Annotated in this window: 33 protein-coding genes, 1 tRNA gene and 1 pseudogene (1 of these 35 cut by a window edge); 16 read left to right on the top strand and 19 right to left on the bottom strand. The window is 60.1% G+C overall.

Annotated features, from left to right (window positions below; translation table 11 throughout):
• Positions 1–106: 106 nt before the first annotated feature.
• Together RA26_RS05460 and RA26_RS23065 are read left to right on the top strand one after the other, a co-directional pair.
• Positions 107–703 (top strand): annotated as a pseudogene (locus tag RA26_RS05460) (IS3 family transposase); the annotation flags it as partial.
• A 298-nt stretch (positions 704–1,001) separates the two neighbouring features.
• Positions 1,002–2,156 carry a hypothetical protein gene (locus RA26_RS23065; protein WP_039180996.1) on the top strand — a complete coding sequence of 385 codons (1,155 nt, stop codon included), beginning with the start codon at positions 1,002–1,004 and terminating at the stop codon, positions 2,154–2,156.
• 303 nt (positions 2,157–2,459) lie between these two features.
• Here the strand turns inward: RA26_RS23065 and RA26_RS05450 are convergent.
• Positions 2,460–2,536, bottom strand: a tRNA-Arg gene (locus RA26_RS05450).
• Positions 2,537–2,890: 354 nt separating this feature from the next.
• Between RA26_RS05450 and RA26_RS05445 the strand changes: the two genes are divergently transcribed.
• Positions 2,891–3,478, top strand: a complete 588-nt coding sequence (locus RA26_RS05445) for a GNAT family N-acetyltransferase (protein WP_241482587.1) — start codon at positions 2,891–2,893, stop codon at positions 3,476–3,478.
• 84 nt (positions 3,479–3,562) lie between these two features.
• Complete coding sequence (locus RA26_RS05440; RefSeq protein WP_039180990.1) at positions 3,563–5,332, top strand: adenylate/guanylate cyclase domain-containing protein; 1,770 nt, start codon at positions 3,563–3,565, stop codon at positions 5,330–5,332.
• Between the two features lie 65 nt (positions 5,333–5,397).
• Here RA26_RS05440 and RA26_RS05435 read toward each other — a convergent pair whose 3' ends face one another.
• Positions 5,398–6,267, bottom strand: a complete 870-nt coding sequence (locus RA26_RS05435; RefSeq protein ID WP_039180986.1) for a pentapeptide repeat-containing protein — start codon at positions 6,265–6,267, stop codon at positions 5,398–5,400.
• A gap of 397 nt (positions 6,268–6,664) precedes the next feature.
• Here RA26_RS05435 and RA26_RS05430 point away from each other — a divergent pair, with 397 nt between their 5' ends.
• The 4 genes from RA26_RS05430 to RA26_RS05415 are packed head-to-tail and all read left to right on the top strand — an operon-like array spanning position 6,665 to position 12,934.
• The gene (locus tag RA26_RS05430) at positions 6,665–7,633 is read left to right on the top strand and encodes a carbon-nitrogen hydrolase family protein (protein WP_039180983.1); all 969 of its coding nucleotides are present in this window, start codon (positions 6,665–6,667) and stop codon (positions 7,631–7,633) included.
• Positions 7,634–7,683: 50 nt separating this feature from the next.
• Positions 7,684–10,428: an aminotransferase class I/II-fold pyridoxal phosphate-dependent enzyme gene (locus RA26_RS05425; RefSeq protein ID WP_082015764.1), complete on the top strand. Its 2,745-nt coding sequence runs from the start codon at positions 7,684–7,686 to the stop codon at positions 10,426–10,428.
• 56 nt (positions 10,429–10,484) lie between these two features.
• Positions 10,485–11,936: a biotin carboxylase gene (locus tag RA26_RS05420; protein WP_039180976.1), complete on the top strand. Its 1,452-nt coding sequence runs from the start codon at positions 10,485–10,487 to the stop codon at positions 11,934–11,936.
• Positions 11,937–11,941: 5 nt separating this feature from the next.
• On the top strand, positions 11,942–12,934 hold the full coding sequence (locus RA26_RS05415; RefSeq protein ID WP_193747586.1) for a C45 family autoproteolytic acyltransferase/hydolase: 993 nt from the start codon (positions 11,942–11,944) through the stop codon (positions 12,932–12,934).
• 69 nt (positions 12,935–13,003) lie between these two features.
• Here the strand turns inward: RA26_RS05415 and RA26_RS05410 are convergent, their stop codons facing one another.
• From RA26_RS05410 to RA26_RS05395, 4 genes are all read right to left on the bottom strand, one after another.
• A complete protein-coding gene (locus RA26_RS05410) occupies positions 13,004–14,071 on the bottom strand; it encodes a GlxA family transcriptional regulator (protein ID WP_082015763.1) in 1,068 nt (355 codons plus the stop codon).
• Positions 14,072–14,075: 4 nt separating this feature from the next.
• Positions 14,076–16,040, bottom strand: a complete 1,965-nt coding sequence (locus RA26_RS05405) for an ABC transporter permease (protein WP_039180973.1) — start codon at positions 16,038–16,040, stop codon at positions 14,076–14,078.
• Positions 16,037–17,068 carry a quaternary amine ABC transporter ATP-binding protein gene (locus RA26_RS05400; RefSeq protein ID WP_039180971.1) on the bottom strand — a complete coding sequence of 344 codons (1,032 nt, stop codon included), beginning with the start codon at positions 17,066–17,068 and terminating at the stop codon, positions 16,037–16,039. The genes RA26_RS05405 and RA26_RS05400 overlap by 4 nt, the downstream gene beginning before the upstream one ends.
• A gap of 70 nt (positions 17,069–17,138) precedes the next feature.
• Positions 17,139–18,086, bottom strand: coding sequence for an ABC transporter substrate-binding protein (locus RA26_RS05395; protein WP_039180969.1), 948 nt, complete (start codon positions 18,084–18,086; stop codon positions 17,139–17,141).
• Between the two features lie 184 nt (positions 18,087–18,270).
• On the opposite strand from RA26_RS05395, the gene RA26_RS05390 reads away from it, so the two are divergent.
• The gene (locus tag RA26_RS05390; RefSeq protein ID WP_039180965.1) at positions 18,271–18,963 is read left to right on the top strand and encodes a response regulator; all 693 of its coding nucleotides are present in this window, start codon (positions 18,271–18,273) and stop codon (positions 18,961–18,963) included.
• Here the strand turns inward: RA26_RS05390 and torS are convergent.
• Entirely contained in the window at positions 18,936–21,866 is a 2,931-nt protein-coding gene (gene torS, locus RA26_RS05385; RefSeq protein WP_039180963.1) for a TMAO reductase system sensor histidine kinase/response regulator TorS, read from the bottom strand. The two genes, RA26_RS05390 and torS, sit on opposite strands and share 28 nt — an antisense overlap.
• Here torS and torT point away from each other — a divergent pair.
• The 4 genes from torT (at position 21,814) to RA26_RS05365 (ending at position 27,046) form a co-directional block, all read left to right on the top strand.
• Entirely contained in the window at positions 21,814–23,010 is a 1,197-nt protein-coding gene (torT, locus tag RA26_RS05380; protein WP_241482586.1) for a TMAO reductase system periplasmic protein TorT, read from the top strand. The genes torS and torT overlap by 53 nt on opposite strands.
• A 149-nt stretch (positions 23,011–23,159) precedes the next feature.
• Positions 23,160–24,365: a YcaO-like family protein gene (locus RA26_RS05375; RefSeq protein WP_039180962.1), complete on the top strand. Its 1,206-nt coding sequence runs from the start codon at positions 23,160–23,162 to the stop codon at positions 24,363–24,365.
• Entirely contained in the window at positions 24,362–25,726 is a 1,365-nt protein-coding gene (locus RA26_RS05370) for a TfuA-like protein (RefSeq protein ID WP_039180960.1), read from the top strand. Before RA26_RS05375 ends, RA26_RS05370 begins: the two co-directional genes overlap by 4 nt.
• Before the next feature lie 24 nt (positions 25,727–25,750).
• Complete coding sequence (locus RA26_RS05365; RefSeq protein WP_052272317.1) at positions 25,751–27,046, top strand: hypothetical protein; 1,296 nt, start codon at positions 25,751–25,753, stop codon at positions 27,044–27,046.
• A gap of 280 nt (positions 27,047–27,326) precedes the next feature.
• On the opposite strand, the gene RA26_RS05360 is transcribed toward RA26_RS05365, so the two are convergent.
• The 11 genes from RA26_RS05360 to RA26_RS05310 all read right to left on the bottom strand — a co-directional run bounded on the left by RA26_RS05360 (position 27,327) and on the right by RA26_RS05310 (position 36,326).
• Positions 27,327–28,421 carry an alpha-hydroxy acid oxidase gene (locus RA26_RS05360; RefSeq protein WP_039180958.1) on the bottom strand — a complete coding sequence of 365 codons (1,095 nt, stop codon included), beginning with the start codon at positions 28,419–28,421 and terminating at the stop codon, positions 27,327–27,329.
• The gene (gene comE, locus RA26_RS05355) at positions 28,421–28,975 is read right to left on the bottom strand and encodes a sulfopyruvate decarboxylase subunit beta (protein WP_039180956.1); all 555 of its coding nucleotides are present in this window, start codon (positions 28,973–28,975) and stop codon (positions 28,421–28,423) included. The genes RA26_RS05360 and comE overlap by 1 nt, the downstream gene beginning before the upstream one ends.
• The gene (comD, locus tag RA26_RS05350; RefSeq protein WP_027256510.1) at positions 28,972–29,478 is read right to left on the bottom strand and encodes a sulfopyruvate decarboxylase subunit alpha; all 507 of its coding nucleotides are present in this window, start codon (positions 29,476–29,478) and stop codon (positions 28,972–28,974) included. The genes comE and comD overlap by 4 nt, the downstream gene beginning before the upstream one ends.
• Before the next feature lie 37 nt (positions 29,479–29,515).
• A complete protein-coding gene (locus tag RA26_RS05345) occupies positions 29,516–29,926 on the bottom strand; it encodes a universal stress protein (RefSeq protein ID WP_039180951.1) in 411 nt (136 codons plus the stop codon).
• A gap of 30 nt (positions 29,927–29,956) precedes the next feature.
• Complete coding sequence (locus tag RA26_RS05340) at positions 29,957–30,937, bottom strand: alcohol dehydrogenase catalytic domain-containing protein (protein WP_039180949.1); 981 nt, start codon at positions 30,935–30,937, stop codon at positions 29,957–29,959.
• On the bottom strand, positions 30,934–31,695 hold the full coding sequence (locus tag RA26_RS05335) for an SDR family NAD(P)-dependent oxidoreductase (protein WP_039180947.1): 762 nt from the start codon (positions 31,693–31,695) through the stop codon (positions 30,934–30,936). The genes RA26_RS05340 and RA26_RS05335 overlap by 4 nt, the downstream gene beginning before the upstream one ends.
• Positions 31,688–32,995: a histidinol dehydrogenase gene (hisD, locus tag RA26_RS05330; RefSeq protein WP_039180945.1), complete on the bottom strand. Its 1,308-nt coding sequence runs from the start codon at positions 32,993–32,995 to the stop codon at positions 31,688–31,690. The genes RA26_RS05335 and hisD overlap by 8 nt, the downstream gene beginning before the upstream one ends.
• A gap of 12 nt (positions 32,996–33,007) precedes the next feature.
• On the bottom strand, positions 33,008–34,336 hold the full coding sequence (locus RA26_RS05325) for a TRAP transporter large permease (protein ID WP_039180941.1): 1,329 nt from the start codon (positions 34,334–34,336) through the stop codon (positions 33,008–33,010).
• Between the two features lie 13 nt (positions 34,337–34,349).
• Positions 34,350–34,862: a TRAP transporter small permease gene (locus RA26_RS05320; RefSeq protein WP_039181061.1), complete on the bottom strand. Its 513-nt coding sequence runs from the start codon at positions 34,860–34,862 to the stop codon at positions 34,350–34,352.
• Positions 34,863–34,971: 109 nt separating this feature from the next.
• Positions 34,972–36,117 carry a TRAP transporter substrate-binding protein gene (locus tag RA26_RS05315; RefSeq protein WP_039180938.1) on the bottom strand — a complete coding sequence of 382 codons (1,146 nt, stop codon included), beginning with the start codon at positions 36,115–36,117 and terminating at the stop codon, positions 34,972–34,974.
• A 23-nt stretch (positions 36,118–36,140) separates the two neighbouring features.
• Positions 36,141–36,326: a hypothetical protein gene (locus tag RA26_RS05310; protein ID WP_039180935.1), complete on the bottom strand. Its 186-nt coding sequence runs from the start codon at positions 36,324–36,326 to the stop codon at positions 36,141–36,143.
• A 132-nt stretch (positions 36,327–36,458) separates the two neighbouring features.
• On the opposite strand from RA26_RS05310, the gene RA26_RS05305 reads away from it, so the two are divergent.
• Complete coding sequence (locus RA26_RS05305) at positions 36,459–37,481, top strand: LacI family DNA-binding transcriptional regulator (protein WP_039180932.1); 1,023 nt, start codon at positions 36,459–36,461, stop codon at positions 37,479–37,481.
• A 138-nt stretch (positions 37,482–37,619) separates the two neighbouring features.
• Here the strand turns inward: RA26_RS05305 and RA26_RS05300 are convergent, their stop codons facing one another.
• Positions 37,620–38,642, bottom strand: a complete 1,023-nt coding sequence (locus RA26_RS05300; protein WP_052272316.1) for a substrate-binding domain-containing protein — start codon at positions 38,640–38,642, stop codon at positions 37,620–37,622.
• Between the two features lie 110 nt (positions 38,643–38,752).
• On the opposite strand from RA26_RS05300, the gene RA26_RS05295 reads away from it, so the two are divergent.
• Together RA26_RS05295 and RA26_RS05290 are read left to right on the top strand one after the other, a co-directional pair.
• Entirely contained in the window at positions 38,753–41,068 is a 2,316-nt protein-coding gene (locus tag RA26_RS05295; protein ID WP_039180930.1) for a DUF1989 domain-containing protein, read from the top strand.
• Between the two features lie 37 nt (positions 41,069–41,105).
• Positions 41,106–41,668, top strand: partial view of an ABC transporter substrate-binding protein gene (locus RA26_RS05290; protein ID WP_039180927.1) — the 5' portion only. 406 nt of this gene lie beyond the right edge of the window; the window shows 563 of its 969 coding nt (coding positions 1–563); it begins with the start codon at positions 41,106–41,108; its stop codon lies off the right edge, out of view.

Here is a 41,668-nt window from a genome sequence, read left to right as displayed (position 1 = left end):
GGGCGAAGGAACTGTGCCAGCTTCGCTTTTGGTGGCAGGGTCGTTCAGTGCGTTGGTAAGACCTGCAACCTGCTCCCGGTAGAGATCGGCCAAACGGGTCGAATGACTATGGCGGCGGGAGGGGCTGAAAGTGCCAATGAAACAACCTAGGAAGGGGCGTCTGTGGCTGAATGAAGGCTCCTGTGTCCGGCTGCGGCCAGAATACCGGCATCACGTCTGGAGCTATGACTTTGTCCATTGCCGGACGGAGGATGGCAAGGTCTTCCTCACGCTGAACATACTCGATGAGTTCAGTCGGGAATGCCTGGCGATCCGGGTGAAGCGAAAGCTGAACTCAGGTGACGTGATCGACGCCTTAAGCGACCTGCTCATCCTGCGCGGTATCCCGGCCTACATCCGGTCTGACAACGGGCCTGAGTTCGTCGCCCAGGCAGTCCGGGACTGGATTGCAGCCGTTGGTGCCAAAACCGCTTACATCGAACCGGGATCACCCTGGGAGAACGGTTACTGCGAAAGCTTCAACGCCCGGCTCCGCGATGAACTGCTCAACGGTGAGATATTCTACAGCCTCCGCGAGGCTCAAATCCTGATCGAAAAGTGGAGGAAACACTACAACACCAAGCGACCACACAGTGCTCTGGGGTATCGCCCACCCGCGCCGGAAACCATCGTTCTGATGAATCAAAGGCCGGTCATGCACTAACAATCAAACCGGACCACTCAGGTGGGGCTGATCAGCCATCGCTCGCGCAACAGCTGTGCTTTGGTTTGATATGGCCATCTACTCTCGAACGCTACGTCGCAACACGTTTAGTATTCTATCAACGACAGGTCTGGGCCACTTGACCCTTGCCGTTTGAGGATGGATACTGCAATTGGCCTGACGCGTAGGCCGGTGTGCCCGCCTTGCGAAGCAAAGCAACGCGAACTTTGTTTTTTGGATACCATGCCGTTGGCAGGGTCCGGTAAGCAGCGGGCACCTTTTCGGATCCAGTTCGGATATGGATCATGAAACCGACACATTCACTAAAAAACTGAAAGAACTGTCAAAGCGCTATGCACGAGCGCAACTGGTTCCTTTGCACCAAGCACGTGACTTTGTTGCCAGGCAGCTTGGGTTCCAACATTGGAACGACGTCACAAAGGAGCACAGAACAGGTTGGCTTCCAACGCAGGCGCAACTGTCGAGCATAGAAAACCTGCTCATAAACTCTCTTCCTGAGGATGAAGCTGGCCGACCCAAACATGGCTATTACATTCAAACCTCGATTTTCGAAAACGATGTTCAACACAGAAAAACCGACGGGCACGGATACCAAATCTCAGTTTCACTGGGCGATGTTCATTTGTACGGGAAAGGATGGCACCTTTACGTGCCGGAAGCACCGAACAAGACACCTCGCCTTGAGATCGCCAAGCAGATCGAACAAGAGGCGCCCGTTCACGAACCGCAGTTTCAGAAACAGGCACTTAGTATTGCACTCAAACGTGCGGAACAGGTTCGTGCCGGTATTGCATCTGACTGGCCGAGACGGTCTACAAAACCTGATAAAGAAGGTGTCGTCCGTCATCCGATCAGTGGCGCTGAGTCGAATAAATGGTATTGCCTGCATTGTGACTCATCGATGACCGGCAAACAGATTGCGAAGAGCCTTTGGCATTGCCCAAGTTGTGACGCGTCTCCCCTCGATATCCACGAGAATGCTTGGTGGCTAGAAGATGGAGATTCTGGAGCCAAGCCACTTGAGGACATAGACATTCAAGGGAGACCTGACCTGGTGGTTGATGTTGCAGATACACGGCTAAAATTGGAGCTCGATCCCGAAAGAATAACGCTATTGATCCGAAGCGCACTTGTTGAAGACGCTTCAAACGCAAGCGAGCGTTTGGGTGCCATATTTGCAGATATCAACATTCATGAAGACAATGATGTCTGGATCACCTTTGATGAAGATCTTTGGCCGGAGCACAAGGAACCAGTATCCGCTCTGGCAGTGGCGGCTCTTCTCGGAATAAGGGTCGAGCAGGAACTTTGCTTGCGGGAGTTGCCTTTTGCTTGGCCGGGGTTGGGGGAGCACACCTCCAGTACCGTTGAGTACACGGAAATGATGCTCAAAGCCTACGCCAGCCAGAGGGCAGATAAATCCACTGAATAGCCAAGATAACCAGGTAGAAGGCTGTTGAGAATGCTCTGCAGCCTTCACCTTATGAAAGCCTCTTGCAGAATTGTTTAACTTCGGTTCTTAGGAAGCTGCGGCTTACGCGTCCGCACCTTGAGTGAGCAGACCCGAAGTCATGAAAAATGCGGCCAGACCCAACCACCTCTGCCTAATCTGATTCCGGTATTAGCGATCACCGACTGCCACACAGCTAATCAACGAAAATGAAGGGTCTATCGCCAGTGGAACGACCATGGGTGCCAAATGGCAAAACTATGTGTCGTCCCACAATTCAGGAAGTGGCGGACCGAGGAGGATTCGAACCCCCGACCCCTTGATTCGTAGTCAAGTACTCTATCCAGCTGAGCTATCGGTCCACTGCGGCGGGGTGTAATCTTACCGCCGCCGTGCCGCAACCCCAAAACGGACGGCGCGTCCAACAAATTTGACGTTTCTCGCGCTTCTCTCACGCTGAATTCAGCACCAGGTAAGCCTGAAAGGTACAACACCCCGCAAGTCCGCGCGTTGTCCGTGGAAGAGTGTTCACTCCAAACAAGCCTGCAGTGAACGTCCCCAGCCGGGAAAGAATGTGGTATTGTCAGGCAGGGACTCGTCCTCCGGGTGCAAGGGCCCGTTTCGGACTCCGCAAGCAAAGAGGAGGAAAGGAAATGCCGCAGCGGCAGTCTGCTGCTTTTTGGCTCCGGCCGCTTGAGAAAGGCGATTTTGCCTCAATGGCCGTCTGGTTTCAGAACGTTGCCGATCTGGCCCGATTTGACCGCTCCGCCCGGGCCCCTTTCAATTCCGAACGCATGGATGCCTACTGGGGGCAAGCTGCAGAGGCTGCCAAGGACCCTGGCAGGCACTGGTTTGCGATCACAGCGGATACAGGCGAGCTTTGCGGAATAACCGGACTGGAAAGCATCTCCTCTGTGAACCGCGATGCTGTTATCGCACTGTTCATAGAGGAAAGCCGTCGCCGGCAAGGTATTGGTATCCGTTCCATGGCACTGGTTTTGGACTTTGCATTCCGGCAGATCGGGCTAAATCGCGTTACATCCTACTATCGGGCCGACAACCCGCGCAGCCGGCAGATGACATCACGGGCCGGGTTCGCAACTGAAGGCACCATGCGGGACGCCTGGTTCGCAGACGGCCGGTACCATGACATGATCTGCGTTGGGTTGTTGCGCAGCGAATGGAACGCTTGCCGTGCAGCCCTCGCACGGGAGCTTGACGACTCCTGCACAGCCCGGTTCCGCGGATCAGGAAGCTCCGGCTGGGCTTGGCCGCCAGGCCCGCAGGACCCGCCAGACAGCTAAACAGTTTAGGTCTGCCTGGCGTTACACAGCACCGGATCCGGCAAGCAGCCGGCTTCAGCCATTCTCACGAGGGGAGGACAGCTTGTGAGCGGCCAAGACAAGGAGAACCATGTCCGGCGTCAGCTTGGCGCAGTGCTGTTTGCCGATGTGGTTGGTTATGCCCGGCTGATGGGCAATGATGAGATTGACACCTACAGCGCGCTGAAATCCCTGCTGGAGCAGCTGGAAGCCGCTTGCCAACTGCATGACGGTCAAGTTGTTGCGGTCCGGGGAGATGGCGTTCTGGCCTTGTTCGAAACCGCTACTGATGCAGTCAAATTCGGGGTCGAATTGCACCAGATTGCGGACCAGAACAACCGCAGCCGGGCGGAGGATCAGCAACTGCGGTTCCGGGCAGGTGTCCACATGGGTGAAATCCTGGTCGACGACCGAGGTATTCACGGCGACAACGTCAATATTGCCGCCCGGTTGCAGGAAATTGCCGAACCTGGCCGTGTCTATGTCAGTGCCTCCGTCTATGAGCAGATCCGCAACCGTTTGCGCTTCGGTTTCGAATTCCTGGGTCCGCGGAGGCTCAAGAATATCGCGGAACCTGTACCGGCATATTGTGTCCGCAGCGAGATTGAGGGAGCGGCGATGGCAGCCACCCTGCGCCCGGCCAATCAGCCCGTCCCGCCGCAACAGCCGGAAATTCCCTCGGTTGCAGTGCTGCCTTTTACGAGCCTTGGCGGAGACCCCACTGACAGCTGGTTTGCTGACGGGCTGACAGAAGACATCATCCTGAACCTGTCAAAGTTCAAAAACCTCTTTGTCATAGCCCGCAACTCCGCTTTCTTCTTCAAGGCGGGATTGATGCCGCCCCAAGATGCAGCTCGCGAGCTTGGCGTGCGCTATGTTGCACGGGGCAGCGTCCGGCGTGCAGCCTCCCGGATCCGCATCGCGATTGAGCTGATCGACGCGGATTCAGGCCGCACCATCTGGGGAGAGCGCTACGACCGGGATATCGATGACATCTTTGCCATACAGGATGAAGTCACCGACGCCGTCGTTGCAGCCACCGCTGTGCTGATCGAAGCACAGGAACGCAAACGGATGTCACAAACAGCTCCAGCCGACCTTGCCGCCTATGGGTATGTTTTGCGCGGCCAGCAGTATATCTTCCGCTATACACGGCAGGACAATCACGAAGCGCAAACGCTGTACGAAAGAGCATTGGCCCGGGATCAGGACTATGCCCGGGCGTCGGCGGCGATTTCCCGCACGATGAATATCGATTGGCGGTACTCCTGGGCCAAGGATGCGGACCACGCGCTGGATACAGCTCTGAGTTTTGCGCAAAAGGCAGTGGAATTGGATCCGACTGATGCCCGCGGTTTTGGCGAATTGGGCTTTGTGCACCTGTACCGCAAAGAGCATGATGCTGCGATTGGCGCCTATCAGCGTGCTCTTGCGCTTAACCCGAATGACGCCGATCTGCTGTCCGACTATGCGGATGCGCTTGCCCATTCCGGCGACAACGAAGCTGCGATCAGCAATCTCCAGCAGGCGATGCGGCTCAACCCTTACTTCCCGGATCAATACCTGTGGCACCTGGGTGGCGCCTACTACAATCTCAAGGAATATGATGCGGTTATCGACACGCTGACAAAGATGAACAACCCGACGGAGGGCCAGCGCATGCTGGCCGCAAGCTATGCCCAGTTGGGCAAGATGGAACTGGCGCAGGACATGGCTGCGCGGCACCGAGAGGCCCATCCGAACTTTTCACTGGATCGCTGGGCCAAGGTACAGCCTGACCGCCTGGAAGAAGATACCCAGCATTTTGTCGAAGGGTTGAAGAAAGCGGGGTTCTGAAACAGAGATGCGGCGCAGACTGTTTCAGCCGTGCCGCAGGGCCTCTGCCTGTTCCAATAAGCCGGTCAATCGCCGGAGCCGCGCGCCTTTGCCCCGCTCACCTTGGCGCCGCTGACCTTTGCACCACTGACCTTGGCGCCGCTGACTTTGGCACCGCTCACCTTGGCGCCGCTGACCTTCGCGCCGCTAAGGTCAGGTCCACCGCCGAAGTAGACATCCAAAAGTATCTGCTCCAGCATACCCGTCATTACATCAAAGCGGATTGAGTAGTCGGCCTTGTCATAGTCCCAGACCATAATGTCGTTTGCGAACTGATACTCAGCTGAAGCAACCCCGGTAACGGAAGGGTTCAGAGGGGCGCGAGAGACCTGGACTTCTGTTTTGTCAGGCAGTTTGCCTGTCGCACTCTCGCCATCCCCGTGCACAAGGAAAATGGCTGGCTCTGGCAGTTCGAAATATGTGCCTTCGTAAGAGAAGCCATAAATGCGCGCGAGCTTGGCATCCGGGCCGAACTGGCCTTTCAAGAAGTTGTTCTTGCCTCGTCCGCGACGCGGTTTGAACTCCTTGAAAAGTTGCTTGTCAGGTTCCTTTCTCTGAACCCAAGTTGTTCCGCTGAGCTCTTCTCCTTCTGAAACCGAAACTCTTTTACCTTGTTCAAGTGTTTGACGGTTTCCCAGCTGAAAACCCTGTCCCTGGGCCGCGGTAGCTTGGTAAATTCCGTTTTCTTTTGAGCCGTTGAGGCGCACCAAAACCTTGTCGTTCAGCGCAAGATCGACCCCGTCCACTTCGCTGACGTTTTTAGTCAGGTCCAGGCTTGCATCAGTAGCCGCGCGCACGCTTTCTTCATCGTCCGCGTCTGCGGCCTTTATCTGAAGATCACTCAGGGGACGTCCAAACAACAGCACTTCGGAAAAACTCAGCAGAGACTCGGCCACAACACATACTCCCGTGGCTATGGAAACAACATCAGAAGACCTTGCGGCAACGGGCCGGCTGCAAACCTCGCCTTGCCAGCTCCCGCAACACTCTCCCTCAGGGTGAAAGTACCACAAAATGGATAGGAATTATAGGTGGTAGGCGATTAGGGCCTGGAACCTCTGATCCTGCACTGTCGACATGCGAGCTTTGGCAAAGAACCGGATTGGAACGCCTGGCATGGCGGCGTAAGTTTAAAACGGCCAAAACCACTGCTTGGCAGTGGTTCGTGCGCACGCTGGTATAGTGGACCTGTTTCCAACTATTCACAGCCTAGGGACAGGGGAAACGCTCTAGCCAAGGGCTCAGGCCGTAAATAGACTGGTTGGAACAAATACAGTTGGAGTTCCGCCCAATATGACACCTTTCGCTATTGCTGGTGTTCAGATGCATGTCTCTGCGCTTCACTCGAATGTCGAAGCCATGCGTCACCGAATTGAGATCTTGATGGCCCGGTTTCCCTGGACGCAGATGGTCCTGTTTTCCGAACTTGCCCCCTACGGGCCGCTGGATCAGTTCGCGCAACCCTTTCCCAACGATGCATTGCAGCAGTTTCAGGAAGATGCGCGCCGCTTTGGCATCTGGCTGATCCCGGGCTCCATGTTCGAAAAAACCGAAGACGGCCGGATCCTGAACACATCAGTCGTCATTAACCCGGAAGGCGAGATCGTCGCGAAATACTCCAAGATGTTCCCGTTCCGCCCGTATGAAGCAGGAATTTCTGCGGGCACTGAGTTCTGCGTGTTCGATGTCCCCGGGGTGGGCCGGTTCGGCCTCTCGATTTGCTATGACATCTGGTTCCCGGAAACCACTCGGCAGCTGACCAGCCAGGGAGTGGAAGTGCTGCTGCATCCGGTGCTGACCGGCACCACCGACCGGGAGGCGGAGATTGCCATCGCGCGGGCTACCGCAGCCCAGTTCCAGTGCTATGTTTTTGATGTCAACGGGCTGAGCGCCGGCGGTGTCGGGCGTTCGCTTGTGGTGGACCCTTCGGCCACCGTTCTGCACCAGTCGGCGGGGCAGGAGGATATGTTCCCGATCGAAATCGATTTGGATCAGGTCCGGCGCCAGCGTGAAACCGGGCTCAAGGGGTTGGGGCAGGTTTTAAAGAGCTTCCGCGACCGGGACGCGGAGTTCACAGTATACGACCGCACCAGCGGGGCCGACGCCTATCTGAAGACGCTGGGACCGCTTGAAACCCCTAGGCAAGGGTCACAGCGCGGGCTGCAAGCCTCCGATCCGCGCAGTACGCTGGAGAATTTTGAGCAGACGTTACATTCGCCGCATCAATTTTCCGTTTTTCCTGGAAAGACGGGTTCTGATTAACCGGACTGGAAGGCGGCGCAGGTCCTGACGCGACAGAAAGGAGGCAGGTTTTGAACTTGCAGCCGCAAAGGAAGGCTTTGCCGTCGATCCGGGATTATTACAGCGCAACCCAGCTGCGGGCAGACAGATGGAGCTCGCTGCGGGAATCTGCCGAGGGGCTGGCCCGTCAGCGTCAAGAGGGGCGTCAGAGCGAGAAACTGATGGCCGCGGCTGAGCATCTGTTCGATGTTCTGGCGCCGATTGAACGTTATTGGGCGTTTCCGGGCATTCATGCGTTCGAGCACCTGCGCAGGCTGCTGCAGCACGGCAATGTGGACGATCTGGCGGTTTCGGTGCGCCGCATTGCGCGGGCGCTGACTTCCGGCGCTTACCGGCGGCGGTCTATTCCGCTGTCCTCTGATGAGATCGACAACGAGGACTACGAGGACGAGGCCTCGCTTGCACCTGAAGCGCGGGCGTTGGGGCGGCCTTATTTCGAGGTGATGATCGTCGATGACGTGTCGGAATCACAGGAGCGGTTCCTGCGGCAGAATCTTCTGCGGATGCGGCGGATCGAGGACCCGTTCATTTACGAGCCGGTGATTGTGCCGTCGCTGGAGGATGCGCTGATCGGCATCCTGTTCAATCACAATGTGCAAGCTGTGGTGGTGCGCCCGGGGCTGTCGCTGAAGTCCAAGATCGAGCTGCCGATCCTGAACCAGTATTTGACCCGTGTCAGCGAGGAGGAGTCTGTCGACTCGATCGATCCGCACCAATACGGCCCCGAGGCCTGCCGCCTGATCGAGAAGATCCGGCCGGAGCTGGACGCCTATCTGGTCACCGACCGATCTGCTGAGGATATCGCCGGGCTGGATCTGGGCCGCTGCCGCCGGGTGTTCTACAATCAGGAGGATTTCCAGGAACTGCACCTGAACATCCTGCGCGGGGTCGACCGACGCTACAAATCGCCGTTCTTTACTGCGCTCAAGGAATATTCGAAGCAGCCTACCGGTGTGTTCCATGCGATGCCGATCAGCCGGGGCAAGTCGATCAGCCGCTCGCACTGGATTCAGGATATGGGGGCGTTTTACGGCTCCAATATCTTCCTGGCCGAAACATCGGCCACATCCGGGGGGCTCGACAGCCTGCTGGAGCCGCGCGGCCCTATCAAGGAAGCCCAAGACATGGCCGCGCGCGCCTTTGGCGCGAAGCACACGTTCTTTGCCACCAACGGCACCTCCACTTGCAACAAGATCGTGGTGCAATCGGTGGTCCGCCCCGGCGACATCGTGCTGGTGGACCGGGACTGCCACAAGTCGCATCACTATGGGATGGTGCTGGCGGGGGCCAGCGTGGCCTATATGGACAGTTACCCTTTGCATGAGCATTCGATGTACGGCGCGGTTCCGCTGCACGAAATCAAGCATACACTGCTGCGGCTCAAGGCGGCAGGCAAACTGGACCGGGTCCGGATGGTCCTGCTCACGAACTGTACCTTTGACGGCATTGTCTACAACGTGCGCCGGGTGATGGAGGAATGCCTGGCAATCAAGAAAGATCTGATTTTCCTGTGGGACGAGGCCTGGTTTGCCTTTGCCCGCTTTGACCCGACCTACCGCCAGCGCACTGCAATGGGGGTTGCCAACACCCTGCGGGAAACGTTGCGCACCCCGGAAACGGTGCAGGCCTGGGAGGCTCAGCAGGAGATGCTGAAGGACGCGGACGAGGAGACTTGGCTGAATACCCGGCTGGTGCCGCCGCCGGATGCGCGGGTGCGGGCCTATGCCACCCAGTCCACCCACAAGACGCTGACCTCGCTGCGGCAGGGGTCGATGATCCATGTGAATGACCAGGACTTTAAGGGCGAGGTGGAACAGGCCTTTCACGAAGCCTATATGACCCATACCTCGACTTCGCCGAATTATCAGATCATCGCTTCCTTGGATGTTGGCCGACGGCAGGTGGAACTGGAAGGGTTCGAGTTTGTCCAGAAGCAGATCGAAAGCGCGATGTCGATCCGCCGAGCGATCACAGAACACCCGCTGCTGAACAAGTATTTCAAGGTGCTGACTGCCGGAGACATGATCCCCGAACAATTCCGTGAAAGCGGAGTAGAGGCCTATTATGACCCGGCCCATGGCTGGATCGATAAATGGTCGATGTGGAGCCAGGATGAGTTCGTTTTGGACCCCACCAGGGTAACCCTGGCCGTGGGCGGTACTGGCTGGGATGGTGACACCTTCAAGACCAAGATCCTAATGGACAAATACGGGATCCAGATCAACAAGACCTCGCGCAACACTGTCTTGTTCATGACTAACATTGGCACCACGCGGTCTTCAGTTGCTTACCTGATTGAGGTGCTGGTTGAGATAGCCAACGATCTGGACGAGCTTTTGGACGATGCCTCCAAGATGGAGCGCCGCTCGTTTGACAACCGGGTGTCAGCGCTGGTGGAGCACGTGCCGCCGCTGCCGGATTTCAGCCGGTTCCACGATGCGTTCCGGGCGGGCAAGGACACGCCGGAAGGCGATATCCGCACGGCATTCTTTCTCGCCTACAACGAGGACAACTGCGACTATATCCCGACAGATGACAGCCTTATGCAGCGGCTGGAGGCAGGTGAAGAACTGGTTTCCTCCAGCTTCATCATTCCCTATCCGCCCGGTTTTCCGATCCTGGTGCCCGGTCAGGTCATCAGCCCAGAGATCCTGTCGTTCATGCGGGCGCTTGATGTGAGCGAAATCCACGGGTTCCGTGCTGACCTGGGCCTGCGCGTATTCACCAAGGAGGCCCTGAAGTCCGTCAAGAAATAGACGCCCGCCAAGAAACAGAAATCCAACGATAAATTGACTTCACTGGGAGACGATACATGCCGAAGAAAGTTCTGAACAACATTTCGGAGATCCGCCGCTATTTTCATACCAATACGGATCCGGTCTATTTTGTGTCAGCGACCAACTTCAATCTTCTCGGGCTCGACGAGTGGGTAAAGAACTTCAAATACATCTGTTACATGGACTGTTTCGACGGCCGCCACCCGAACGTGTTGGTGCCGTCTGAGCTGCCGCATGACGAATTCCAGTCCATCGAGGACATCAACAACTATCTGCTGCAGCACAAGGAAGTCATCGATTATGTAAAGGCGCGCGGCGGCAAGCCCAAGTTCGTGTTCCTGATGTTCGATGAGAAAACCGAAAAGCTGGCCAAGGAGCTTGGCGGTGAGGTGTGGTTCCCCAAAGCGAAGCTGCGCACCAAGATGGACAACAAGATCGAGACTGTGCGGGTGGGCAACAAAGCCGGCGTGCCATCGGTGCCGAATACGCTGTCAAAGGTCGACAGCTATGATCACCTGAAGAAGATCTGCAAGAAGGCGGATCTTGGCAGTGATCTGGTGCTGCAAAGCGCCTTCGGGGATTCTGGCCACACTACGTTCTTCATCAAGACGGAGGCAGATTTCCGCAAGCATGAGCATGAGATCGTCGGTCAAGGCGAAATCAAGATTATGAAGCGGATCGATTGCCGCGGCTCGGCGATTGAGGCCTGCTGCACCTCCGAAGGCACAATCGTTGGCCCACTGATGACAGAGCTTGTCGGCTTTAAGGAACTGACGCCCTACCGGGGCGGCTGGTGCGGCAACGAGATATTCTCCACTGCCTTCCCGCCCAAGACACGCGAAAAGGCACGAGAGCTGACCTTCAAGTTCGGTGAGCAGCTACGCAAGGAGGGCTATCGCGGTTATTTTGAGCTGGACTTCCTGATTGACAAGAAGACTGGAGACATTTGGCTGGGCGAGCTGAACCCGCGGATCACCGGAGCGTCCTCGATGACCAACCACGCAGCCTTTGCCCATGCGGATGCGCCGCTGTTCCTGTTCCACTTGCTGGAGTTCTCAAAGAAACCGTTCAAGCTGGATGTGGGGGAACTGAACGCCCGCTGGGCTGACCCGGACATGATAGATTCCTGGTCGCAGATGGTGATCAAGCACACCGAGGACACCGTGGATATCGTGACCCACGCGCCGGAGTCCGGGATATACAAGATGCTGCCGGACGGGTCAGTGGTGTTCGACCGTTTCGATTATCACCGCCGCGCTGTCGAAAGCGAGGATGAGGCATTCTTCCTGCGGATCTCCAACACGGGCGACTACCGCTATGAAGGCGCCGATCTGGGCATTCTTGTCACCCGGGGCCGGTCTATGACCAAGGGCTTCCAGCTGACCGAGAAATCGAAGCGCTGGATCGACGGCATCAAGAACGCCTATTCGGCGCGCCCGCTGCCGTCTGCACAGGCCTTTGAGGACCCTGCGTTTAAGATTATGTAGGCTGAATGAGACTGACATTCCGCGCCATGCAGGAAACGGAGCCGGGGCAAGTGCTGTCCGGGCTCTTTTCCGAATACCGCACAGCCTACCTGAATTGGTGGGCAAGCGAAGGCCTCTCCGGCCGTCCAACCTATGCAGAATGCCGTCGTGCGCTGCAAACACATATGCCTGAGATGGTGGGACTTTATGAACAGCTCTGCGCGTCCGTTGGCGGTGGTGATCTGGAATCCAGGTTTCTCAGTTTCTATTGCCCGCCGCGTTATCTGGCAGGCTGCAGCCAGGCCATCTGGCAGGGCAGAGAGCCGCTGCTGGTGCGCAATTATGACTACAACCCTTCGGCCTTTGATGCGGTGTATCTGAAGACCGGGTGGAATGGGCGGCAGGTCATGGGGACCTCGGACGGCTTGTTCGGCTTGCTGGATGGGGTGAACGATGCCGGGCTTTGCGTTTCACTAACCTTCGGCGGGCGCCGGGCCGTGGGCGACGGCTTTGGGGTGCCTCTCATCCTCAGGTATCTGTTGCAGACTTGTTCAACCATCGAGGAGGCAAAGGGTGTGCTGCGGCGCGTGCCTTGCCACATGAGTTATAATGTAACAGTGTTGGACCGCAACCGGAACTACTTCACCGCCTTTCTTGCACCCGACCGTCCGACCCTAATCACCCATGCGGCGGTTGCGACCAATCATCAGGAACGCGTTGAATGGACCAGTCATGCTCGTCTAACGGCCTCTGTTGAAAGGGAGCGGTTTTTGCTGCACCGGCTGACGCTGCATCCGGAAACCAAGGAGAAATTTGTCGGGACTTTCCTCAAGCCGCCACTGTACTCCCTGGCTTTCGACAAGGGTTTTGGCACGCTGTACACTGCGGCCTATCACCCTGGCGACCTGTCAGTGGATTTGCTGTGGCTTGGCCGGACCTGGTGCAAAACGCTGGATCTGTTTGAGCCCGGCCAATTGGCAATTGTCTACCCTGACCATCGCACGCAGCCGGTATTTTAGTGGCGTGCGCGCCTTCAATATGCAGCGCAGGCCATCCCTTGTGAGTCTACAGGCCGGGTTGAGCTGTCTTCATCCTGAAGCAAGCGCGATAGTCTGTGCCGGACACTGGTCTGCTGCGGGGTGGTTTCGGGGCGGACTTCCGGTCTCGGGAAGAAAAGTCTGTTTGCGGTCCTGAACGGGCGTGACGCCATAGAATTTGCGGTAATGCAGCGTCAGGGTAGAGGAACTGGCATAACCAACAGAATGAGCGATGTCTGAGATGCTGTCCCAGGAATAGCGCACCATCTGCCTGGCGGTCTTGAGGCGCTGGCGGCGGTAATACTCGCCAGGGCTGAGGCCTGTGGCGGTGCGGAAACTCCGCTCCAGCTGGCGCGGGGAAATTCCGGTCCTGCGGGCGACCTCGCGGATACCGACAGGAGTTTCGACATTCTCCGAAAAGATGGACATCGCCTGCTTGACCGCAGGCGGCATTTGATCGACCGTGCGGCCGCTTTGCAGAACAGGGATCTTTTGCCGGGCGCTGCCGCTGCGCAGGACAGGATGCTGATACATGCAGGCGACCTCATTCATGGCAGCCTCGCCAAGTGCGTTGCCGATCAGCTCCAATGCCAGGTCAAACATCGCGGCGGCTCCGGAAATTGTATGAACCGGCCCGTCACGCACGGCCAGCCTGTCCACAGCAGTGCAATCCTGAAAGGCGGCTTCAAAGGCGTTGCGGTAGCTCCAATGGACAGCGCAGCGCCGCCCGGACAAAACACCGCTGCGGGCAAGCGGGAAAATGCCGCCCGCGGCCGCGCCCAGGATGATACCGTGGCGTGCCAGGTATCGCAGCCGGCCGTGTCCGGGGACCGGGTCATCAAACACGGCTTCTGGCCCGGAAAGCAGGAACAGACAGTCCATGGCGTCTGCTTCAGCAAGGCTGCAGTCCGCCGCAAAAGGCACGCCAGCGGAGGCTGCTGCCTGTGCGCCGGTCTCGGTCACGAGCGACCAGCTGAAAACCTGGTGCCCGGCCAGCTCATTTGCGGTGTGCAATGTGTCGATAGCTGCGGTCAGGCAAGCCATTGGAAAGCCGGGAAACAGCAGGAAGCCGAAGCGGCGGAGCGGGGCGGGGCCGAAGTCGCTGGAGTGCAGTGTCATAGCATTACTCCAGCCCGAGTGCTTCTTTCTTGGACCGTGCCCAGGCGGTCACCAGGTGGTCCACCATCAGTCCCATGAAGGCGACCGCAAGGCCTAGCACCAGGCCCTTACCCACATCGGTGGAGGACAGTGCCCGCTGCATTTCCTGGCCGAGATCCTGGGTGCCGATGAAGGCTGCGATGATCACCATGAACAGTGAGAACATCACCGACTGGTTTACCCCGACCATAATGGTCGGCAATGCCATCGGCAGCCGCACCTTCCACAGGGTCTGCATCCTTGTGGCTCCGGACATATCGGCTGCCTCGATCAGCGTTTCCGGCACTTGCCGCAGCCCTTCGATAGTGTAGCGCACCAATGGAACCGCAGCGAACAGAACCACCGCGCCGACCACGGCCACGTCATTGACACCGAACAGCATGACGACAGGAATCAGGTAGATGAAGCTGGGGAAAGTCTGGAGCGTGTCGCAGATCAGCAGCGCGATGCTTGCGCGCTTCTCGTTAAAGGAACCCCAGATCCCCAGCGGAAAGCCCATTACTGCCGCGATCGAGACCGCGACTACAACGGTGTAGACGGTGATCATGGCGCGGTCCCACCAGCCGGACATAGCGATGAGGCCAAAGAAACCCAAGCACACAAGAGCGGAACGCAATCCGCCGATGGCCCAGCCGACCGCTGCCAGCAGCGCCAGAACGGCAGCATAGGGCATCCACAAAAAGGCATCACGGATCGGGATCAGCACCCAGGTAATCAGGAACCAGCGCAGCCATTGCGTGACCGGGTCGATCAGCACGATGAACCAGTCCGCAACCGCATCAATCGGTTTGGAGATGGTGAAGGCATCGCGGCGGCCGATCTGGTCCATCAGCGGAATGAACTGCGCCAGAACCAAGCATGCCAGCGATAGGCCGATGCCGGTCAAAAGAAACTTGTTGCGCACTGCAAAGGATGTGCCTTTTTCGAAATGCTCGGGCTGTTTGGTGGCCCAGGCCTTGGTGCAGCGGTCTAGCATGACCGCCAGCAGTACGATGGTGATACCAATCTCGACCGAGCGGCCGATTTTCAGTGCTTGCAACAGCTGCAGCAGTTTCTGGCCGAGGCCCGGCATGCCGATGAAGCTGGCCAGAACCACCATGGCAAGGCATTGCATGATTACCTGGTTCACACCAACCAGGATCTCTGTCCGGGCTGTTGGAATGCGTACGTGGCGCAGCAGCTGCCAGCGGGTAGAGCCGCACATGTGGCCGCTTTCGATCACCTCATGCGGAACCTTGCGCAGGCCCAAGAGCGACATGCGGATCATCGGCGGCACCGAGAAGATGATGGTGACGATGGCGCCTGCCTTGGGACCGACGCCGATAAAGACGACGACCGGGATCATATAGGCGAAATGCGGCAGGCTTTGCGCGATATTCAGGACGGGGTTCAGGATCCTTTCAAAAGTCTTGGAGCGCCAGGCGAGAATGCCCATGACAAGACCGAACAAGATCGAGAAAGGCGCGGCAACAACGATCACGGACAGGGTCTCCATCGCCCATTTCCACTGTCCCATTACGGCAATCCAGACAAAGGTGCCGCCGGTCAGCAGCGACAGCCGCCAGCCCTGCAGGGCATAGCCGATGACGAAGCCGATGCTGGCGATCACGGTCCATGGAATGGGGCCGATACGGGGCCACCGGTTCTTGCCGTACAGCAGGTTGGCGGTCACATCGAGCAGCCATTCGACGCCATCGGCAAAGGCGCGAGTCAGGTAGAGAAGGCCCAGATCGTCGCGGACAAACACGAAAAGTGCATTGATCCAGTCAGCGAAGGGGAGGATCAACCACTCTGGCGGACGCACCAGCCCGGCAGGCAAAACCGAATTGCCAATGGCCAGAAGGCAGGCTGTGATGAAAATCGCCCAGCCTGTCCGGGCCCGCGTCCAAGTCTGAGGCTTACCCGCAAGTGTCATCGTTTGGTCAGTCATGACCCTGCTCCCAGCAGCACGTCGAGTGCGTCCTGGCGGTTCATTGCGCCAACCAGAGTGCCGGATTTGTTGGCCACAGGCAGGAAGTCGCGGCTGTCGTTAACCAGCAGCCGGGCGAGTTCGGCAATGGTCTGCTTGTCACCGACAGGAGCGCCTGTCAGGCTGTGGCCGTTGACTTCGCGCGCCAGTACGCCTGCGTGAACCACGCGGGACTTTTCAATTTCCTCGGTGAACTTGGCGACATATTCGGTGGCTGGGTTCAGCACGATCTGGTCGGGGGTGTCGCATTGCTCCACGACGCCGTCCCTCATGATGGCAATGCGGTCGGCAAGGCGCAGGGCCTCGTCGAAGTCATGGGTGATAAAGACGATGGTCTTGCCCAGCATCTCTTGCAGGCGCAGGAATTCGTCCTGCATTTCGCGGCGTATCAGCGGGTCCAGCGCGGAAAACGGCTCATCCAGGAACCAGATGTCAGGCTCAATCGCCAGGCTGCGGGCGATGCCGACGCGCTGCTGCTGCCCGCCGGACAGTTCGCGCGGGAAATAGTCCTCGCGTCCGGACAGACCAACCAGCTCGATCACCTCCAGCGCTCGGGCACGGCGTTCGTGGCGGTCCTGTCCGCGCATTTCTAGCGGGAAGGCCACATTGTCCAGAACGGTGCGGTGCGGCAGCAGGCCAAAGCTTTGGAACACCATGCCCATCTTGTTGCGGCGCAGGTCTATCAGCTCTTTCTCGGACATTTCGCCGATGTTCTGGCCTTCAACCTGGACCTCGCCACCGGTGATATCGATCAGCCGCGAAAGACAGCGCACAAAGGTCGACTTGCCAGAGCCGGAAAGCCCCATGATCACAAGCATTTCCCCCTTGGCAATGTCCAGTGACACATCCCGAACAGCGGCGATGTAGCCAGCCTGGCGGATGTCATCAAAGCCCGGGTTGCCGGTCAGAGATTTCAGATACTGTTCCGGATTGGCGCCAAACAGTTTCCAGACGTTTTTGCAGGAAATGACGGGGGTGGCGGCGGTCATGGCTTAACTTTCTTTAGCAGGGATTCCGGGGCAGCGGGCCGCCCCGGCTGATTGACGTTCGTGCGGGAAATCAGGAGCCAGTCCAGGGCTTCCAGAGGTCCTCATTTGCCTCCAGCCATTCGGCGGCGGCGTCCTCCGGCTCCAACTCGTCAATGTCGACCAGCTTGGCCATTTCTGCGATTTGCGGATTGGTAAAGCTGATCTGGGTCAGCGTTTCATAGGCCGCGGGCCATTTGTCCTTCATGCCGTCCCATGCGGCCTTTTTAAGGTAGCCGTTTGCCGGGTTGCCGCAGTCATAGGTGGCATCCGGGTTCGGTCCGACCGCGGGATCCTTGTCGCAACCCTCTTCCCAGGCTGGAAATTCAACAAATTCGCCCGGCCAGACAGCCTCTGCAAAGTTCGGTGTCCAATTGAAGATCACCACTGGCTTCTTGGTTTTTTCCGCGGCAGCCACTTCAGCCCACAGTGCTGACGCGGAGCCGGCGTTCACCACGGTAAAGTTCATGTTCAGTGCTTCGACGCGCTCTGCATCATGCTTGAGCCAGTCGACCGGCCCGCCCAGGAAGCGGCCCTTGTCTCCGGTTTCCGGGGTGGCAAAGGCGGCAGCGCACTCGTTCAGCGCTTCCCAGCTCGGCAGGCCGGGGCAGGCTTCTTTGGTCCAGGCCGGATACCACCAGTCTTCGCGGGTGACGGCGTTGTGATCGCCGGCATCATGCAGGCCGCCCTTGGCCAGTGCCTCGTTGAAAGACTTGCCAAAGGCGCCTTCCCAAACTTCCAGTTCAAGCGTGACGTCGCCCAAACGGACCGATTCATAAACGGCCTGGCTGTCGGTCGAAACATACTCGACGCTGTTTCCCATAGATTCAAAAATCTGCCCGACAACGTGGCTCATCACGATCTGGCTGGACCAGTTATGGATGGGAATGATGATGGGGTCGGAGGAATCCTCTGCCATAGCCATCGGAGCTGCCATCGCCATTGCGGCGGCACTGGCCATTAGGTGTTTCCGGAATTTCATGTGTGTCTCCCTGTTGTCGCGGCCCCGGTCCTGACGGCCTGAGCCTTTTCGCTGTTTGAAAGCCATGCTTTCGGGGACGGAGGCTAGGCAGCAGATGTGAACAGGTCAGCCCGGGCAGATGAACAGGCTGGCCATGTATGTTAAAATTTGTTAACTGAAAGGAAAGTTGGGGTGCGGGACCTGCATGGCGCATATCTTGATCATTGAGGACGAGCCGGTCACCCGGAGCACTCTTGCCAGCTATCTGGATGCGCAAGGTTATACCGTCTCGCAGGCCGAGACCGCTGAAGAGGCGGAACGGGTCCTGCAAACACGGGATGTCGATCTGCTTTTGGTCGACATCAATCTGCCCGGTAAGGACGGGTTGCAGATTACCAGGGAGCAGAGAGCCAAATCGGACATTGGGATCATTCTGGTGACCGGCCGGGATGACGAAGTCGACAGAATTGTAGGCTTGGAGCTTGGCGCGGATGACTATGTCTGCAAGCCATTCAACCGGCGCGAACTTCTGGCCAGGCTAAAGAACCTCTTACGCCGCACGCAGGAGGCTCGGCGCCTTGCGCGGCGGGTTTTTACTTTTGGGAAATTCCGTTTCGACGTCGCTGCGCGGCACCTGCAAACAATTGAGGGTGACAGTATTCCGCTGACCCGTGCGGAGTTTGAGGTGCTGGATATGCTGGTTGGACGGGCGGGTGAGGTCGCGTCGCGCGACGCGCTGATGAGCCGTGTCACCCATCGTCAGTACGGGGCAAACCCAAGGACTGTGGATGTGCTGATCCGGCGCCTGCGTAGCAAGCTGGAAGAAGAACCTGCAAATCCCCGGATCATCACCACCGTGCACGGTGAAGGCTACGTGTTCACTGCTCCCTTGGGTTGATGGCCATAGTCGCGCAGCACTCTGGACAGAGCTTCCAAAACTTGCGGCGCTAGTGTGCTCAACTCGCGCATATGCTCAGCGGTGGCTGCCTGGCTGCCATTGGTGGCGGACTTCTCGAGTTTTGCCAGAAGACTGGCCAGGTCCTGCTGACCGAAACTGCTGGCGGCGCCCTTCGCGCGATGGGCTTCCTGCGCAAGCCGTGCGAGGTCGTGTGCTATTTGGCTGGCGTCCATTTTCTCAACGCTTTTGGGAAGTTCTTGCTGGAACAGCGCGGCAATTCCAATAGCCCGCTCCACGCCCAGATCCCGAATATTCTCCTGCATCTGCCGCAGCAGGCTGGATCTCCTGTCCTGTCCGGGAGAGACTTGGCGAGCTGACAAGTAAACTGCGCCTTCGTGGCCCTGTGTGACGCTTTGCAGAGCCTTGGCAAGGCGTTCCGGTGAGACCGGTTTGGCAACGAAACCATTCATCCCGGCCTGTAAATGGGATTCGATCTGCTCTTCTTGAACATGCGCGGAGATGCCGATGACCGGAAGATTTGACAGCCGCGGGTCTGCCATCGTGCGCAGGAGGCGGGTAGCCTCAGTGCCGCTGATACCAGGCAGGCTGACATCCATCAGCACTAAGTCGAACCGGGTCTCCGGCAGGATCGCCAGTGCCTCCTCTGCGCTTGCTACGCATTGGCAGCTGTGGCCCATACGTTCCAGATAACCCTGTGCAACCATTTGATTGATTTCATTGTCTTCCACCACAAGAACCGACAACGGGGTTCCTGACAGCTTGACCGGAGCCGGCGGGTCTTCCGGCTCCAAGTCTGCAGGATCGCCGGGCGCCAGTTCCACTGCCAGGGTAAAGACAGAGCCGACGCCTTTGGTGCTTTCAAGGGACAGTCGGGCACCGATTGCTTGGGCAAAATGCCTGCTGATCGCCAGGCCCAATCCTGTTCCACCGAACTTGCGGGCGGTTTCCGGATCTTCTTGCTCGAATGCTTCGAAAATGCGCGCCTTGGCCTCCTGGGAAATGCCCTTGCCGGTATCGCTGACCTCGAAGGCAATCCGGTGATGCCCGGCAGTGCCGCCATTTGTGCGAACCCGCAGGATGACTTCGCCCGTGTCTGTGAACTTCAGTGCGTTCGACAGCAGGTTGAACAGAATCTGCCTCAGCTTGGCGGCGTCTCCCTTAACAACACCGGGGAGGTCTGCAGGTGCATCCAGCCAAAGATCAACCTCTTTGCTGTCGGCACTGGGGCGCAGCAGGACAATGATCTCGTTCACAAGATCGCGCAGTGAAAACGTGACGTCTTCCCGTACCAGCGCACCGCTTTCGATTTTGGAGTAGTCCAGGATATCGTTCAGGATTTTCAGCAGGTTCTGGCCTGACACCAACGCTGCGCGCAGGCGTTCCATTTGCCCGGGCGGCAAGCCTTCGTCAGAGAGGCTGCGCAGCATACCCAGCACTCCGTTCATCGGGGTGCGGATTTCGTGGCTCATCATCGCCAAAAATTCAGATTTCGCCTGATCAGCAGCTTCGGCCTTCTGACGGGCGTCGTCGTGAGCCTCCACTTCGTCCCGCAGCCGTTCCGTTTGTTCGTCGACAAGGGATTGCAAGTTGTTGCGGTGTTCCCTGAGCTCCTGTTCGTTGCGGTCGCGGACCTTTTCCAGCTCCTGCTTGTCGAGTGCTTGCTGGCGGAACACTTCCACGGCCGCTTCCATACGGGCAATCTCATCTTGCCCGCGGGGCTGGACCGGATGATCCAGCTCGCCGCGCATTAGTGCGGCCATGGTGGCTGCCAGCTGGTTTAGGCGGCGAGTGATGCTGCCGCGCACATAAAACCAAAGGACAGCCAGCGAAAGCAGGAAGCCGGTGACGGCAGCAAACCCGTTGCGAAGCTGTGCCCGCTGAATGTCTGCTGCGGCAGCATGCCCCGAGCTGATCGCCCGCGCCTGCGCCTGATCGGCGACGGCAGAGGCCTCATCGCCGAGCCGAAGCGCTGTGTTTTGCAGTTCCAGCTTCAGCGTGTTGATGCGGTTTTCAGTGGTGAGGATGCGGGTTCGCAGGCCAAAAAGGCCTGCGTTGCCTTCCGTCACGGTTTGCAGCTGGGCGGCATAGCCCTCAGCCTGCTGGCGGCGGCCGGGATCGCGAATTGCCTTGATCCGGCGGGAAACGATGTCCAGGCGGCTGGTCAGTGCGCTCTCGATCTCCTGCAGTTCGGCCTCGTTGCCTGCCTCTTCGATCCGGTTGATCAGCAGTCCGATCTCAGCAGTTTGCGATCTCAGTTCGAACATCAGGCCAAGCTGGAACAGGTCCACCTCGATCAGCTTGTCCAGCATATCGGTGCGGGCCTGCTCTTCCACAGGAGACGTTCCGGGTCCGTACAGGCTCGAAATGACGGCTGTTGTTCCCATCTCGGCATTGGCAACCAGCGTGTCGGCCATGCTCAGCAGGTTGTTTGCGGCAGTCAAGTTGCGGGTGGTCAACTGTTTGAGTCCGCTGTGCAGCGCGATGCGGGTTTCAACCAGTTCATCAAGCAACGAAAGCACACTTGCAGCATCCGTAACAGTTTCCCGCAGGCGGCTGGACCCGGCTACGCCGCCACGCTCCAGCGCGTCCAGCCGCCGGGTGAGCGCCTCAATCTGAGCGGACAGAAACTGCGCCCGGTTTGCCCGTTCCGCTTGGGTAGCGACACCGGCCAGTTCCGGGGCAATGGCTATGATCCGCGTGCTTTCCTCTGCCATGCCGCGCACTTCGGCGATGGCGGGAATGGTCTGGCTGATCACTTCTGCCTGGCGGCGTGCAAGCACACGTAATTCGACCAGCCCCAGAATGCCGGCAAGGGTCGGCAACCCCGCAATGACAATGAACGCGAGACTCAGTTTTCCGCCAAGGCCGAGCTTTCCTAACATTCAGGAACTTTCGCCTGCATTTGCGGATTTCGCAAATTTGAATTTCCCTTTTCCGTCCCGCTGCCTATCCTCCACTCCCGGAGAAGGGGTCTTCATGCGCGCATTGTGGCTACTGCTTTTTATGTGTTTCAGCACAATGGCGGCTGCGGATAGCTGGCGGCTGCAGGTGCCACGGACCGCTTTCGACTACGGCAGCGGGCTGGAGGACGTGGAGTATGCACCTCTTGAACGGGCGGCGCAGGAATGGCGCCTATGCATCGCCTACCCGCACTTGAAAGATGCCTATTGGCTCAGCGTTAATTACGGGATGGTGGCGGAAGCCGCTCGGCTGGGGGTTTCTTTCAATCTGGTCGAAGCAGGTGGTTATCCCAACCTCAGGCGGCAAGTACAACAGGTAGAGGGTTGTGTCGCCGACGGTGCCGATGCGCTGATCCTTGGAACTGTATCTTTCGCCGGCCTTACCAGCACGGTGGAGCGGATTTCGGCTTCTGTTCCGGTGATTGCTGCTGTGAATGACATTGCCGATGCCGGGATTACGGCCAAGGTAGGGGTGTCCTGGACGGAGATGGGGGCCGAGGCAGGCAGACTCATCGCTGCGCGCCATCCGAAGGGGGCACCTGAAGTCAAGGTCGCCTGGTTTCCAGGGCCGGCGAAGGCGGGCTGGGTGGCTTTTGTCGAGGAGGGGTTCCGCGCCGCGCTAGCTGACAGTTCAGCCAGGATCGCGGTTACGAAATATGGCGATACCGGGCGTGAAATCCAGGTGCGGCTGGTCGAGGAGGCGCTGGATGCGGTTCCGGATCTGGACTACATAGCCGGTTCCGCGCCTGCTGCAGAAGCCGCCGTGTCGGTGCTGCGCGCCCGCGGCATGCAGGGACAGGTTCAAGTTGTGTCAGACTACATGACCCATGCGGTCTACCGCGGGGTTCTTCGCGATCGCATCATTGCTGCACCAACAGATTTTCCTGTGCTTCAAGGACGGCTTGCGGTCGAAATGGCAGTGCGTGCAATTGAAGGCAGTTTGCGTTTCAAACACGCCGGGCCTGTCATCAGGATTTTCGACCGAAGCACAGTGTCAGAGGACCTGCTGGACCAGACCCTGGCACCCGCAAGTTTTGTGCCTGTTTTCGATTTTCAGCCGCATTAGTAGGGGCAAGGGTGTCATGGCTATCGCCAACTGACTGCCCTGTTGTTGACCGCTAGCCTGCGGTCGGCCATCCTTTGGCTATGGCTGCCAGCCGCTGTTTTGGACAGCGTCAAACTTTCCGCGGCTGTCATGACAGTGAGGCCTGCCAGATGCCTGAGGCTCAAAAAAAGGGCTATCTGCACGACACCCACCGGCTGTGTGATCCAGCGCAGACGCTGGCAAGGGTGCGCCCGCATCTGACGGATATGGGGATTACCCGGATTGCTAATTTGACGGGGCTGGACAGGGTAGGCCTGCCAACCGTTATGGTCACGCGGCCAAACTCCCGGTCGGTTGCAGTGTCGCTGGGCAAGGGGCTGACACTGGAGGCCGCGCAGGCCTCCGGCGTGATGGAGTCTATTGAGGCCTGGCATGCAGAGCGGATTACCCTGCCGCTGCGATCCGTCAGCTTTCTGGACTTGCAGAAGGAGGCACTGGTTGCGGATGTGGCACGGCTGCCCCGGGTGACCGGTGCGGACTTTGACCCGAAAAAGCGGATGCTGTGGATTGAAGGCACCGATCTGGCAACTGGCAACCGGTATTGGCTGCCCTATGAAATGGTGGATACTGACTATACTGGTCCTCCCAGCGGCGGGCAGGGGGCGTTCCCGCGCACCACTAACGGGCTGGCGTCGGGCAACAGCCTTGCAGAAGCTTCCTGCCATGCGATCTGCGAGCTGATTGAACGCGATGCGATCACCCTGTGGCACCATGCGGCGCCGGGACCGCGTATTGATCCGGCCACGATGGATGACGCGCGCTGCCAAGACGCGCTGGACCGCTTTGCTGCGGCGGGGCTGGACGCAGGTATATGGAACATCACTTCTGACATTGGGGTTCCGGCGTTTCTTTGTATGATTTGCGAAGCAGGCAGCCGGGCCGGCCATATCGGCATTGGCAGCGGCTGTCATCCGGACCGGGCCATTGCCTTGCTGAGAGCGCTTACGGAGGCAACACAGACCCGCCTGACCTATATTTCCGGAGCGCGCGACGATCTGGATCCGGAGGAATTCACGTCTGCGGCGGCCGTTGAACGCGCTCAGTACGTTCGCCGTCTGCTTTTACAATGCGAGGCCGCGGCCAGGTTTCAGGATTGCCCGGCTTTTTCCTCCCCTTCTTTCGACGAGGATCAATGCTGGCTGCTGAACAGGCTGGAAGCAGCCGGAATGAGGCAGGTGCTGACTGTAGACCTGTCACGTCCCGGATTGGGAGTGTCCGTGGTGCGTGCCGTGATCCCCGGGCTGGAAGCGCCGCACGACGATCCTGATTTCATCGCTGGTGCTCGGACATTACGGACGGTGGAGGCAAGTCAATGACGGCTGTGGTGTTCGCCGGACCGACCATCGGCAAGGAGGAGGCACAAGCTCTTTTGCCCGGCGCCATTGTTCTCCCCCCTGCCGGTCAGGGGGATATCTACAAAGCAGCGCGCCAGGGGGCCGCAGCAATCGGGCTGATCGACGGCTTTTTTGAAGGTGTTCCCTCAGTCTGGCACAAGGAGATCCTGTGGGCGATGGAGCGGGGCATTGCCGTTTTCGGCGGCGCCAGCATGGGGGCCTTGCGGGCGGTAGAGCTGTCGGCTTTTGGTATGATTGGTGTTGGCAGGATTTATGAGGATTATGCCTCAGGCGCGATCATCGACGATGACGAAGTTGCGGTCCTGCACAGCCCGGCGGAGCTGGGCTATACGCCGCTGAGCGAACCAATGGTTTCGATCCGCGCGACGGTGGAGCATGCGGTGAGCGGTTCGGTTCTGGACGCGGTGCAGGCAGAAGCTGTCTTGCAGGTCGCCAAGACGCGTTTCTATAAGCAGCGGACTTGGAAACGGATACTGGCGGATCTTCCAAAGTCATATTGGCGAGACCGGTTTGCGGCCTGGGTGAAGACAGACGCGGTGGATGCCAAACGCAATGACGCGCAGGAAATGCTGGCTCGAATGTCAGAGTTTTCCGGCAAGGAAGAGGCGGTTGCGGTCCAGGTGTGCGAGCCGATGGAGCAGACTCTTGCATGGCAAGGGCTGGTGCGCCGGGCTGAACAGCAGGAGTGCAGCTTGCAGGACGCGGACCACAGGGTGCTGGATGAGTTGCGGTTGGAGCCGGAGCGTTATGCTGCGTTCCTGAACCGGGCGGCACTGCGTTTCCTGGCGCTGCAAGAGGCACAGAGGTCCGCTATTCAGCCCAGGCGGGAAGCCTTATTGGCGCAGTTGAACAGCCACCGGCAGGCACACGGCTTGTTCCGCAGCAAGGACTTGCAGACGTGGCTGCAGGCCAATGGGCTGACCGCTGCGCAATACGAGGCGGAACTGGGCGAGGCGGCTCGAGCCGCTGCGGCTGCCAGCGCGGTGCAGGGCGGCTTGGCACCCGGCCTGTTGTCGGAGCTCCGGTTGGCAGGAGCCTATGCCGGCCTGAAAGCTCGGGCCGATGCCAAAGAGAGGCAGGTCTCGGATTTCGTGCAGCCGTGCATTTCCATGCAGCAAACGGAACGGTTGCAGGCAGTGGCTTGGTATTTCGAAAGCCGTCTCCATCAAGACATTCCGGAGGACTTAAAGGCATACGCGGCGGGTATTGGAATTGAGATTGCAGAATTCTATGAGCTGATCCGGCGAGAATTCATGTATCATCATGAGGGTAAAATAGAGCCCGCATCAGGCAGCAGCGACGAGGCAGGCCAGGGCCAGTGAAACCTCCGCAGGATAGGAGGCACTATGGACGACACCTTTGAGGCGGCACAGGAGGCGCCGGGAACACGGTTCCTGCTGTTTCCGCAATCGCCGTTCAGAACGGACAACCCGGTGCTGGAGCTTGTTGAGATTTCCGCGCCCCCGGGTAGCATCGGTCCGGGGCCTTCAGGACCGCGAATGTATACGGTCAATGCGCTGGGTAAGACGATCCCCTATGGCGCAATTGTGCAGGGGCCTGAAGGGCCGGGCATGTACCTGCCCCCATGGCATGGGGATTTGCACGCGCCGCCGCAACCGGATGCAGACGGGCATTTCCTTCATATCCCGCCATCTGATCCTGGGTTTGAAGCGGCACACCTCTTCGCGGCGGCTCACTTCACCCTGGATGTATGGGAAGAGTACTTCGGCCATGAAATACCATGGCACTTTGCCCGCGACTACGACCGGCTGGAGCTGTCGCTGTTGCCGAGTCTGGATAATGCCCATATCGGCTGGGGGTTTCTTGAAACCGGCGGCACCAGTGAACACGGCGGTGAGTACCGCGCTTACAGCCTGAACTTTGATGTTGTTGCTCATGAGATCGGCCACGCCATTATTTACAGCATCGCTGGGATGCCGGTCTCGGAAGATGTTCCCGGTGAATACTACGGGTTTCATGAATCTGCGGCGGATATGGTTGCGCTGATCGCCTCTCTGCATTTCGGATCGGTGGTCGAAGACCTGTTAGAAAACACCAAAGGCAATCTTTATACATTCAACCAGCTGAACCGGTTTGCAGAGCTTGCAGGGAATGCGCAAATCCGGATGGCGGCGAACACCCGGCTGCTGGATGATTTCGTTTGCGGATGGAGTAGCGAGCACGCTCTGTCGGAGCCCCTGACTGGGGCAATGTTCGATATCCTAGTGGATGTTTTTCACGAACGGCTTCTCGTGCATGGCTTGATCACCCCTGAAATGGAGGACCTGTCTGACCAGATGGAGGACAGCCCCTATTACGGAGAGGTTATGCAGGCGCTGTTCGATGCCCGCTATGCCGATGATCCTGAGAGGTTCCGCGTTGCGCTGCTGGAGGCCCGGGATATTCTGGGCTCCTATCTGGCAGCGGCATGGAGCATGCTGGATGCGGAGACGCTGACCTATGCAGCAGTGGAGCAGGCGCTTTTGCTGGTTGATAGAAACTCAACCGGCGGAGCGTTCCATTCGATCATCGAAGGCAATTTCCGGATGCGGGGAATTGGTTTGGTTCATGCCGGGCCGCGTCTGGAGGAAGCGGGTGAAGACAGTCATGCACATTCCGTGCGGACGCGGGTACCGGATTAAGCAGGTCCCGAACCTCGGAAGCGGTTCCGGCATTGGTCAAAATCCATTGATCTCCGGCACGTGGCGTGTTTCAGGCTTCGAAAGTTGTGTGGTGAAATGCCAGCGCATTTCTGCCTGACGGGCGCGCAGTTGGCTCGTTCTGGACTGTAGTCTGAAGGCTCTCGGTTGGCCGCGTGTCTATGAGCAGTGTCTTCTTAGCGGAGTTGTCTACATCCGTCGCAATGGCTTGCTCCAGAGCGATGCGCCCACTCGTTGAAGTGTGTTTGAGCTGTCGGAGTTGTTAATCACCGTTCAGCACAGTTCGCCCGGTTTGCGCCATCGCTATGCTCAGCTCCTGACTCAGTGCATTCCATAACTGCTCCAACCCTGTCTCTCCCGAAGCAGCGATAGCAAACTGCAGAATTCGTCCGGTGAATACAAAGTCTGCCCCCAGTGAAAGAGCTTTGAGAACATCCTCGCCTGACCGGATTCCGCTGTCATAGAAAATAGGGAAGTCCGGCCCTAACGCGGAGCGGATTTTTGCAAGCATTTCAATTGGAGCAGGTGCCGCCTCAAGTTGCCGTGCGCCATGGCTTGAGACTTGAATGGCGTCAACGCCTGCCGATACAAGCGCGCGGGCGTCATCCACGTCCAGCACACCCTTCACCACCAGTTTGCCAGGCCAGAGATCACGCAGCCGGGCCAGCGTCTCCCAGGTGGCGCGAGCCCGGCTTTCGGTGCGGTCGAAGTCATAGCCCTCCATCTCGAAATTCGCCATCACAGGCTTGCCTTTCAGCAGGGTTGTCAATGACCAGCGCGGATGCAGGGCAAAATCCAGGAACTGCCGCGGGCCGATGCGGAACGGCATTTTGAAGCCGTGGCGCAGTTCTCGCGGGCGTCTGCCAACCTCGGGCACATCGACCGTCAGCACAAGCGTCTGATAGCCGGTTGCGCGGGCCCGCTCGGCCAGCTTGAAGGTGCCGCTGCCGTCACCGCTGAAATAGAGCTGGAACCAGGCGTAGCCCTCTGCCGCCTCCAGGATGGTTTCCAAGGGAGTCGAGGCGACGGTCGAAACCCCATGCGGCACCCGGTAGCGCGCCGCCAGCCGGGCCAGCATCAGGTCGGCGCCAGGGGCAGCGAGATTGCACATGCCCATGGGTGCAATTCCGAAGGGGCGGTCTGCCTCGGCGCCGAAGACACGGGTGGCGAGCGAGCGCTGGCTGACATCGCGCAGGATGCGGGGCCGCAGGGTGATGGCGTCCAGGGCGGCGCGGTTGCGCGCTGCCCCGGTTTCCTGCCCGGCGGCCCCATCGATATAGTCAAACACCATCCAAGGCAGCCGCCGCCTAGCCAGGCGGCGGGCATCCTCAGCCGAATGGATGGCGCCTGCGGCCATCAGCCGGCCACGGCCTTCATGAAGCGGTCGCGGATCACCACCGGGTCCATCGTGATAACTGGCATCTTGGCGTTGCCGCTGTCGCATTTGACCACCAGAACCGTTGCCTCGCCGCCGGCCAGCGCCTCCTCCAGCGCAGGGCCGGTGTCCTTGTCCTGCACCTCCACCACCCGGGCGCAGCCGGCGGCGCGGGCCATTGCGGCCAGATCGGTGCGCTGACTGGTATAGGTCGGCTGATCACCGGTGGAGCCGTAGGAGCCGTTGTCGATGATCATCAGGATGTAATTGCCGGGCGCGTTGTTGCCGATGGTGGGCAAGGTGCCGAGGTTGGTCAGGATTGAGCCGTCACCGTCAATCACGATCACCGGTTTGGGCTGCGCCAGCGCCAGTCCCAACCCGATGGAGGAGGCAAGCCCCATGGTGCCCAGCATATAAAAATTGCTGGGCTGGTCGTCGATGGCGTGCAGCTCTTGCGACGGAATGCCGATGTTGCAGACCACCAGTTCGTTGCGCAGGATGGGCGCGATCTCTTTCAGGATTTCGGAACGGATCATTGGTCGCCATAGCCTCCCCAGAAGTTGGCGTCGGTCAGGATGGCAACGGGCTTGTTGCACATGAAAGTGTATTTCAGGATGTTGTCCAGCTCCTCGACATCCTTCTGCCAGTGGAAGTGGTAGGTGGGGATGTTGAGCTGGGCCAGCAGCGCCTTGGTGTGCACTGCCATCTCCACCTGGCAGGCCACTGGCTCGCGCAGTTCGCCGCGGTAGGAGATCAGCATAGGCAGCGGCATCCGGTAATATTGGATCAGCGTCGCCAGCGTGTTGATGGTGACCCCTATGGCGGTGTTCTGCATGATGATGGCCGGGCGCTTGCCGCCCATCCAGGCGCCGGCGCAGAGCCCCATGCCCTCATCCTCCTTGTTGGAGGGGATGTGGAAGATGTCGTCGCGCTGGTCGATCTCCTCGATCACGCCGGCCAGCTGCTTGCAGGGCACGGTCGTGACGAAGGAGACGCCGTTGGCCGCCAGATCGTCAGCGATCCTCTTGTCGATATTCATGGTCGGTTGCCTTTGCTTCGGAAGTCTTGTTTCGGGGTCAGGAGGTGCGGCAGACATGCACCGCGCAAGGCGCGTGGCGGACCACGCGGGCGGCAGTCGAGCCGAGGAAAAAGTCGCTGAGCCCCGGTTTGTGGGAGCCGACGACGATGCAGTCCATGCCGTGCTGTTCGGCGTATTCGACAATGGCGCGGTAGGACCGGCCCTTGACGATCTCAGCCGTGACATTGCCGTGGCCTGCGGTTTTATTGGCCAGCTCCTGCCGGGCTTTTTCGAAACCTTCGCGCACGGTGTCTTCGTCCAGGTAGGCGGTGACCGAACTGTGCACTGCCTCGTAGACATGCAGGGCGGTGATCTGCCCGCCCGGGTTGCACAGGGTAGCGGCGGCCTTCAGCGTTGTTCCGGACACCCCGTGATCCAGGGCCATGGGAACCAGGATTTTGTCATACATGGTTGCTCTCCGTTAGTTTGGGGCAAGGGCTCAGGCCCAGGGGTCGAGGATGATCTTGGGGGCCGCCACCGCGCCGTTTCGCAGGTCGCGGAAGGCAGCCGCACCGTCTGACAGCGGCCGTGTTTCGGGCCAGTCCAGCGGGCCGAGTCGTCCGTCAAAGATGGCCTGTGCCGTATCGCGGAAGTCCTGCGCGGTATAGGTGTAGGTGCCGACAAAGGTGATCTCCTGCAGGGTCATGCGGCGGATATCCAGGCCGCCTGTGTCTTCGCCCAGGCCGACATGGGCAATCACCCCGCCCGGCGCGGCGGCGGCAGAGGCGGCGGCGCGGGTGGCGGTATATCCGACGGCGTCCACCACCAGCGGCATCATGCCCTGAAACTCCGCGATGGCTCGCTGGCCGCAGCGGTCCGTCAGGAAGGCCCGCCGCACGGCGTTGGGTTCCTGAATCGTGACGTCCTCCACCCCCATCGCGCTGAGCGCCAGCGCGGCCGCCAGCCCGATGGCACCGCCGCCCATCACCAGCGCGCGGAGTTCGGTGTCCGGGTGCAGCGCCTCCAGCGCCAGCCGGGCGGCGTGCCAGCTCACTGCCAGCGGTTCAGCCAGCGCGGCCTTTGCCAGCGGCACATCTTCGGGCACGGTTACAAGGTTGCGCTCCGGCATCGCCACGAACTGGGCAAAGGCGCCCTCGCGCGGGGGCATCGAGATGATCTGGCGGCTGGCGCAGAGGTTTTCGCGCCCCGATACGCAGGCGGCGCAGCTGCCGCAGGTGACCAGCGGGTTGATGGTGACGTGGCGGCCCTTCTGCGGCCCGTCCTCGATCACCCCCGCAGCCTCATGCCCCAGGATCAGTGGCGCGGGCCTGCGGGCATCATGGCCCAGATAAGCGTGCATGTCCGAGCCGCAGATGCCGGAGGCGCGTATGCGGATCAGATGCTCGCCCGGCTGGCCCACGGCCATCGGCACATCGCGGACCGCAAGCGTCTCAACCTCTTCATAAACCAAGGCTTTCATTTCGCTGTGAACCCCCCGTCAACCATCAGGATTTGCCCGGTGACATAGGCTGAGGCCTCCGAACACAGAAACAGAAGCGGCCCGTCGAGATCCTCCAGCCGGCCGTTGCGGCCGATGCAGGTTTGCGCCGCGTTGCGGGCGGCGCGGGTGTCATCCTCGAATACCGCCTGGGTCAGCTCGGTCGGGAAGAACCCCGGCCCGATCGCGTTGGCGGTGATGCCATGGTGCGACCAGGCCTCTGCCATGGCACGGGTCAGCTGGCCGATCCCGCCCTTGCTGGCGCCATAGGCGATGCCGCCGGGAAAGGCGCGGGTGGTCTGGAGCGAGGCAAAGTTGACGATCCGCCCCCAGCCCCGGTCCCTCATCGCAGGCACAAACGCCTGGCTGAGAAAGAAGGGCGCCGACAGGTTCAGCGCCAGAGTCTGATCCCAGCCCTTTGCCGTCACTACATCTGCGGGTTGCCGCGTGTTGACGCCGGCTGCGTGGATCAGGATGTCCGGCGCGCCGAAGGGGGCCGTGACGGTGTCCCGCAGCGCCTCCAGCGCGCTGCGGTCCGCCACATCCGCGACCGCATAAGCCGCCGTCGCGCCGATCTCGGCACAGAGGCTTTCCAGCGCCTCCGCCCGGCGGGCCACTGTGACCACCTGCGCCCCGGCGGCGGCCAGCGTGAGGGCCGCCCGCCGCCCCAGGCCGGAGCTGGCGCCGGTGATGCAGGCGGTCCGGCCTGTCAGATCGAACAGGGCGCGCGGGTCAGCCATTGGCAGTCAGGTCAAAGGTTTCGTCCGGGAAATACTTGGCCAGCCGCACGTCGGCGGCACGGGCGTGGCCCTCCATCCCCTCCAACCGGGCGATCCGCGCCGTGGCCTCTGCCACCGGTTTGGAGCCTTCGCGGGTGGCGCGCTGCCAGGTGACGATCTTCATGTATTTGTGGACAGACAGCCCGCCGGTATAGCTGGCCGCGCGCGAGGTCGGCAGCACGTGGTTGGTGCCCGCTGCCTTGTCACCGTAAGAGACCGTGGTCTCCTCGCCCAGGAACAGCGATCCGTAGCAGGTGAGCCGTTGCAGCCACCAGTCCAGATCCGCGGCTTGCACCGTCAGATGCTCCGGCGCGTATTCGTCGGAACAGGCCGCCATGTCCTTGCGGTCGGCGCACAGGATCACCTCGGCATAGTCGCGCCATGCGGCGGTGGCGTTTTCGCGGTTCACCTCCGGCAGGTCATCGATGTAGCCGGGCACCAGCCGCATCACCTCTTCCGCCAGCGTGCGGTCATCGGTCACCAGCCATACCGGGGAGTTGTAGCCATGTTCTGCCTGGCTCACCAGATCAGTAGCAACAATATGAGCATCTGCCGTGCCATCAGCCAGGATCAGACTGTCGGTGGGGCCTGCGATCATATCAATGCCGACACGGCCGAACAGGATCCGTTTTGCTTCGGCGACAAACTGGTTTCCGGGACCGACCAGGATGTTGGCCTTGGGCAACCCAAAGAGGCCAAAGGTCATCGCAGCAACCCCCTGCACACCGCCCATGGCCATGATTTTGTCGGCGCCGCAGATATGGGCCGCATAGACGATTGCCGGAGCCACGCCCACACCCGGGCGCGGCGGCGAGCAGGCGGTGATGTGCTTGCAGCCGGCCACCTTGGCGGTGGTCACGGTCATGATAGCGCTGGCGATATGGCTGTAGCGGCCGCCCGGCACATAGCAGCCTGCCGCATCCACCGGGATCACCTTCTGCCCGGTGACAAAACCGGGAGAGATTTCGGTTTCCACGTCCTGCATCGTGCCTTTTTGCAGTTCGGCAAAACGGCGCACATTGTCGTGCGAGAAGCGGATGTCGGCCTTCAGTTTCTCCGGGACCAGTGCGCAGGCCGCCTCGATCTCCTCGGCTGTCAGCAGCACGTTGCCCTCGTACTGGTCGAATTTGGCCGCATACTCCAGCGCCTTGGCGTCGCCGCCGGCTTCGATGTCGTCCAGGATGCCCTGCACGATTTTATGGGTCTCGGGGGCATCCGACTTGGGGGTTAAGTCGGCTTTTTTCAGGTATTCACGGGTCATTTCCAGGGGATCCTACTTGTAGATATCAGGAAGCAGCGTGGTCGAGATCGGCGGGAAATAGGCGATCAACAGCACCACGATCAGCATCGTCAGCACGAAGGGCACGGCGCGGGCGGCGATCTTGAGGATGGATTCGCCGGTGATGCCGGAGACAACGAACAGGTTCAGGCCCAGCGGCGGGGTGATGAAGCCCACCCCCAAGGCGGTGATCATCATGATGCAGAACTGGATTTCGTTCATGCCGATGTTGTCCGCAAGCGGCTTCAGGATCGGCGCCAGGATCACGATGTTGGGGGTGGTCTCCATCACGCAGCCCGCGGCGATGAGGATGCAGATCATCAGCAGGATCAGCACTGAGGGATCATCGGTCAGACCGGTCACCGCGGTCACGAACCCCTGCGGCACGCCCATGATGGCCAGCGCCTCGGCCAGCGGGGCGGAGAAGGCGATGATCGGCAGGATCACTCCGTTCACCTTGGCGGAGCTGACCAGCATCGCCGGGAAATCCGACAGTTTCAGGGTGCCGAGCAGGAAGCCCATGAGGATGGTCACGACCACGGCGGTGGCGCCGGCCTCGGTCGGGGTCAGGCGGCCTGAGAAGATGCCGTAGAAAATGATGCCTGGCACGATGAAGGCATACCAGCCGGATTTCAGCGCATGGCCCAGGTTGCCCAGCCACTCGCCCAGCCCCATGTTGCCGCCGGTCTCATAGGTATAAAGGCGGTTCATGATGATGTTGGTGATCAGGATCGACACCAGGATCGCAAGACCCGGGATCAGCGCCGCCAGAAACAGGGTGGAGGCGGAAATACCCAGCACCAGGCCGATGATGATATAGGCGATGGAGGGCGGGATCAGGATGCCGGTGCAGGCGCCCGCCGCCACCAGCGCACAGGCATAGGGCCGCGGGTAGCCGCTTTCGACAAGCCGCGCGATGGTCATCCGCCCGACGGCCGCAGCGCCGGCGGCGTCAGAGCCGGAGATCGCCGCGAACATGCCGCAGACCAGCACCGTGGCGGAACCGAAGCCACCGCGTGTCCAGCAGGTCAGCGCCTCGGCCACATCCAGGAATTTCTTGCTGAGGCCGGTGCGCACCAGGACGTCGCCGGTCAGGATGAACAAGGGCACCGCGGTCAACGCAAAAGCATCAATGCCGGTGAACAGGCTTTCGCCGATGGCGCTGAGCGGCAGGTCGCCGGACATCACCAGCATTGTGATCGCCGCCGCGCCGATGGCGGCCCAGACCGGCACCGCCAGTGCAATCAGCGCCACGAACATGATCACCGGCAGGTAGAAGTCCCAGCCCAGTTCGACCGTTTGATTGAGTGAATTCCACAGCATCGCTTTAGGCCTCTCAATCAAACAGCTTGTCGCCTTCAAAGACGGGCGTGCCGTCGCGAAGGCTGCGGTAATCGCGCAGGAAGGATTGCAGCAGGCGCCAGATCATCAGGGCAAAGCCCGCGGGCACCGCCATCAGGAACCAGACCATCGAGATGCGCAGCCCGTGGCTGACCGATCCGAACTTGGCCGAAACCAGCACGGTTTCGAACGACCAGTAAAGCGCCACCAAGGCTACGATGAACATCACCAGATCGCCGAAGATGTAGATCAGCGCCTTGGGCCGGGGCCCAAGGTAATGCAGGATCACGTCGATGCGGATATGGGCGCGCTCCTTGACCGCCGCGGCGGCGCCTATCCAGGCCAGATAGATAAAGGAATAGCGGACGATCTCCTCGCCCCAGATCGAGGAAAAGGCAAACAGCTCGCGCCGGATCACCTCGATCGCCATGGTGATGACCAGCATCACATAGAACACCAGGAGCAGCCAGCGTTCTGCGTTCTTGTCGATGTTTCGCAGGATGTGCATTGCCATTCCCGGGGTTCAGGCACACCCCGCAGCCAGCCCGGCGGGCTGTTGCGAAGGCGGCTGTTGAAAAATGCGGGGGCCGGATGAAGGCGCTCCCGCCCTATTAGGCTCAGGCGTCGTGGACGTAGTATTTGCCTTGGGTGCCTGAGGCCTCTTCCAGCTTGGCGAAGCTCTCCATCGATCCAGCCAGCTCGGTCTTGAAGGAATCCCACTCGCTGCGCTGATAGCCGCCGGCCTCTTGCCACTCGCCCAGCTGATCGTCGCTGAGGGTATGGAATTCGACACCGGCCTTGGTCAGTTCCGCCATCGCATATGCGCGAGCCGAGGGCACTTTTGAGAGGTTCTGATGCGCGGTCATTTCCGAGCCCCACATCACGCCGTCCTGCACGTCGGCAGGCAGTGAGTTGAACCATTCCAGATTGCAGGAATAGACTTGGCTGTCCGGCACCGCCTGGGTAAAGGTCACATGGCTCAGAATGTCCTTGAAGCCAAAGACATACAGAGCTCCGACCGACGGATCGAGCGCATCGGCCACCCCCTGCTTGATGGCGGAGGGCGTCTCGCCCCAGGCCACCGGCGTCGGGTTGGCACCGACCATGCGGTAATACTGCTGCAGCATCTTGGATCCCGGCACCCGGAATTTCACACCGGACATGTCGCCCGGCGACATCACCGCGTTGCCGCCCTTGCGCACCGCCACGACGCGGGGGTCGATATTGACATAGAACAGCGCCTTGAAGCCGGCGGCCTCCACTTTGGGGTGCACTTCGGCGTTCCAGAAATCGGAGGTTACCAGATTGGTGAAACGCTGGTTCGAGCCGCAGAGGTAGGGCATGTTGATCAAGTCAACAGTGGAGGCGAAGGGGGCAAAATTCGACAGCGAATGCTGCGCTGCCTGGATGGTTCCGCCCTGCACCTTTTGCACCAGTGCTCCGCCCGCACCCAGCTGTCCGCCGGGGGCCAGTTTGACATAGATCTTGCCGTTGGTGGCATTCTGGATATTCTCCTTGAGATCCAACTGCATGATCGGATAGCTGCGCGACGCGCCCAGCACATAGGCCGTGGCAACGGTCATGATATGCTCCGCTGCACGTTCGCGCTCCTTCTCTTCTTTGGCAGTTTGCGCGGCGGCTTCGGACGACCAAAGCACCCCGCCCGCACCAGCCACCAGCGCCGCAGTGAAAGAGCCGGTCGAGGCCAGTTTCAGAAAATTGCGGCGCTCAGCAGATTTGAGGCCATCCTTGCCATTCGTCATTGTCTTCCTCCCTTGAAAATCCGTCAGCTGCCGTTGTTGTTCTTATGGTCAGCTTCGCGTTTGAGAATGGCCGCCACGAACAGGACAGAGGCGGCAAACAGAACCAGCATCTCTCCGACATCGCCCAGGAAGCCGCCGCCGCCAAAGGCGCCCATGGCGACATTGGCAAAGAACACGGCAAAGACGGCAGCAGCAGCCCAGAGAAACATCGCAAGTTCCCGGTTTGTTATCCCAACCCCATTTGTAAGCGCTTACATCAATAATGCAAGCGCTTACATCAGCGGCTGGCAAGCGCTGCTTTTTGTGGTATGACGAGGGGCAAAGGAAATGGCAGACGTCACATGGGAAAAACCCGCTCAGCTCCGACACTTAACGATGTTGCAAAGGCCGCGGGCGTTTCCACCGCCACGGTGTCGCGCTGCCTGAATTCTCCGGACCGGGTGATCGAGGCAACCCGCCAGAGGGTGATGCAGGCGGTCGAATCATTGGGCTACACGCCGAATTTCGCGGCCCGGGTGATGGCAGCCAAGCGCAGTTTCACCATCGGCGCCATCATCCCCACCATGGACAACGCGATCTTTGCCCGCGGCCTTCAGGCGTTTCAGGACCAGCTGCGCGAGGATGGCTATACGCTGCTGGTGTCCAGCTCTGCCTATGACCCTGAGGCGGAGCGCGAACAGATCCGCACCCTTGTTGCCCGCGGTGCTGATGGGCTGCTGCTGATCGGGCACGCGCGTGATGCAGAAATCTATGAATACCTGGAACGCCATCAGGTTCCGTCACTGGTCGCTTGGTCTTACGAACCCGAGGCGCAGCGGCCCTCTGTCGGTTTCAGCAACGCAGACGCAATGTGCGAACTGGCGCAGTGCGTGATTGCAGCTGGCCACCGGCGGATTGCCATGATCTCCGGCATCACAGAGGGAAATGACCGGGCGCAAGGCCGGGTGGAGGGTGTCAGGCGGGCGATGGCAGACAGCGGCCTGGATGCAAATACCTTAGCGTTGGTTGAAACGGATTATGAGATTGAAAAGGGGGCCGAGGCCTTTCGGCGGCTTATGGCATTTTTTCCGAGGCCAACGGCAGTCATGTGCGGCAACGATGTACTGGCAGCGGGAGCTCTTCGAGAAGCCGGAAGGCTGGGGATCCGTGTGCCTGAGCAGGTCTCTGTAACTGGGTTTGATGACATAGAACTGGCTGAGATTGTTAGTCCCGCGTTGACCACTGTGCATGTGCCCCACCGGGAAATGGGGCGCAAGGCCGCGCGTGAACTGACGGCCATGGTTGAAGGGAAATCGGAAGGCCGGTCAATCTGTATCGGTACAAAGGTTGTGAACCGTTGTTCCTTGGCAGAGCAGCCTGGCTAATCTTTTCGAAAGGCTGCTTGGAAAGTTACAGGTCGCGACCTGATCCCTGAAGGCGGCTCAGTTGATAGTTCGCTCAGTTCAACTTGAAGATAGGTAAAGTTTTTCGCTGAAATCTGCACCAGCGCCGCTAGTAAAGCTTTAACAGTCAACTGACGCCGCCGCAGCTGTTGAAGTCCTGATGACGAGATCTGATCTCAATAGGTATGCCCCCGGCACTTTCTGGGTTTCAACCCAGGCTGCTATTGCATCTGCTGCCGCCGCTCCCATCCGCGAAACCGGCAAGTGAACGGTGCTCAACTCGGGAAACAAATGGGCTGAGCCGGCCAAGTCATCGAGGCCCATCACGGATTTCTCCTGCGGCACGGACACTCCCTGACGCTGCAGTTCAAACAGCACGCCGGACGCCAGCACGTCTGACAAGCACAAGATGGCGGTCGGCTGTTTTTTCGCCTGCAGGACGTTGCGGCCTGCCTCACAGCCTCCGGCAATGGACAGCGGGACTTCATAAAAACTGAGATCGCCTTTGGGGCTGTGGCTCTCAAGTCCGGCAATGCGTGCCTGTGTCCGGTCGTTGCTGGCGCTTGGCCCGTGCACCACTGCAATCCGGCTGTGGCCAAGGTCTGTCAGGTGGGCCAGGGCGGTGCGCGCCGCTGCGGCATTGTCATAGCCGATGGTGGGCAGCTGATAGTGCGGATCGTAAAACGATGTGGAAACAGCCGGAAGCTGGCAGCGCTCGATCAGACTGTAGAACTCCGGCGCATGTGTGATCCCAGAGACAACCAGCCCCTCGGCGCCGATATCCACCAGCCCCTTGGCCTTCTCCGCTTCCCGGGCAGGGTCATTATCGGTTGTGGCCACCACCAGAGACAGCCGGTGCGTTGCCAGCCGGCTCTCCATGCTGGCGAGCATCCTGGCAAAGATGGCATTGTCCAGAGTCGGCACCAGCGCCCCGACAAACCGTGTGCGTCCGGTGTTAATGGCGCGGGCTGCGGCACTGGGCACCCAGTGCAGGCTGTTCATCGCTTCCTCGACCTTCTTCCGGGTTGCTTCCGCCACGGTTTCCGGTGCGTTCATGACGCGGGAAACCGTGGCGACCGAGACTCCTGCGGCTGCTGCAACATCCCGCAGGTTGGCACGTTTCCTGGATGTGTTCCGCTGCATTCCGCCTGCCTTCCTGTACCGCTCCGGCCTCATAGTTAACGAAATTCTTGACACATGTAACCAGTTTCATCAACCATGTAACCAGTTACATAAGCAGATTCGGCACAAAAATGACCCGCTACGCAGTCCTGCGCGACTTCGACAACATGGGGTTCAGAACCCCGGCCCGGTCCTTCCCTGGATTCCCCAAGCCCCGCGAAGGCGTGACGCACCGTCTCCCCCCGCGCCAAGGCCTGATGCAGGAAATGCGGCCCGGAGATCTGCTGTCGCTGACCGGAACCGAATGCCAGATCGCTACCTTTGGCGCCGGAGGCCGCCCGGCGCTGGATGCGCTGGGATTGATGGCGGACGGCGCGCTGCGTCTGGCAGAGTGCGACACCGCCGCGCTGCTGGGCTGGATCGATGCCCGCGGCGGTGACAGCACTGCCGAAATCCCGGCCTGCACCCTCGCCGCCGCGGAGGAGCCGCTGATCCTTAAAGCCGCCTCCGGGGCCACTGTCTGGATCTTCCGCCCCGTGCAGCCGCACGACCTGGTGCACGGTACCGTTTCGGGTGGGACGGAAATCACCTGGCAGCCCGGGCCGGGCACTGCCCCGCTGCTACCGCCGCTGCTCGGCGACACAAGCGACGAATTCACCGTCAACCGCGGCACCGGCTTTGCCTATGAGGTAAAGCAGGGCGAGATCATTCAGATCATCGACGTGGAGGGGCAGCAATGCTCCGACTTCACCGCCTTCCGCGCCGCCGGGCTGGAGCGCGGCGAGGAGCTGATGATTGAGAGCACCGCCACCCGCTCGATGGTGCGCCGCGCCTATCCGGGGCCGGGATTGCTGGACAAGTTCTTCGATCCCGGCATGCACCCGATGCTGAACGTGATCCAGGACACCTGCGGCCGCCATGACACTTTCGGCCTCGCCTGCACCGCGCGCGGGTACGAGGAGCGTGGTTTCTCCGGCCATGTGAACTGCTCTGACAACATGTCCCGCGCGCTGGCGCCCTACGGCGTGGCGCCGCGCGCGGCCTGGCCTGCGATCAATTTTTTCTGGAACACCTGGGTCGACCCGCATTCGCACCACATCCTGACCGAGGAATCCCACTCCCGCCCCGGCGACTATGTCGCAATGCGGGCGCTGGAGGATCTGGTCTGCGTCTCCACCGCCTGCCCGGACGACATCGACCCGATCAACGGCTGGAACCCTACGGACGTGCATGTCCGCATCTACCGCCCCGAAACACCCCTGCGCCGCGCTGTTGCCTACCGCGAAAAGGAAGACGCCCCGATGTCGATCAGCCAGAACTCCGCCTTTCATGAGCGGCTGGAGCCGCTGACCCAGCATTTCGCCCCCGCGCGCGATCTCTGGGCGCCGGTGAGCTTCCCGTCGCATGGCACCACCGGCGAATACTGGGCCTGCCGCAACGCGGTGACGGTGCAGGACATGAGCGGGCTGCGCAAATACGACATCGCCGGCCCCGACGCCGAGGTGCTGCTTCAGCAGGCCACCACCCGCAACGTGGCCAAGCTGGCGGTGTGGCGCGGCTCCTACACGCTGATGTGCGATGAGGCCGGAACGGTGATCGACGACGGCACCCTGTTCCGGCTCGCCCCCGACCTGTTCCGCTGGTGCTGCGGCTCGGAGGAAAGCGGCCGGGTGCTGGAGACGCTGGCGCAGCAGATGGGCCTGCAGGTCCGCATCCACGACATGCGCGGCGCAATGCCCAATCTGGCCATCCAAGGCCCCAGATCGCGCGACCTCCTGCGCAAGATCGCCTTCACCCAGCCGCATGTGCCGCAGCTGGACCAGCTCAAATGGTTCGGCGTCACCGTGGCGCGGCTGAACGACCGCGAGGGCGCCCCCTTCATGCTGTCCCGCTCCGGTTACACCGGCGAGCTGGGCTATGAGATTTTCTGCTCCCAGGCCCACGCGCTGGAAATCTGGGACGCGGTGATGGAGGCAGGCGAGGAATTCGGGATCACCCCGATGGGCTCCGCCGCGCTGGAGATCATCCGGATCGAGGCCGGGCTGGCCGCCGCCAACGCGGAATTCGCACCTGGCGTGGATGCATTTGAGGCAGGCCTCGGTTTTGCAGTCGACCTGACGAAACCGCATTTCACCGGCAAGGCGGCGCTGGAACGCAATGCGCGCGAGCCGCGCCGGCTGCTCAAGGGCCTGCTTCTGGGCTGCACTGACGTGCCGCTGCACGGCAGCCCGGTTTATGCCGGCGAACGGCAGGTCGGCGCCGTCACTTCCGCCGTTCGCTCGCCCTCGCTGGAACACGCTATTGCCATCGCCCGGCTCGGTGTCGAACACGCGGAAAACGGCAACCGGCTGGAAATCGGCCAGCTCGATGGGCGGATGAAACGCCTCGGTGCCACAGTCACTGATATTCCTTTCATAGACCCGCAGCGCAAGCGGGCGCGCGCCTGAGGCGCTTGAAACCACACACCAACAGGAGAGAGAACCGATGAAAGAAGTTATGTTCGCCACTGCCATTGCCGCCCTGGGAGCAGCCGCAGCCACTGCTGCCACGGCACAGGAGAAAGTCATGGTGGGCGAGCCCAGCTGGCCCGGCGCCAAGATCATGAGCCGGATCATCGGCCAAGTGATCGAAACCCGCCTCGGCAGCGAGGCCGGCTATGCCCCCGGCGCCAACGCGGTGATCTTTGCCTCGATGGACGGAGGCCGAGGCGACATCGACGTGCACCCGGATGTCTGGCTGCCGAACCAGGCCTCCTTCACCGATGAATATGTCAGCCAGAAAGGCACCGTGGCGCTGTCCTCCGGCAGCTACGAAGGCCGTGCGGGCATCTGTGTGCCCAACTACATGGTCGAAAAACACAACATCAAATCGATTTTCGACCTGGCCACTCCCGAGGCGCAGGCGCTGTTTGACAGCGATGGCGACGGCATGGGCGAGGTCTGGGTCGGCGCCTCCGGCTGGGCCTCGACCAACACCTTCAAGGTGCGGGTGCGCGACTACGGAATCGAAACCTTCCTGACCCCGACCACCGAAGACGAAACCGTGTT

The organism is Leisingera sp. ANG-M7, assembly GCF_000813965.1.
Classification (GTDB): domain Bacteria; phylum Pseudomonadota; class Alphaproteobacteria; order Rhodobacterales; family Rhodobacteraceae; genus Leisingera.
The sequence above is the reverse complement of the archived record's forward strand: the minus strand, read 5'-3'. Positions and strand labels throughout refer to the sequence as shown.

Excerpts from the sequence above, each read along its gene's own strand:
- RA26_RS05400 (WP_039180971.1), bottom strand. The coding sequence starts at position 17,068 with ATGACCGCCGCCACCCCCGTCATTTCCTGCAAAAACGTCTGGAAACTG.
- RA26_RS05310 (WP_039180935.1), bottom strand. The coding sequence starts at position 36,326 with ATGTTTCTCTGGGCTGCTGCTGCCGTCTTTGCCGTGTTCTTTGCCAAT.
- RA26_RS05430 (WP_039180983.1), top strand. The coding sequence starts at position 6,665 with ATGACACCTTTCGCTATTGCTGGTGTTCAGATGCATGTCTCTGCGCTT.
- RA26_RS05320 (WP_039181061.1), bottom strand. The coding sequence starts at position 34,862 with ATGCACATCCTGCGAAACATCGACAAGAACGCAGAACGCTGGCTGCTC.
- RA26_RS05295 (WP_039180930.1), top strand. The coding sequence starts at position 38,753 with ATGACCCGCTACGCAGTCCTGCGCGACTTCGACAACATGGGGTTCAGA.
- RA26_RS05335 (WP_039180947.1), bottom strand. The coding sequence starts at position 31,695 with ATGGCTGACCCGCGCGCCCTGTTCGATCTGACAGGCCGGACCGCCTGC.
- RA26_RS23065 (WP_039180996.1), top strand. The coding sequence starts at position 1,002 with ATGGATCATGAAACCGACACATTCACTAAAAAACTGAAAGAACTGTCA.
- RA26_RS05420 (WP_039180976.1), top strand. The coding sequence starts at position 10,485 with ATGCCGAAGAAAGTTCTGAACAACATTTCGGAGATCCGCCGCTATTTT.
- comD (WP_027256510.1), bottom strand. The coding sequence starts at position 29,478 with ATGAATATCGACAAGAGGATCGCTGACGATCTGGCGGCCAACGGCGTC.
- torT (WP_241482586.1), top strand. The coding sequence starts at position 21,814 with ATGACAATGAACGCGAGACTCAGTTTTCCGCCAAGGCCGAGCTTTCCT.
- RA26_RS05345 (WP_039180951.1), bottom strand. The coding sequence starts at position 29,926 with ATGTATGACAAAATCCTGGTTCCCATGGCCCTGGATCACGGGGTGTCC.
- comE (WP_039180956.1), bottom strand. The coding sequence starts at position 28,975 with ATGATCCGTTCCGAAATCCTGAAAGAGATCGCGCCCATCCTGCGCAAC.
- RA26_RS05415 (WP_193747586.1), top strand. The coding sequence starts at position 11,942 with ATGAGACTGACATTCCGCGCCATGCAGGAAACGGAGCCGGGGCAAGTG.
- RA26_RS05445 (WP_241482587.1), top strand. The coding sequence starts at position 2,891 with ATGGCCGTCTGGTTTCAGAACGTTGCCGATCTGGCCCGATTTGACCGC.
- RA26_RS05410 (WP_082015763.1), bottom strand. The coding sequence starts at position 14,071 with ATGACACTGCACTCCAGCGACTTCGGCCCCGCCCCGCTCCGCCGCTTC.
- RA26_RS05365 (WP_052272317.1), top strand. The coding sequence starts at position 25,751 with ATGGACGACACCTTTGAGGCGGCACAGGAGGCGCCGGGAACACGGTTC.
- RA26_RS05340 (WP_039180949.1), bottom strand. The coding sequence starts at position 30,937 with ATGAAAGCCTTGGTTTATGAAGAGGTTGAGACGCTTGCGGTCCGCGAT.
- RA26_RS05405 (WP_039180973.1), bottom strand. The coding sequence starts at position 16,040 with ATGACTGACCAAACGATGACACTTGCGGGTAAGCCTCAGACTTGGACG.
- hisD (WP_039180945.1), bottom strand. The coding sequence starts at position 32,995 with ATGACCCGTGAATACCTGAAAAAAGCCGACTTAACCCCCAAGTCGGAT.
- RA26_RS05300 (WP_052272316.1), bottom strand. The coding sequence starts at position 38,642 with ATGCAGCGGAACACATCCAGGAAACGTGCCAACCTGCGGGATGTTGCA.
- RA26_RS05370 (WP_039180960.1), top strand. The coding sequence starts at position 24,362 with ATGACGGCTGTGGTGTTCGCCGGACCGACCATCGGCAAGGAGGAGGCA.
- RA26_RS05395 (WP_039180969.1), bottom strand. The coding sequence starts at position 18,086 with ATGAAATTCCGGAAACACCTAATGGCCAGTGCCGCCGCAATGGCGATG.
- RA26_RS05360 (WP_039180958.1), bottom strand. The coding sequence starts at position 28,421 with ATGGCCGCAGGCGCCATCCATTCGGCTGAGGATGCCCGCCGCCTGGCT.
- RA26_RS05315 (WP_039180938.1), bottom strand. The coding sequence starts at position 36,117 with ATGACGAATGGCAAGGATGGCCTCAAATCTGCTGAGCGCCGCAATTTT.
- torS (WP_039180963.1), bottom strand. The coding sequence starts at position 21,866 with ATGTTAGGAAAGCTCGGCCTTGGCGGAAAACTGAGTCTCGCGTTCATT.
- RA26_RS05305 (WP_039180932.1), top strand. The coding sequence starts at position 36,459 with ATGGGAAAAACCCGCTCAGCTCCGACACTTAACGATGTTGCAAAGGCC.
- RA26_RS05375 (WP_039180962.1), top strand. The coding sequence starts at position 23,160 with ATGCCTGAGGCTCAAAAAAAGGGCTATCTGCACGACACCCACCGGCTG.
- RA26_RS05390 (WP_039180965.1), top strand. The coding sequence starts at position 18,271 with ATGGCGCATATCTTGATCATTGAGGACGAGCCGGTCACCCGGAGCACT.
- RA26_RS05325 (WP_039180941.1), bottom strand. The coding sequence starts at position 34,336 with ATGCTGTGGAATTCACTCAATCAAACGGTCGAACTGGGCTGGGACTTC.